The sequence below is a fragment of the Dokdonia sp. Dokd-P16 genome (assembly GCF_003095655.1).
Taxonomy (GTDB): domain Bacteria; phylum Bacteroidota; class Bacteroidia; order Flavobacteriales; family Flavobacteriaceae; genus Dokdonia.
Genome location: NZ_CP029151.1, coordinates 2,189,116 through 2,245,943 on the forward strand (window position 1 = coordinate 2,189,116; position 56,828 = coordinate 2,245,943).

Genomic DNA, 56,828 nt, shown 5'->3' on the forward strand with positions numbered 1-56,828 from the left:
GCTTGGCAGCATTACGCTTAAGTTGGACCACTTTTTCAAATTCGTCGATTGCAGCATTTGCAGCTCCGTTTATCTCAGTAAGTGGTATGTTAAGCTGTTGTGTTTCTGGCTCTGGAAGCCAATAATAGGTGTCAAGAATATCTTTAGAAAACTTGGCTAGATCACTATATAATCCATCGTAATTATCCTCCTTGTTGAGTAGCGTGACAAGGCCGTTAACCTCTGCCATTGCCTTTACAATATCCTTGTTTCCTATTTTATAGAGTAGCGTGTCCTCGTGTTGAGAGGGCATATAATCGCCCTTTAAAAATGGGGTTTGCCAGATCTGTATCACGTGATGCTTGGTTTGCTCATTTTCGGTTCTAAAATAGCATAGCTGGCCATCTTGCAATACGGTAAATCCATTACAGATAATGGGAGTTTTAATCTCTTGAGTAATCACATTGTATGACATCAAGTTGTAAAGTCCTGCCTCTGGGGAGTAAAAAATATACAAGAAATCTTCTCCGTTAGGCGAACTGATTTTCTCTTGAAATTTTACATTTGGGATTGCATTATCAAAGATGTTATACTCTCCTGTTTGCAAGTAGTACCCTGTCGGGAAAATGATACCTTGATCATCTGGTAGTAGTACACAAGTGTCTTTTACACTCTGTATTTTTTGAACTTGCTTGAGTTTGTGATTATAGACAAAATAACGAGCTTCCTCTTGAAAAGGTTTAATCTCAAGCGCCAGTAAATTACCAAGATCTGCATAACGGTATTGCCCATCATCAAGTGTCTGGTCGATGTGCTCCACAGGTTCGTCAAGGATTCCTTTTCCTTCTTCTGTGTTGTCCTCTATTTTAATAGTAAGATCACCACCTATGGTTTCTACAAATACCTTGTCAAGTATAGAAACGTGTGCGTGCACACCATAACGATGCATATCGCGCGTAGCTTCTATCCACTTAAAATCATGTTGTTTTGGAAACTTGTATTCGTGTTCACTACGATTATCTACATATTTTAAGGTGTCGTTGCTTATAAGCCACTTAAATGTTTTAATATCTGTAACGCTATCACTTAGCTGAAACACCATGTACAGGTAATTCCCTATGATGGCAAATTTTGAGAAAATAGTATTACGGTAGTACTTGTATAGATTTGCAAAATCAAGAAGAAAAATATCATCTTCTAATAACGTAAGCGGTTTAGGCTCAAAACGATTGTCCTTAAACTCATAAGCACTAAAAACATCACTCAAGTGAATGTCTGTGCGCAATCCAAAATGCACATTATATCCAAAAAGGCATAGATTATTCAATGATACAATATCACGAGCAATACAATTGTTCTCTGTATTGATACGATCATTTGCAATGAGCTTGGTTTCAAGGGAACCAAAGACATCTTTACGTTCCTCATTCAGTTTTTGAAGGCGTTCTTGGAGATCGATTTTCTGCTTTTGCAGTCTGCCTTGTATGATCTCATAGGTACCGCCGTCTAGTGACTGTGATGCTTTAGGTTGTGTATCTGGAGTTTCGTTTGCCATAGATATTGGAAACTGTGCGTTGATTTAATGATTGACTTATAGGTAGTATAGCTCCACAGAAAATGGAGGTTTACGCTTTCGCGAAAGCGCACTGAGATAGAACAGTGATCAGTTTGCAATCTCACGACTGCAAACTGTTACTGCCTTTATATAATTATCTCAACTTCTTATCAGATAACCCAAGTCCCTTTGCAAGGTTAGATAGGTTGCTGAATAAGGTTTGCTCATCATTATCTGACGACTTAGATTTTAAGTCCATTAAAAGATTTGCAATGGTCACATTCTTAAGATCCTCAGAAGAGATACCGTACTTATCTGCAAATTCTTTTACTTTTTCAAGTAAGTTTCCTTTTACATCATCACTACCTAAAATGGCATCTTTTACTTCATGCACGGTGTCAGAATGCTTCACTAATCTGTCGTATCCTTTAGCCTTTGTAATTTGCCCGATAATCTGGTCAAAGAACATGGTCTCACCACCTACAATATCAATGTTTGCAGCTTTAAGAGCATCACCAATTACCTGTGCTTGCGCATCTGCAATATCTTTCTGGATATTAATCTCTGCAAGGTCAACTTGAAGTTCTTTATCAAGACGTAGTTTAAACTCTTCGTGGTCTTTACCTACACCGTCAAGTTTCTTCATTGCATTTGCTTTCTCTTCGATTCCCGCTGCGTCTGCAAGAGCTTTCTCTTTGATTACATCTGCCTCTGCAAGTCCGTCTTGACGTTTTGCTTCTGCTTTTGCTTGGATTCCGGCTGCTTCTGCAAGTGCCTTCTTCTCAATAATAGTCGCTTCTACAATACCTTGACGCTCGTTTGCATCTGCCTTAGCGTGCATTACTTGTGCCTCAGACATACCTACAGTTGCTTCTTCCTTAGCTTGTGCTTCGGCAAGAATCTTACGTGCATCTGCTTCTTTCTCACTTGCTTCTTTATGTGCAAGCGCTTCGATATTAATTTCTTCTGCTTTTTGCTTAGCAGCTTCTTTAGATGCTTCTGCAGCTTTGATAGTTTTAATCAAATCTTCTTGAGCAGCACTCTCAGCATTTGTGATGGTAACTTGTTTGTTACGATCTGCAGTTTTGAAAGCCTCAATATCTTTCATATTCTCCTGCTCTTCAACTACTCCTTTTTCAAGAACTACGCGGTCTCTTATTACATCTTGAATATTCTTTTTCTCAACTTCTACTACTTTCTCTTTTTCAATCTGAGCGAGTGTAACCACGCGTTCTCTTTCGGTTGCTTCTAGTAAACGGTCTTTTTCTACACGTTCTGTTTCTACAGCCTCGGTACGTTGCTTATTCTTTTCGGCAACGATAATCTGGCGTTGCATATTTTCTTCGGCAACTTTTACTTTTTCTTCTGTAGCGATACGAGCTGTTTCAGACTTGAGACGCTCTTCCTCTGCTACTTTAAGTGTTTCTGCACCTTCACGAGATTTTATGTTGGCAATCTCACGAAGTTGTTGTTCTTCTTTTTCGGCAAGTTGTTTGTCTAGTTCAAGGATTGCTTCACGAGCCTCTACATCTTGCTTACGGATGGTTTTTTCCTCATCACGCTTAATCAAGTTAGATTGCACGTTTTGTGCAGCGGTAAGATCTGTAATCTTTTTGATACCTTCTGCATCAAGAATATTATCTGCTTTTAAATAAGAAACAGACGTTTGCTCAAGATAATCGATTGCACAATCTTCTAGTGTATAACCATTAAGATCTGTACCAATGATATCTACAATCTCATCACGAAACTCACGACGGGATTCATATAACTGTATAAAGTCAAATTTCTTACCTACGGTTTTAAGCGCTTCAGAAAACTTAGCTTCAAAAAGATCCTCAAGTGTTTCTTGACGTGAAGCTCTTTCTACACCGATGGTTTGAGCCACTTTCTTGATGTACTCCACTTCGTTATTTACACGAACAAAAAATGCCACTTTAATATCTGCACGCATGTTATCCTTACAGATAAGACCTTCGGTAGCGAGACGCTCAATTTGGATTTTCTTTACAGAAACGTCCATTACTTCTACACGGTGGAATACTGGTACTACATAAAGTCCCTTGTCTGTTGCAACTTTTGTTCCACCAAATCCAGTACGGACCAAGGCTTGACCTTGATGTACTTTTTTGTAGAACATCGCGATGATTGCGAAATAAACGACAACGAGAAATAAGAGGATTCCTATTCCGGTAATTACAAACGATGGGATTGCATCCATAGAAACTGATTTTTGGTTTTGGTTAATTTTCTTTTAAATAATAATGATTGGTATCAGCATAGATTAATCTTTACTGACGTAGAAATAATTTTTATCTGTTGATTGTTTGATGATTAGGACGCTTTCGCGAAAGCGTAACTCAGAACCATCTAGTGATTTCACATAAATGCTCATCGTATTGCCATCTGCCTGAAGCTCTGCATTACCCATTTTATCTCCAGAAACTGTGGATAATAAAGTGGCTTGTCTACCAAGAAAATCTACTGCCTTGTCTCCATCTTTATTTAAATTCTTGAAGAATGACTTGAAAGGAGTCGTGATAATTTTATTAATAAATAGCGCAGGAATCATAAAAGCTAAGACGATAAGGTGCCCAAATGTATTCTCGTAACTTCCTGTAATAGATGTTACAATAAGGGAACAAAACCACCATATAAAGATCCAAAAAGTAAACGTAAACATAAATGGAAGTCCGACAAAATTGAAGTAAATCAAAACGACTTGCCACCATTTAAGAGGCTTACGTTTTCTATTTACAACGTGTGATCGATCTACCTCTGCATTTGCTACATCTGAGAAATCCATATTGCCGCCTTCGAGACCAGAATCCAGATCAATATCTGCATCTACGTCCACATCGATATCGATGTCTACATCTACATCTAGATCAAAGTCTACACCGCTGATCATTGTAAATATCCAATAGACAAGGAGTAGAGACAGTAGTATCGTTAACGTGATGTTTACTGGTGAAAATAAAATTTCGAAATAGTTATCCAATGGTTGGTGGTTTTAATGGTTCATAATCCAAAGTGCTAGTAACGCAATGCGGTGCGTGCTTATGCTTTGTCCTTGTCGAGACCTAGTTGTTCCTTAAGCTTTGCAAGCTCGTCGTCTACTTTTTCTTTGCTAGTATCTGCTGCAGCATCAATCTCGTCATCTATGCTTTTATTTGCATTTGCAATATCGCCATAAGCATCTGCTAGGGCTTCTTCTTGAGCTACTTTTTCCTTCATACGTTCTAGCATACTTACGGTTCCAGTACTGTCAAGAGCAGCCATCTGCTTGTTTACATTCTTAGTGGCAGAGCTTACTTTTACTCTGGCTTTAAGCGTTTTAAGCTCATTCTCCCAGTTTCCTATATTATCTTTTATAGTCTGGATAGTAGATTGTAGCTGGGCTACATTTCCTTCAAATTTTGTAGTGTCTTCACCAGCGCGATCTGCATGAGCTTGTGCTTCTTCTTTTTTGGCAAGTGCTTCTTTTGCTAGACGGTCTGCGTCTGTAGCTTCCATAGAACCTGCGTGTGCTTTCTTAAGAATGGCAATTGCTTTACCTTCATAATCTTTTGCTTTCTCCTGGTGCTCATCACGCTCGTTTTTTGAGCGTATTGCCATGGCTTTTACTTGAGCCATTGCTTCTACACTTTTATTGAGATCCTCTTTCATATCTCTTATGCCTTGCTCGGTCATTTTAATAGGATCTTCCATGTTATCAATAGAAGCATTTGCTTCTGCCTGGCCTATTTTAAAAAGTCTTTTAAATATGTTCATAACGTTGTGTTTTAGTATTTTGAAAATTCGATAATGTGATCTGAGTATTCACTCATTAATAAACTGAGCGAGTTTAAGCTTCCTTCAAGTTCGTTTAAATCTAGATTTTCTATTTGTAAGGTATCTCTAAATATTACTTTCTTCCCTGTCTCATCTAGTACAAATGCTCCGTGAATGATATCGCGGTTTTTTTGTAGCAGACTTTTAAAAATCTTTTCAGACTGGTTATTTATGGTAAAAATAAACTGCTCTATGATTAAGATAGGAGGAGCAACGCCTAGAATGAGATTTTTAATTCCTGAGTTTTCTTTTTGTACTACCATAATACCATCTTCCGTATTTTCTGTGGTAATATTAAAGTTAAGTTCCAGTAAAAAATCTCGTGTTATATTAAAATGGTTCTTCATAAAGAGTGTTGATGTTGTATTCCAATGCGTTGGAAGGTTAATAATACGAAAACTTGTCTCTGTAAATACCCAATTGTTTATAACTGGCTCAGGATGTAAATAATTAAAGTGGTCATAATGATTGTTTTTTGATTGATGAATAGATGATGATACTTTTACGCTTTCGCGAAAAAGCTAAATAAATTAGCAAAAGTGAATTCTTTTTGCTAAAATTGTTAGGTAAATATACAAACAAATTTGTGATTTGCAAATAAAATTAGCAAAATATGTCATTTTTTGGAAAAAACATACGAAAGATTAGAACTGTCAAGACATTGAGTCAGCAGTCCTTTGCAGAGCTGTTTGACTTGAAAAGAGGGACGTTAGGAGCTTATGAAGAAGGTAGGAGTGAACCCAAAATAGATACTATTATTAAGATTGCTAATTATTTTAGCATACCTATCGATGACTTACTCACAAAAGAGCTTACGGTAAATAGTTTACTCAAATTCAAAGCAAATCTTACAACAGATCATGATATCATCACAAAGCAAGCCTTTGCCAGTATTCCTTGCATAACTTCAAAAAACGCAAAAGAATATCTTCTCTATAATGATAAAGAAGCTTTTGTAAGTGATATGCAAGTCTTACAGTTGCCTATCAATCCTGACAAGGAGTTCAGAGCATTTACGGTAGATAATCTTGAGATGAGCAGTAATGACAAAGGACTCTTTCCTAAGGATATTGTAATAGGGGAGATGATACCGAAAGATGTCTACAAGAAACTAAATAATGGTCATCTAGTGCTCGCTGTATTTGAAGATCAGCTCGTGTTGAGGCGATGCTACCTCTCAGGAAACACTATTACACTACGTGCAGATCATAAGAATATAGATGATCTTGAATTCCCTATCAAGGAAGTGAAAGAGCTGTGGCGCATACGCTATGTGTTTTATCACAGAGTGCCAGAACTTGCAGATGGACTTGAGGAAAAAATGGCAATGCTTCAAGCGCAATTCTTACAGATAAAAGGAGAATTATAAGTTTAGCGTGTATTTATAAAATAACAAAGGCTCGATACTATCGAGCCTTTGTTGTGTATTGATTTGATTGATGAGGTAGTGTTTAATCCTTTGAGCGTATGATACCACCAGAATAACTTTCCTTTGGTTTATCTACGTTTGCTGGCTTCCCATAATAATTTATGACACCACCAGATGATGCGTCTGCTCTTAGATCTTGTGATGCATATACATCCATCACTCCTCCAGAAGAAGCATCTGCGATAGCAGATACAGATTTGAGTTTGCTTATTCTTGCAACGCCGCCGCTAGAAACAGATGCATCTACACGATTTGCTGTTCCCGAGATGCGTACTACACCACCGCTACTCACGTTGGTCTCTACGTCATTTACGGTAACCTCAACGCGTAATGTTCCTCCAGATGATGCGTCAAGATCTATTTCATCTCCAGTGAGCGCTTCTTTTGTAGTAAGACTAGCACCACTATTTACGCTCACTACGGTTAGGTTTTCTGAGTAGGTTACAAAAACCTTTTTTGAGGTTGCGTTACCTATTCCTTTATCACAATAAATTTTTAGCTTCCCATCCTTTACATAGATATCCGCAGCGTTTACTATGTTTTCATCTGCTTCTAGTATTACGCCATTTGTATTTCCTTTTTCTAGAAAAACTTCCCATCCGTCGCCAGCTGAGACTTCGTTAAAGTCTTCTGTGATATTTAAATCTTCTGTAACTACATTTCCATTGCCTTGGATTTGACCTATGTTGAAGTCAAACTGACAAGAAGTTACGAGTGTAGCGACGAGAAACCCAATAATAAATTTGATAAGTGTTGTCATGGTGGTTGGTTTTAGATTGATGAATTATTGATTGTTTTGATTGATGATGTAAAGATGTAGATAAGTCCGCTTTCGCGAAAGCGTAACCTACCCAACTGTGATTATTTGTGACTGAGTTGTAAAGATGATTAGTGCAGGCTTATTACACGAGTGATTTTCCAGCCGTTTTCTGTGTTTTTTAATATGGTGATAAACTTACTAGGCTCAGAATAGCTATCTTCTACAAGGTTATGAAAACTGTGTTTCCCTAGCGCGATGGCTCCAAAATCTTTAATCTCATGCACTTCAAAAGTATCCGGAGTAAGTATTCTTTCCACCTTGCCGCATATATTTGCCTTCATGGAGGTTATATACTCTTCTTTGCTTGTAGACAGTCCTCCTTTATCATGGTAAAACTCTAAATCTTCTGATATGAGTGAAGCATGAGTCTCGAGGTCACAGGTATTATAGGAGTCAAAGAGTGTAGTATCTGTAGCTAGAATCTCTTTATAAAGATTACTGTATTTAGAAACCTGTGCTACTCCAATTATAGGGAGTAGCAGCAGGATTGTAATGAAAGTAGTGAGCTTGGACATTATCTCTTATTAATTAATCGAATTTCTATCAATTTGAGGAGTCGGTGGAGGCGTAGGAGAGTCTGGAGCTTGATTATTTGTCTCCCACGCTGGTGTATCTTCACCTTCTCTGTAACTGCGCTCTTCCCAAGCATCATTATCATCAGATTGTTGCCAAGAATTATCATCATCATTGTCACGATCCTCAGGACAAGTGCTGCATATAAGTTTGCCATTACCTACGGTAAGAAATTTTTCTTCATCACCATTGTCTAGAATATCACGATACTGTCTGTCATTTCTATGGTAGGAGTACGTATTCTCATCTGCGATGAGTGTAGCTCCTTCTGGGAGGTACACTATAAACTCAACACTTGGTCTTACATGTCTATATTGTGCATCTCTTTCTCCAGTAAAGAAACCATCTATGGCTAGTTCATTATTAGATAAGTCATAGTTGAGCATCATGGCTTCTGCTTGTTCTTTTGCAACGTCGTATGATGATCCTTTTGTTCTTTTTACTGTTTGCACATATGCAAGACTGTCACGAGTAGATCGTACTATAAGACGTACATTTCTATACACAGCTACATCTTCTGTATTGCTATTAATAAGCTGTACATACTGAGAAGACCTCCCAAAAGGAATATCAAAACGCTCACTTCCTCTCATTTTGATACGTAGCGTATCATTCTTTGTAATTGCGAGTGTCTCTGTAGTAGTCACTTTTGATGCCTCGAGGTTAGAATACTGTATAGCCTGTTTTACAGAAAATACTCCAATGGTGATTGATGCGATAAGCCATAATCCTAGTAAACTTAGTTTTGCACTTAAGGGCATTGATTTTACATTAGAAGAAAGAATTTTTAATCCTAAGTAAAACAAGAAGAAAAAAGGTATCCCAACTGCAAATAATACGAGTAGTAACATAAGCCAGATAGGTAAGCCTGTATCATTAGAAATCCACGGCATGTCTGCTAGGTTAGGAGTAAAAATATCTACTACTCCTCCAGTAAGTAGTGTGATTAATAATGAAATCACTACTGTTGCTCCGGTGATAATTAATAGTACGCCCACAATTTTTGCAATGATTTTAAAGAAGAACATGATGATCTTTCCTAAAGTTCCAAAAACTCCTTGAGCTCCTGTTTTTACTTTATTACCGTACTTATCATAATCTACGTTCTTAACCGTGTCTGCAACATTTTCAAATCCTTCTTTTACTTTTTCTGTGATATTGTCAATGTTAACAGCCTTTCCCCGCATTGCGAGTTTATCTGCCGTAGATTGTGCTTCTGGTACAAATACCCATAACGCAAGATATATAAGAGCCGTTCCACCTAGTGTAAACCAAGTAAGTGCAATAAGTAATACCCATCCTACACGAACCCACAAAGGATCAAGTCCCATGTAATGTGCCATACCGCTAGATACACCACCTATGTAAGCATTATCTGTATCTCTAAAAAACCTTCGGTCTGAGATACGCTTAGCTTGATGTGTTTTACTTGAAGAGCGACTAGATTTTTGAGAAGACGCTGTGTCTTCAAAAATATCGTCGTCCACCATATAATCTTCTGGCTGTCCCATGATAGCGATAACCTCGTCAAGCTCCTTAGTGCTTATAACTTGGCGTTCGTCTTTAATACGTTCAGAAAAAAGTTCTGAAATACGCGCTTCTATGTCTGCTATGATTTCGTCTTCCCCTTGTACGCCTTCAAAAGAACGTTTGATGGCAGCAAGATATCTCTGTAATTTACCGTAAGCATCCTCATCTACGTGAAAGAAAACCCCTGCTAAATTTATGTTTACTGTCTTATTCATTTTGTTGCGGTTTTAGTGGCGGTTACTACCGTTACTGCGGTCTGTAACTCATCCCAAGTGGTTGAGAGTTCTTTTAAAAATATTTTACCTGTTTCGGTAAGTCCGTAATATTTACGTGGCGGCCCGCTGGTAGATTCTTCCCAGCGATAATTGAGCAAGCCTGCGTTTTTGAGTCGTGTAAGTAGTGGGTATATCGTTCCTTCCACCACCAGCAACTTAGCGTCTTTAAGTGTGCCTAAGATCTCTGCTACGTAGGCATCCTCGTCTTTTAATACAGAGAGGATACAATACTCTAGCACGCCCTTACGCATCTGCGCTTTGGTGTTTTCAATCTTCATAGATGTTCATTTTTAAATGCATTAAACTGTTCGTTTTTGTCCCAATAGCTATTGGGAGATTGATTGATTGATTGATTGATGATTTTTCTTTTTTACGCTTTCGCGAAAGCGTACCTCATATATTAAACTACCGTGTTGTCCTCAATAGGTGATGAAGTCTCTTGAGAATCTGTAACCGAAGCCGCAGAAATAAAGTTGATAGTAAGCGGGAATTTGTAAATACCCCCTTGAGATGCCTTAACCGCTGCCGAAATCACCGAAATTATTTCTACTAGAAAAATTCCTAGTGCAAGAATGGCAACAACTATTGCGGTAATAAGAAACCCTCCCAAGTCGGCAAAATCACTCGGATCATTTATATAACCGTTTGTGAGTAAACTCTCGCTTCCACTACCTGCACTTATTGCGAAATAAATAAAGAATGGAATGCTAGTGACAACTAAGGCAATGAGGTATAATAGAATACTTAATTGAAAATTGATGGCATCTCTACCATGCTTATCTATAAAAGCAGCATTCCTTTTTTGAGCGCTCCATAAAATGAGAGGTGCAATAAAATTTCCAAAAGGAAATAAGTATTTAGAGAATGTAGATAGGTGTATTAAAGTACCTATATTTTTTTGATGTGTTGTAATGCTAGTTTCCATAGTCTATTAATGTCTTATGCAAATATATATCTAAAAAAAGGTACTTTGTTACGCATAGTACTAAAAATTAACTTTTAATTAAGATTTGTGAATCTGCTTATTTCAAGTGAAATAAATAACTAATGTCATGTAAATAGAGTGGTGTTGCGTATTACAGCTTGTGAAATTGTTCTTTTGTCTAAAAAATCTAGCTTGCAACTTTTTGAAATTTAACATTTGCGTGAGCGCCTTAAATTTGCATCATTGAAACCAATTAAGGTTTTTTACAATTAGAAAGTCATGCAAATAAGACATATTATTAAAACCCCTTTGTGTATAATAGCCTTGTTGTTAACTCAATTAATGTGGTCTCAAGTAGGGGTAAATACTGCTCATCCTACCACAATGTTAGATGTAAATGGTGATTTACGAGTGCGCGATGCAGCAGCTAGCACATCTACAGATGATGTGCCGCTAGTAATTGATAGTCATGGTAATGTGAAGAAGCAACTTAGCAGTTTGCTAGGTAACTTTAGAGGCCGCTTAATTTCTGATTATGATTCTAGACTTGCTGGCAATGTTGCAAATTCAAATGGAATCTATAAAATAGATACTATTACAGAGCTCATTGACGCAGGAGATGATTTTAATAGCAGTACAAGTACTTTTGTAGCTCCTCTTACTGGGATTTACGAAGTGACAATTACCTTGACTATTTTTGGAATTAACACTACAAATATTAATTATGTGGCTGGCTTAATAGATGATACAGGTTCATGGGTAATGCGTTTTTCTATGCCTAAGGCGGAAGTTGAGATAAGTGGAAGCGGTTCTGTAGGAAGTGCAAAAACATATACGGGTGTTGCACGCCTTACTGCTGGAAAAGCCTATAATTTTGGTTTTGGATCTGGAGATTTTGTTCTTCTAGCAAACCCATTGGGTGGTACAGGTACAGGTATAGGGAGTTACTTAAAAATACAGTTGATAGACAATTAAAGATTTATATATTCTTTCTTAAAAGGTTGTTATTTGGGAACCTTTTTTATTGCCTATTTTTGCTTCAAATTAGATATTATGTCATTCCCCTTACCAGGTAAATTCAACACGTTCACAATGTTTAAGCTTCCATCTGCGTGGCTTTCGGGAGTACGTGTAAAAAAACTTTCTCCTAACTCTTGTACAACTTCTGTAAAACACAGATGGATTAATCAGAATCCATTTAATAGTATGTTCTGGGCAGTACAAGGGATGGCGGCAGAGCTTGCTACGGGAGCTTTAGTAATTGCTCACATACAAGAAAGCGGTCAGAAAATATCAATGCTTGTAGCAAACAATAATGCGAGCTTTACAAAAAAAGCTACAGGTAGGATTAACTTTGTGTGTGATGATGGTCTAGCTATTAAAGAAGCTATAGCAAATGCTGTAGCTACTGGAGAAGGACAAACATGCTGGATGAAAGCTATAGGGACAAATAAAGATGGTGTGCAAGTATCTGAGTTTAACTTTGAGTGGACACTTTTAGTAAAGAAGCCTCGTAAATAATAAGTAACTTCGTTTTTAATAAGTTTTATCTTTAAGTCTATCTGTCTCATGCGCTTTATGTAGAGACTAAAATCTAATCCATGAACTTTATCCTTTTTGACGGAAACGTACGCAATCAGCTTTTACCATTTACGTACACAAAACCTGTTGCAGACTTGCGTGTAGGTATTATGACCATACGTGAAAAGTGGGAATTTGTGCTTGGCTCAACGACCTCAACTGTAACAGAAGAGTATCTTTCAGATAAGTGGCCCATGATAGAGCTTGAAGAAAATGTGATGATTAATGCATCATATCTTCCTTCAGACAACTTAGCTGATATTATTAAAAACTTGTCATCAAAGCAAGTGTTGCTTGATGGGGAAGAAATTATTGCTTTTTCAGTACAAGAAGGTCAAGAAGTAGATTTTGATACGTATGAAAGTATAGATTATACGGCCTCAGATATTTTAAGAATCGAGCATACTTGGGATATTTTTGCCAAAAATGGCGAAGCAATCACTAGAGATTTTGAGATGCTTACCGAGGATAGAGATTCTGAAGATATACCAGCACACGTAATAGCGATAAATAAAGATCAGATATTTATAGAGGAAGGAGCTACAGTTCATTACTCACATCTCAATGCTACAGATGGACCTATCTATATAGGTAAAGATGCAGAGATTATGGAGGGCGCACTCATACGTGGCCCTTTTGCAATCTGTGATCATGGAGCTGTAAAAATGGGAGCCAAAATTTATAGCGGCACAACCATAGGTCCTCACTGTAAAGTAGGCGGAGAGGTAAATAACTCCGTACTTATGGGTTATTCTAGTAAAGGTCATGATGGTTTCTTAGGAAATAGTGTACTAGGAGAATGGTGTAATATAGGTGCAGATTCTAATAATTCTAACTTAAAAAATAACTACGCTCCTGTTAAGTTATGGGATTATGAAACAGGTCGCTTTGCAAATACTGGACTTCAGTTTTGTGGGTTGATGATGGGAGACCATTCTAAGTGCGGTATTAATACCATGTTTAACACTGGTACAATGGTTGGCGTAGCAACAAACATATTTGGAAGCGGATTTCCTCGCAATTTTGTTCCTTCTTTTTCTTGGGGAGGCGCTAGCGGCTTTGTAACACACAAAACAGATAAGGCTTACGAAACTGCAAAAATTGCCATGGCGCGTCGTGATCTAGAACTCACAGAACAAGATGAAGCAATCCTGAATCATGTTTTTGAGGAGACTAAGCAATATCGTAGAGAGTAAGCTCGTCAATATTTTTAATGGCTATAAGGGTTAAACGTATTTGTAAATATTAAATCCCAAGGAATTAAAGCAAGTAGAAGGATAAGTGCTACAAAACCTAAAATGGTGAGGAAAATGATTTTATACAAACGTACTTTGTTTTCATAGCGTATTCTTGTTCTTATTTCCATTAACTGATCAAAAGTTGCTTTTTTGGGGTCTACCCATTTCTCATTGGTACTCGAGACAAAAGATAGGTTTCCTACATTTCTCTTATTTTTAAGTAGATTTCTATTGTTACGTATTACTTGATTTGCTGCAAGAGCTGCTCCACCGAATCCCATATCATTTTCATTTTGGTTACGTGGATATGTAGCTTAAAAAAAGTAAATGTTACAGTGTGAATGTTTTGTAGATTCCATGATAGCAGGCGTTAAGTGTTATGCCGTCTCAGAAAACTGCAGTAATATTATAGGGCGAGGATTATTGCGCTTTCGCGAAAGCGTATCTAAAAAAAACAAAATTCATTAAGTGATTTCTAACTTTTTAGTGGCACTAAGACATAGAAACTAGCAAAATACTAATTACTGCTAGTCCAATTCCAATCCAGTTTTTTGGGAGTAATTTTTCTTTAAAAAGTAGAATTCCAATAAAAGTGCTCACCATCACAATGGCTACATTATTTACAGTAAATAAGGTCGAACTCTCAAAAGCCGAATCTCGAAGTGCCATAACGAGCATTACAATCGAGAAGTAATTAGGAATTCCCAAGCAAATTCCAGCGATAATGTTTTTAAACTCAAACTTAAAAAATCCTGTAATCATTTGATAAATAATCACTAGAAAACCAATACAAGCAGCTGCTCCAAAAATAGTTGCGCCAAAGATGGGCACATCACTCTCATTTACATAAGCACCTTCTATAAATTTTATACTCGTGTCTATAGCTCCGCTGCCTAAAAACACAAGGATAGGGAAGGTGAGGTTTTCTTTTTTTATAGCAATCCCGTCTTTTGCTTTTATAGAAGCAAGATACACAGCGACAAGTGCCGTTAGAATTCCTATAATCTTTAGTATGCCTAGAGATTCTCTGTAATAGAGTACACCAAAAAGTATTGGGATAACCACACTCATTTTAGTAGCAACAGAGACTACTGAGAGTCCGCTGCGTTGTGTTGTTGCTGCCATTAAGTTAAAAACAAGAATAAATAATACTCCTAGCCCCGCCGATGCATAAAACCAAGGTTGCTCAGGAATTACAGCGATAGTTGTAGGTCCATCATATAGCAATAGTCCGCAAGAACAGGCAATCACATAATTTACAATGATTGCGTGCAGGGTGTTTACATTAAACTTTGCAAAAAGTTTAAATACTACAAAGATGAAACTAGATGCAGCAATACTAAGAAGTAAGTAAATCAAATGCTTGAGTTTTTATAATAGTGTAGGGTGTCGTCTAGAATCGTGTCTGTTTTTTCTAATAGAAAATGCTGTGAAAGTTGAGGTGCTTTTGTGCCATCAGAAAAACTAATGTTGCCTTTAAAAATACGTGCCTCATCCCAGAGATTTGCATCAATAAAATATTGTAATGTCTGCGCGCCACCCTCTATAATTACAGATTGGATTCCTTTATCATAAAGTGTCTCGCTTATGAGTTGAGATTCTGTTGATGCTATTACAAGTGTCTCAGCTTCCTGATTAAAAACGGTAAGGTTGTTCTCTAGATTTCCTTTAGTATCAATAACAACTCGTAGTAGGTTTTTACCTTCCCAATCTCGCGTGGTTAGACTAGGGTTGTCTTCTAGTACAGTTTTTCCACCTACGAGGATTGCCATTTCCTCGCTGCGCCATTTATGAACGAGTTGTCGCGAGTAGCTATTTGTAATCCATACAGGTTGTTGAGCACCTCGTGTTTTTGGAGCGATAAATCCATCTGCGGTTTCTGCCCACTTTAGAATGACGTAAGGTCTCTTTTTCTCGTGATAGGTAAAGAAACGCTTGTTGATTTCTTGACATTCTTTTTCTTGAACACCCACGGTGACATCAACTCCAGCTTGTATTAATCTCTTAATACCTGCGCCAGCTACTTTGGCAAAAGGATCAATGGTTCCTATAACAACTTTTTTTATACCAGAAGCAACTACAAGATCTGCACATGGCGGTGTTTTTCCCCAGTGCGAGCAAGGTTCTAAAGATACATATAAGGTCGATTTTGCTATTAGTTCTGGGGTATTCGCTTTCGCGAAAGCAATACAATTCACCTCTGCGTGAGGCCCACCATAAGCGCTTGTATAACCTTCGGCTATAATCTTGTTGTTGTGCACGAGTACTGCTCCCACAGACGGATTAGGCATGGCTGCGGGAAGTCCATTTTTTGCTAGCGCAATACAGCGATTTATGTAGGTGTTATGTATCTTCACATCACAAAAATAACCCTTTACGCGTGATGGACAAACCAATCATTAGACCGATTAAAAAAGAAGACAATGCTCAAGTAGCGGCAGTTGTGAGAAAGGTACTTGTAGATCTAGGTGTTCCTAAGGTAGGGACTGCTTATGCAGATGTTGCTTTAGACACGATGTTTGAGCATTATAGCAGACCAAAAGCCGAGTATTTTGTGGTGGAGGACAACGGAATAATTATAGGGTGTGCAGGTGTTGCACAGCTGGATAATTATGATGGTAACGTGTGTGAATTGCAGAAAATGTATTTTCTAGAAGAAGCGAGAGGCCGCGGTCTAGGGTCGAAAATGATGGATGCTTGTCTCAATCAAGCTCGTGATTTTGGTTTTGAGCAATGCTACCTAGAGACCATGCCTTATATGGAGGCGGCTCAGAAGTTATACAAGCGCACAGGTTTTAGATACATAGACGGTCCTATGGGTGATACAGGGCATTTTTCTTGCCCAGTGCATATGATAATTGATTTATGAATATAGACGAGTTTCGCATTGATTTCAGGCAGCAGCTCGCAGCTATGTACGAGCCAGAAGAGGTAGAAAATCTTTGCTTTCTTACCTTAGAACATGTGCTAAAAATGAATAGGGTAGAGGTCTCGCTTTCGCGAAAAATGGATATCTCCACATCTGCTCTTACACATTTGAATGATGTAACTGGTAGATTATCACGTAGCGAACCTATCCAATATATCGTAGGTACTACAGAATTCTACGGGATGGAATTTCAAGTAAATCCCGCTACCTTAATACCTAGACCAGAAACCGAAGAACTCGTTGAGTGGATTATTACAGATAAAGCTGAGAGCTTTATTAAGAGTTACGCGCAAGAAAAATTGAGGGTTCTTGACATAGGAACGGGTTCTGGATGCATCGCAATCTCGCTGGCTAAAAATATATCAAACGCGCATGTTGAGGCGATTGATATTTCTCAAGATGCCCTTGCAACAGCAAATCAAAATGCAAAAAGGAATGAGGTGGATGTTACTTTTTATAATCAAGATGTACTAGCCGTAGAGGAACTAGAGCATAAATATGATATTATCGTGAGTAATCCTCCGTATGTGCGTATGCTCGAGAAAAAGGAGATGAGAGATAATGTACTGAGTAATGAACCCGATAGCGCGCTCTTTGTCTCAGATGATGATCCATTGATTTTTTATAGAAAAATAGGTGAGCTAGCTTTTAAAAATCTTTCTGTAAATGGATTCTTGTATTTTGAGATTAATGAATACTTAGGAAAAGAAATGATTGATCTTTTAAAAGTAATAGGCTTTGAGAATGTGGAGTTGCGAGAAGATATGTTTGGAAAAGATAGAATGATTAAAGCGAGTCGCTAGAGATTATTATAATTAAGAAATAAAAGGAAGCACTTTATGCTTGCTTAAAATTAAATAGTTATTATGAAATTAACATCACTATGCGTGTACTGCGGAAGCAGTGCAGGTACAGACCCAGAAATAATAAAGCAAGCAACTTTAATAGGAAAAACACTGGCTGATCGAGATATTACGCTGGTATATGGAGCTGCCAAAATTGGTATTATGGGCGCCGTAGCTCAAGGAGCTCTTGATCACAACGGTAAGGTAGTAGGTGTGATTCCAGAATTTTTGAAAATTAAAGAAGTAGTACATACTGGTCTTACAGAACTTATCGTAAACGAGACTATGCATGAACGCAAGATGGAATTGCAAGAGCGTTCTGATGGATTTATTACATTGCCAGGAGGCTTTGGAACTATGGAAGAGCTTTTTGAAGTGCTAACATGGAGCCAACTAGCATTACACCAAAAACCGGTGGGTATGCTTAATGTAAATGGCTTTTATGATGATCTTTTAAGTGCGCTTAGGAATATGGTAGATAAAGGATTTTTAAAGCAAGAAAATTATGATATCCTTCTTGTAGATACTACGGTAGAAGGACTTCTTGATCAGATGGAGAATTTTAAGCCTATGGCAATGCCTAAGTGGTTAAAGGCTTCACTAGAATCTAAGAAGTAATAGAAAATCTTCATTCTTTAAAGAGAAAATCACTTCCATACACTGTTTGTAAGTGGTTAATTAAACCTCCGATATTCTCTGAATATCGGAGGTTTAATTTTTAATTTTGTTATTATGACAATAGAAGAGCAAATACTCGCTTTACGCAACGAATTACAAACACATAATCATAGCTATTATGTGCTAGATACACCAACGATATCAGATTTTGACTTTGATCAAAAGCTGAAGCAACTGGAAGCGCTAGAAGCTGCTCATCCGGAATTTGACGACCCTAACTCGCCTACGCATCGTGTAGGTGGAGCGGTGACTAAAAATTTTGAGACTATTGTACATGAGCACAGAATGTACTCTCTGGATAACTCATATTCAAAAGAAGATCTTGAAGATTGGGAAGCGCGCGTAAAGAAAATGGTAGATGGAGAGGTTAACTATACCTGTGAGCTCAAATATGACGGAGCCTCGATAAGTCTTACTTATGAAAATGGTGAGTTGCTCAAAGCGGTTACTCGAGGAGATGGTTTGCAAGGAGATGATGTGACCACAAATATTAAAACAATAAAGTCGGTTCCTTTGAAATTGAAGGGTGATTATCCTACAAGATTTGACATACGAGGAGAGATAGTATTGCCATGGGAAGGTTTTCATGCTATGAATGCAGAGCGTGAAGAGCTAGGTTTTGAGCTCTATCGCAATCCAAGAAACACAGCCAGCGGATCTTTAAAATTACAAGATAGTGCTGAGGTTGCTAGAAGACCACTGCAATGCCTATTATATAATATTACAGGAAATAATCTAGGTATTGCTACCCAGATGGATAGCCTGCAGAAGGCTCGAGATTGGGGTTTCCGCGTTCCTGAGGCGGCAAAACTGGCAAAGAATATTGATGAGGTATTAGAATTTATCAATCACTGGGATGTGGCAAGGCATGACTTGCCTTATGAGACAGATGGTGTTGTGGTAAAAGTCAATGGATTACAACAACAAGAAGAACTAGGTTATACAGCAAAGGCTCCGCGATGGGCAATGGCGTATAAATTTAAAGCAGAACAAGTTTCTACACGCTTACGCGAAATAACATACCAAGTAGGTCGCACAGGAGCCATCACACCAGTTGCAAACCTGGAACCTGTTGAACTTGCGGGAACGACCGTGAAGCGAGCTAGCTTGCATAATGCAGATCAGATAGAGCGACTAGATATACGAGAAGGTGATGAGGTATTTGTAGAAAAAGGCGGCGAGATTATTCCAAAAATTATAGCAGTAGATCTTACAAAGCGCCCAGCAGATTCTGAATCTACAACATATATTACTGAGTGTCCAGAATGTAGCACGCCGCTAGTGCGTAAAGAAGGTGAGGCACAGCACTATTGCCCGAATGACATGGGCTGTCCTACTCAAATTATAGGTAGAATACAGCATTACATCTCTAGAAAGGCAATGGATATTGATGGTCTAGGAGGGGAAACCGTAGCACTCTTAGTAAACGAAGGGCTGATTGTAAATTATGCAGATTTATATGAGCTTACGGTAGCGCAATTATTACCACTAGAGCGTATGGCTCAAAAAAGTGCCGAAAATCTAGTAAGCGGAGTGCAAGCCTCGGTGCAGATTCCTTTTGAGAAGGTGTTGTTTGGTCTAGGGATTAGGTATGTAGGTGAGACTGTGGCCAAAAAACTTGCAAAACATTACAAATCTATAGACGCTATTATTTCGGCAACAGAGGAAGAGCTGGTTGCGGTAGATGAAATAGGAAGTAAGATTGCAGAAAGTGTAGTAGCATTTTTCGCGAAAGCGGAACATATTACACTCATAGAGCGTTTAAAATCTTACGGAGTACAGTTAGAAATTTCTGCGGAGAAACTTGCCAATCAATCTGACAAACTAGCGGGATACATATTTGTAGTGTCTGGTGTTTTTGAAATGCCTCGCAACGAATTGAAAAAGTTAATAGAAGATAATGGCGGTAAAGTGTCTAGTTCTATTTCTAGTAAAACAACCTACGTTGTGGCTGGAGATAAGATGGGTCCTAGTAAATTGCAGAAGGCAGAAAGTCTAGGAGTGACTATTATTTCTGAGGAAGAATTCTTAAATTTAGTTGTTGGATAAAACTAATATAAAAAACGGAAGAGTATATAGAACAGCTGGTTTAATTACTGGTTTGATGATTATACTTGTGATGGGTTTTATGGATATATTTTATTCATTCTATCTGTATCCTATATTTTCATTGTCTTTGTTTATGTACGAATACAAAGAGACCAATAAATTTAATGTTGTGTTTTTTTTGTTTTTGCTCAGTACAAATATTACGGAGATATTGTTTTTGTTTGATTATGAAACTTACGTTATAATAGCTTCTCTCTTTTCTGTTGTTTCATCTGTTTGCCTACTTCTCTTGCTTAAGCCTGTTCTTAAGAGACGTTCTAAGGTTTTTTCGCAGCACTATATTTTAGAGCTTATAATTGGATTTTTAGGTTTTGGGTTTGTGCTGGGTTATCTCATTTACTCCGTAGCACCTTTAGTACCAGATTTAAGCATTTTTATGATTTCTACAATTGTATTTATTATCACTATCGGAGCATATTTTTTGACTCCTAGTTATAATAAACATACTGGTAATATTTCACTTTTTGGTATTGGTGGTGCTTATATGGGAGAAATGGTTTTTGCTTTTATTTACAAATACATTTATTCTGAAATTAGTTTTCTTCTCGTGGGGGCAATCATGACTATTTACTTAAAAGTAGTCCTAGCGACTTTCTTAACTAAAATTGACACTATTGCCGATTATGACGGTAGTGGAACACGAGTTTAAAAATTATCTTAATAAGAATCTTGATAATTATTTTATTTTGCTTGTAGATGAAATGTAATCTAAAGTAGGTGACAACTTATATTATTACTTCTCTCGAAAACGTTTTCATGACTATTTTTTGTTACAAAACACAGATAATGTGTAAGTTAATTGTTTTGGTTTAATTAGCTTTGGCACATCGATAGAGCATATTACATACACGGACGCAACTACAGACTAGCAGCAATTTCAACAACAATTTTAATTGTAATAGTAACAATGGCTTTAAGTCTTGAAGCCTCCTTTTACCTATATCCAGTATTTGGTGTTTTGATGTTTCTATACGTTTATAAGGCAACTGGACAATTTCACTTTCCATTCTTAATCACGCTGGTTTCTGGGATGATTGCAGAGATATTCTTTTTAATTGACTTTGAGAGATATACTTATATCGTGTCGATTGCGATGGTATTTTGTTTTTCATCTATGCTGTATGCACTGAGGGAAGTCATGCATTTTCAGGTTAAGAATTTTCCAAAGCATTTGTTTGTTGAAGTGTTTTTGGGAGTGTTTTCAGTGACTATGTTTATAAGTTATTTGGCTTATAACATTCTTCCAGAAATCGCTGATCTACCAGTGTTTTTAGTGTCATTTGTGAGTTTACTTATTTTTGTTTCCTTATTATATGCAATTCCTTTATTTAATAAGCATCCCTCAAACCTCTTATTGACTTTTGTAGCTACCGCAGTATTGGTGGAGTCTACCTTTGCATTTATCTACACCTATATCCTTAATATTCATTTTTTTCTTTTAATAACTCTTTTATGCGCGGGCATCGCCAAAGTAATCTTTGGAATGTTTTTAACACGCTTAGAAAGTACTAAGAAAATAGATGATGATTACATTTAATAGGCGCTAGCAACGACCTAGTTGCTTATTACTAGTAATTAATTACTGCTAGTATTTTTACACATCAAGAACAAGACTTGATGATTTAAGATTTCTTGATTCATCTAGGTAGAAGTCTATTCTCCCTAAATTTATTCCTCCCCAACCTACTTGATTGACCAATACAAACTTTTCATTTTTATTCTGGACGATTGTTGGTTTTTCTAAGAATGTGTGAGTGTGGCCACCTATTATTAAGTCAATTCCAGCAGTTTTTGCAGCTAGTGTAAGGTCAGAAATTTTATCTTCGTTCTTGTAAGAATATCCAAGATGCGATAAACAAATTACGATATCACACTGCTCTTTGTTTCTAAGTGCATCTACGGTATCTGTGGTTAGTTCTATAGGGTCGAGATAGGAAGTCTCTTTAAACATCGTTTTATTTACAAGTCCGCTGAGTTGTATCCCTACTCCAAAAACGCCTATACGTACGCCATCTTTTACAAAAACTTTATATGGCTTTGTAAGACCATCCATAATGGTGTTTGAGAAGTCATAGTTAGAAGAAAGCAGTTCAAATGATGCATTAGGCATTTGGGCAGCAAGACCGCCTATTCCGTTATCAAAATCATGATTACCTATCGTTGCTGCATCATATCCCATCATAGACATAAGCTTGAACTCTAGTTCTCCACCGTAAAAGTTGAAATACGGAGTGCCTTGAAAGATGTCTCCAGCGTCTAGAAGAAGCGTGTTTGGGTTTTCTTTACGCACATTTTGAATAATGTTCATTCTACGAGCGGCTCCTCCTAGATTTGCATATTTAGGATCATTAGATGGAAATGGCTCTACATGACTATGTACATCATTAGTGTGAAGTATTGTGATGTGCTTTTTGCTTGGTTTTAGGAGTGAATTACTATTCATTCCCATGGTTAACCCTCCTAAACCTATAAGGCTACTGGCAGCTGCAGTTTGTTTTATAAATTTTCTACGTATCATTTGCTATCTCTTGTAAATCTATTGTCTCTCACTGGTGCTATAGTGTCATATTTTTTGAAGTAATCTATGAGCACATTTCTAATTTTGTAATCTAAAGGAAGCACACTTACAGGGTTTTCAAAAAAAGTCATGTTATCGCCACCATTCATGAGGTAATCATTTGTAGCGATAAAGTAAGTGTTGTTATCAGCAACCTCTTTTCCTTGAATTAGTGCTTTTTTTACTTCGCCATCAGTTGATAGTTGAATTTCCATTCCAGAAATAGGGTGAGCAGTTCCATTTTTTAAGTACTGAAACATAGCCTTCATTTGCTTGCCACTTAACTCAACAACCACTACTTCATTTTCAAAAGGCATTAACTCATATGCTGTTCTTGTAGTAATAGGCCCTTGATTAAGCGCAGAGCGTATCCCTCCATAATTTAAGAGAACAGCATTAAAAGGATAACCTGCCCTTTTTTCAAACACAGGATTTGTCATTTCATAAACAGCATCTGCCATCATATTTCCTACTGCTGTATTAAACTTGCCATCTTTTTTTGTGTAAGATGCGGGTGCTACAGCAAGCACACTATCCATTTCTGCTTGTATGGCATTTTTGTAAGGATCTATAAACGATACAATTTCGGCGTTTTCTCCTGTGTTATTATTTACAGTTATGAGTTCGCTTTTTATACGTTCTGGTGCGTAGTGAAGTTCTTTTTTGCATGAGACTACTGTTGTATATATAACAATAGAACTAATGATAGTTATAAGCGTTGTTCTCTTCATTTTTGTGTCATAAGTAGCAGTATATTTTGGCTACATTTGTATGAAAGTAAAGTTACATGTTTTTAAACGGATTAAAAGCAAAATCTATTCATAAGCAAATAGACAAGCAACTACGCAAACGCGATTATAAGCCTAGTGGGGCAAAGCCGGTTGTCGTGGCATTATTACAAGACAGTACAAAGCCTTTTGATCCTGCATCACTAAAAAAGATTCTTAAGATTTTAAGTCTTTCAGAAAAAGACTTGGTCGTGCTAGCGTATGTGAAAACGATGACTAAAGATCAAAAGGAGCTTCCATCACTTTTCTCAGAAAAACAATTAGGGTGGAAAGGTGTATTTAAAACGACACCTCTTGAAGATTTTAAAAAACAGCGTTTTGATATTCTCATAAGTTATTACCACTCAGATGCGCTTGCTCTTAGGGCTATGACGGCTATGTCTAATGCAGTTTTAAAAATAGGAGTATCTCCAGAAATGGAATCTGTAAATGACCTAACCATTCATGTGAATGATGGGCAAGAATCAGTTTTTATACAAGAGTTTGAGAAGTATTTAAAGATTTTAAAAGTTATACATTAATGAAAGAGTTGAGAGGGACGGGTGTTGCACTTGTAACGCCATTTCACAAGGATTTATCTGTAGATTTTGACGGGCTTACACGTCTTATAGAGCATTGCATTGCTGGAGGTATTAATTATCTAGTAGCACTAGGTACCACTGCCGAGACAGCGACGCTTACTATTAAAGAAAAGCAACAGATTGTTGCTCATATTATAAAAGTTACAAATAAGCGTTTGCCTATAGTGCTAGGTGTGGGTGGTAATAATACCGCTGCAATAGTAGAGGAGCTTGCCACTGGTGATTTTGATGGAATTACAGCGATTCTCTCAGTTTCTCCAGCATATAATAAGCCTACTCAGGAGGGGATATATCAGCACTTTGCAGCTATTTCTGCGGCGAGTCCTTTACCTATCATTTTATACAATGTGCCAGGTAGAACTTCTAGCAATATGCTGCCAGTGACTTCGGCAAGACTGGCTAGTGATTTTGAGAACATCGTAGCTATTAAGGAAGCTGTAAATGATATGGCTCAGGTATTACACTTGATACACAAGGTGCCAGAAGATTTTGTCGTGCTTTCTGGAGATGATGCACTTGCATTGCCGTTAGTTTCGGCAGGAGGTAGTGGCGTTATTTCTGTAATAGGTCAAGGATTACCTTCCTATTTTTCTCAGATTATGAACGATGGTTTGAATAACGCTTTCGCGAAAGCGTACCAAAAACACTTACCACTGCTATCAATGATAGATTTAATCTTTGAAGAAGGAAACCCTGCAGGAATCAAATCATTGCTGTCTCATCAAGGGATTTGCGAGCCTTACGTAAGATTGCCATTAATGGCAGCAAGTGATGTATTGCATGAAAAAATAGGTAATGCACTTTCTGTTATTCAAAAAAGTTAAACGTATCATAACAAAATAATTAGCAGGTTCAAAGCGTTTATTTTTGAGCACTATTAATTAAGTTATGTTATGTAATTGATTTTACGTAGTTTTGCCTGCTGTTTCAGACCCTTATGAAGAATATATTTTTCCTATTAGTTTCCGTAGTGTTATTGAGCTCTTGTTCAACATATCAAGATGTTCTCAAGAACGATGATATTAAAGCAAAATATGAATTTGCAGACTCCTTGTATAGTCAAGGGAAATACAAGAAAGCGTTAAGGCTCTGGGAGCAGATTGTTCCTTTGTATAGAGGAAGACCTCAAGCAGAACGTGTTACTTATTTACATGCAAATACGTTTTATGAACTAGGAGACTACTATAGTGCTGGTTATCAGTTTGAGCGTTTTGTGAAGTCATTTCCTCAGAGTACAAAAAGAGAGGAAGCTGCATTTAAGAGTGCAGAGAGTTATTATAGACGTTCGCCTAGGTTTAATTTAGACCAAGGAGACACTTATATAGCACTAGAAAAACTACAAGGGTTTATCAATGAGTATCCAGATTCTGAACAGGTGGACGATGCTAATGCTAAAGTACAAGAGTTAAACACTAAGCTAGAGCGTAAAGCTTATGAGATAGCAAAAGGGTATAATAAGATAGGAGCAAGTAGGGCAACGTTTCCAAATGCAATAAGTGCATTTGATAATTTCTTACTAGATTATCCAGGTTCTATATATAGAGAAGATGCGTTATACTGGAAATTTAACTCTGCTTACCAACTAGCAATGGGAAGTGTAAGACGTCGCCAAGTAGAGCGTCTTGAAGCTGCAAAAGCAGCTTATAACGCACTAGAAAAATATTATCCTCAGGGTAAATATGCTGATGAGGCAGCAAAGGAAATTGCAGAGATTAATGAAGCACTGCAGTCAAAAGATCTATTAAATTAAAGATGAATACTATGAATATCAAGGACATTGATGCACCTTTGAGTACCACGACTATTGATAAAAATCTTGTAGATGCACCTACAAATAATATCTATGAGGCGATATCTATCATCGCAAAACGTGCTACACAAATCAACACTGAAATCAAGAAGGAATTATCAGAAAAGTTGGATGAATTTGCAACATTTAATGATAGTCTTGAAGAGATCTTTGAGAACAAAGAACAAATAGAGGTTTCTAAATTTTACGAGCGTCTTCCTAAAGCACATGCACTTGCAGTGCAAGAGTGGTTAGAAGATCGTATCTACCATAGAGATACTACAGTTACTGAAGAAGGAAAAAGTAACGATTAGATAGATGTCAGTTTTAAGCGGTAAAAAAATACTTTTAGGAGTTACCGCTGGCATTGCAGCATACAAAAGCGCCAGTCTTGTGAGAGCATTCATAAAGGCTGGCGCTTCTGTGCAAGTAGTAATGACAGAGGCAGCAAAGGAATTTGTAACTCCACTTACATTGAGTACACTCTCACGTAATCCAGTACACTCTTCATTTACAATTGAAGGAGATGAGAATGCGGTATGGACTAATCATGTAGAGCTAGGCCTATGGGCAGATCTCATGGTGATAGCTCCTGCTACGGCAAATACACTCTCAAAAATGGCAAATGGCGCCTCAGATAATTTGCTTCTTGCAACCTATCTTAGTGCAAAATGTCCAGTGTATTTTGCTCCAGCAATGGATCTTGATATGTACATCCATCCTTCATCAGAAAACTCTTTTCAGAAATTACAATCCTATGGAAATGTGATGATAGAAGCCACTAGTGGCGAGCTAGCATCTGGTCTTGTGGGAAAAGGGAGAATGGCAGAGCCAGAGGATATCGTTTCCTTTATAGAGAAAGATGTCCTTAATAAACTTCCATTTAAAGGGAAGCGAGTCATGATTACGGCCGGACCTACTTATGAAGCTATAGATCCTGTACGTTTTATAGGTAATCATAGTAGCGGTAGAATGGGAGTAGAGCTAGCTCTTAGAGCTGCAAGCCTGGGTGCTCAAGTAGATTTAATTCTAGGGCCTAGTGCAATAAAAGTTACTAATAGTGCAATCACAGTGCATAATGTGGTGTCTGGAGAGCAAATGTATGATGCGGCACACGCTATTTTTAAAGATGTGGATGTAGCTATAGCATCTGCCGCTGTGGCAGATTATAAGCCAGCTACTGTTGCTACAGAAAAGATAAAAAAGAATGATAGCTCAATGAGTATCGACTTAGTAAAAACTAAGGATATTCTAGCTTCACTAGGTGAGATTAAAACGCATCAATATCTTCTTGGGTTTGCATTAGAAACTCAAAATGAGATTGAAAATGCACGAAAGAAACTAAAGAAAAAGAATCTTGACGGGATTGTTTTAAATTCGCTTAATGATAAAGGTGCTGGTTTTCAGACCAAAACTAATAAAATTACGTTTATTGATAAAGAAGGTACAGCAACGCCATATGAGTTAAAGTCTAAGGCTGCAGTATCTATTGATATATTTGATAAAATAGCATCCCAAGTACTATGAGAATCTTTACATTATTAATAGTCTTATTGTTTTCTTTCAATTCAATAGCTCAAGAGCTTAATGCTGTTGTTGTTATTAATGCAGAGCAAACTAACAAAGCAGATCTTCAGGTTTTTAAAACACTAGAGCGATCACTTACAGAGTTTGTTAATAATACAAAGTGGACAGATCGCAGATTCAAACAGCAAGAGCGCATTGATTGCTCTTTTAATATCATTATTACTCAACAAGACGGAAATAATTTTAGAGCTACTGTGCAGGTAGGGGCCTCAAGACCTGTATACGGATCTAATTATGATACAGCTACTTTTAATTTTAATGACAAGCAGTTTGATTTTGAATATACAGAGTTTCAACCTCTAATTTACAACCCTAATACGTTTGACTCTAACTTAGTGTCTGTGATGGCTTTCTATGCTTATACTATTATAGGTATGGATGCAAATACGTTTAAGCTCAATGATGGTGATAAGTATTTTCAAGAAGCAAAGCAGATTGTTACCACAGCACAACCTAATAATCAGACGGGATGGAATCCACAAGATGGTTCTCAATCTAGATACAGATTAAACGAAGATTTATTGTCTCCTAACTTTAGAGAGTTTGCTGGAATCATGTATAGCTACCACCGTACAGGTTTAGATTTTATGGTTGATGATAAAAAGCGCAGTAAGCAAACCATATCAACTACTTTATCTCAGTTTCAATCTTTATACAAGAAAAGGCCTAATAATTTTTTAACTCGTGTGTTCTTTGATACCAAGGCAGAAGAGATTGCATCTATATTCTCATCAGGACCTTCGGTTAATATAACATCACTTGTAGAAGTACTCAATCAAGTAGCACCAACTAAATCTAATTTTTGGAGGCAGATTAAGTTTTAAAATTATTTATCTAAAATAATCCATGTTTTAAATTCCCGTCTTGCGGGAATTTTTCATTAGCTTTAATCGACATTTGTAAACGTATAAAAGCATTAAGATTAATTAAATATTTACAACTATTGCTTACATCATTATCTATAAAAAATTATGCACTTATCCAGTCTGTTCAACTCAGATTTGATAAAGGTTTTACGGTGATTACTGGTGAGACTGGTGCTGGTAAGTCCATCCTTTTGGGAGCACTTGGTCTTATTACTGGTAAGCGTGCAGATATGTCAAGCGCTGGAGATGCAACACAGAAGTGCATTGTAGAAGGTGTTTTTCATATAGAAGGATATCAACTTCATCCTTTTTTTAAAAAGCATGATCTTGATTATGAAAATGCGACAATTGTAAGAAGGGAGATTCTTCCTTCTGGAAAAAGCCGGGCATTTATAAATGACACTCCTGTAACACTAGCACAGCTTACTATATTAGGATCAAAACTAGTAGACATACATAGCCAGAATAAAACTTTACAGGTAGTAGAAAATGATTTTCAATTTGAGATGATTGATACATTTTCAGACAATCTCAAATTACTTGGACAGTATAAAGAATCTTTTAAGGCTTGGAAACTCTCACAGAGCGAACTAAAAGAATTACTAGAAAGAAAAAAACAGGCACAGCTAGAATATGATTATCAGTCCTTTCTTTTTACAGAGCTAGATGAGGCTTCTTTGAAAGAAGGGGAGTATGAGTCTTTAGAAGAAGAGCTTAATACACTAAGTAATGCAGATGAGATTATGCAACAGCTTGCTACAGCTGTTCAAAACATTTCTCTAGATGAAAGTGGAGCTATAGATCAGCTCACGGCGGCTAGAGCATCATTATCTAGATTAAATAATTATGGTGCACAGTATACAGCAATCTACGAGCAGCTTAATAGTGCGCTTTTAGAACTAGAAGATATAGGGGCATCATTGAGTGAAATGTCTGATGCGGTAGATGCAGATCCTCTTACGCTAGAGCGACTTAATAACAGAATGCAATTGCTGCATTCTTTACTTAAGAAACACCAAGTAGCTACAGTAGAAGAACTTATTGATATTAGAAATAATCTTGATAATGATTTACAAGATATTGCAGGAGTTGATGATAAGATTCAAGCACTAGAAGATAAAATTAAAACGCAACATAATAAAGCAAGCACAGTAGCAGCAAAGCTTCATAATGAGCGTGCAACGGCAGCGCCACATTTAAAGTCGCTTGTTGAGAAATTACTGATAGAGTTAGGGATGCCTAATGCACAATTTCAAGTGTCTCTAGCTACGCAAGAAGATCTTCATGCTTCAGGTAATGATGTGTTGGAGTTTTTATTCTCGGCAAATAAAGGAAGTGAGCTCAAACCTTTAGGAAAAGGTGCTTCAGGAGGAGAACTTTCAAGAGTTATGCTCGCACTCAAGTCGGTACTAAGTAAGCACAAGCAATTGCCTACGCTTATTTTTGATGAAATTGATACTGGAGTGAGTGGTGATATTGCAGTAAAGATGGGTGGTATACTTAAAAAAATGGGTCGTACTATGCAGCTCATAAGTATCACACACTTACCGCAAATAGCGGGACAAGGAGCTTCTCATTTTAAAGTGTATAAGAAAGATACAGAGGAGCGCACGCAAACCTTTATCGAGCAGCTAGATGAGGATGCTCGTATTGTTGAGATAGCGGCAATGCTAGGAGGTAACCAGCAAAGTCAGGCAGCAATAGACCACGCAAAAAATTTACTTAATTAGGATAGTTTACATAGAAACCACGATATTTACACTCTTTTAGCAACAACAAGCTAGAGAGCAAAACAAAACACATCAAACCATTAATAATATTATGAGTTATAATTTACTTAAAGGAAAGCGCGGAATTATTTTTGGAGCATTGGATCCTAATTCAATTGCTTGGAAAACCGCTGAGCGTGTGCACGAAGAAGGAGGAACTTTTGTTCTTACAAATGCACCTATCGCTATGCGTATGGGACAGATTAATGACCTTGCCGAAAAGACAGGTTCAGAAATCATACCTGCAGACGCAACATCTTTAGAAGATCTTGAAAACCTTGTAACTAAGGCTCAAGAAATTCTAGGTGGTAAATTAGACTTCGTTTTACACTCTATTGGGATGTCTATAAACGTACGTAAAGGGCGTGCTTACACAGACCAAAAGTATGACTGGACGCAAAAGGGAACAGACGTTTCTGCAATGTCTTTCCATAAAGTGATGCAAACGCTTTATAAGCAAGACGCAATGAACGAGTGGGGAAGCATCGTTGCTCTTACCTATATGGCAGCACAGCGTGTTTTTCCAGATTATAACGATATGGCAGATAATAAGGCATACTTAGAGTCTATCGCACGTAGCTTTGGTTACTTCTACGGTAAAGAAAAGAACGTACGTGTAAATACAATCTCTCAATCTCCTACACCTACTACGGCTGGACAAGGAGTAAAAGGATTTGATGGATTTATAGCTTATGCAGAAAAAATGAGCCCGTTAGGTAATGCTACTGCTCAAGATTGTGCAGATTATACCATTACATTATTTTCAGACCTTACAAAGCGTGTAACTATGCAAAACCTTTATAATGATGGAGGTTTTAGTAATACAGGTGTAAGTAATGAGGTGATGGAATCGTTCATGAAAGCAGAAGGACACGAATAGATTTTTTTCTTTTACGCTTTCGCGAAAGCGTACTAAAAACACATTAAAACCATCGATACTTCCTCGGTGGTTTTTTGTTGCTTACCCATAGTGTAACCGTTAGCTTTGTCTTCTATGCAATTATCCTATTCTTTTATTGTACCCGTTTTTAATCGTCCTGATGAAATTGCCGAATTACTTGCGAGTTTTAACGCGCAAGAATCTACAATTCCTTTTGAGATAGTAATTATTGAAGACGGATCTACAATCTCTTGTGAGGGTGAAATTGCAGCATTTCCTAATCTGAATATTACCTATTTACCAAAACCGAATTCTGGACCAGGAAGTTCACGCAACTATGGAATGCAACGGGCAAGTAGTAATTACTTTATAATTTTAGATTCTGATTGCATATTGCCACCATCATATGTAGGCGTTATGAATGAGCAATTACATAAAAATTATGTAGACTGTTTTGGAGGTCCAGACGCTGCGCATCCTGATTTTTCTAATTTACAAAAGGCAATAAGTTACAGTATGACCTCTCTGTTTACCACAGGCGGAATAAGAGGTGGAGGAGAGGATACAGGTAAATTCCAGCCCAGAAGTTTCAATATGGGTCTCTCTAAAAAAGCATTTGAAGCAAGTGGTGGTTTTGGAAATATTCATCCAGGCGAAGATCCAGATTTGGTGTTGAGATTATGGGAGCTCAATTTTAAAACAGCACTTATCCCACAAGCATTTGTATATCATAAGCGCCGTATTTCTTGGAAGAAGTTTTATAACCAAGTAAATAAATTTGGCCTTGTGAGACCTATCTTAAATAAATGGCATCCTACGACAGCCAAAATAACATACTGGTTTCCTACACTCTTTATGTTAGGGCTCGTTGTGAGCTTAGGATTACTTTTTGCGGGTTATTATTTTGCAATAAGCTTTTACGCGCTTTATACTGCTATTATATTTTTACATGCTTCTATTATTAATAAAAGTGTCACTATCGGAGTGCTTAGTGTAATAGCCACATTCATACAGTTTTATGGGTATGGTAAAGGCTTTCTGGCCTCTGTGATACATATTAAATGGTTAGGTAAGGAGCCTCGTAAACATTATCCGCATCTTTTTTTTAGTACATTAGAGGGGTAAAACGATTTGTAATTTATGTTCAAGGGAATTAAGATTAATAGTGTAACTGCGCGAGAATTCTTTTTCTTTCTCCTGCTTACTACTATCGTTGCTACCCTTATAAAGCTTTCAAAAACGTATAGTACACAATATGAAGTAGCATTAAGTGTTACGGATGTTCCCATAAATAGAACTGTACAGACCATAGTGCCTGAGCTTGTGAAAATTCAAGCAGAGGGTTCTGGCTTCTCTTTACTTACTAATGCGCTAGATGCACCAGAAGTAGCTATTCCTTATGAGCAGTTACAACGTGTATCTAATAGAGAATTTACATTTAATATTAACGAAAACCAGCAGGTAATTAAAAGCGCTATTAATGGAGAGCTCTCTATCATTGCGATGACACCTTCTCAAATTACTGTAACAATAGATTCTGTAGCTTCAAAGAAGGTCCCTGTAATATCTAAGGCGAGCCTTCTGTATAAAAGTGGATATGGAGGTCGAAATAAAATGATTATAGTGCCCGATAGTGTTACCGTCGTAGGGCCTAGTTCTTTGTTATTAAATATAGAGGCCATACCTACAGAACAAAAGGAAATTACAAATATTAATACAGATCTTTCAGATAACGTATTGCTATCACTTGATGCGCTATCAGATGAGCTTAAGGTTTCTCATAAATCAATAACGCTACATCAAGAAATCGCCAAGTTTACGGAGGGCAAGATTACTGTGCCTGTAACGGTATTGAATGATCCAGAGAAGCGTGTAAAAATCTTACCTAAAACGGCCGAAATTATTTATCTAGTCGAGCTTGAAGATTTTGAAAGTATAACACCATCAGACTTTTTAGTTACTTGTGATTATGCCACAGCAAATAATGCCGATGCGTATTTAACGCTTACAATCGCTAGAGAACCTAAGGGAGTTAAGTCTGTAAGACTTATTAATAAGCAAGTTAAATTTATTGTAGTAAACTAAAAGTATGATTATTGTAGGTCTCACGGGTGGAATAGGAAGTGGTAAAACAACAATAGGTTCATTTTTTAATGAACTAGGTGTTCCTATTTATATTGCAGATGTGGAGGCTAAGAAACTCATGAATACAGATGAGGTTTTAATAAAGCAAATTTCATTTTTACTAGGCGATCAGTCTTATATAGACGGTAAGTTAAATAGAGCTTATATCGCAAATGAAGTCTTTAGTAGTCCTAAATTATTAAAAAGGCTTAATAGCATAGTTCATCCAGCGGTAAAAACTCATTTTTTGAAATGGGCATCAGATCAAAACGCCCCTTACGTTATTAAAGAAGTGGCTATACTTTTTGAAAACGGTGGTCACCTTGATTGTGATTATACTATTCTAGTTACTGCTCCAAAAAGCGATCGAATTAAGCGTGTAATGAAAAGGGATCGAGCTTCAGAAAAAGACGTAATTAAACGCATGAATTCGCAATGGACGGATAATCGTAAGACCGCTATGGCAGATGTGCTCATAGAAAACGAGTTTTTGGAGTTATCTAAAAACGCTGTAAGTCGCATTCACACTCATATTATGACACGTATAAGTAAGGGCTGGAAGTAGTAAAATAGCTGCTTGTTAACATTTGGTTAAACCGAATCGGCTTCAAATGTTAAAATCTTACTTTTGGATAGTGAATAAAAAACTGTTTTACTTATTAATCATTCTTATGAGTCTTTCACTCATAGGAATCATCTTTGTTCAAGGCTACTGGATAACAAGTAGTGTTGAGACAAAGCGAGAGCAATTTAGCTTTAATGCTAGACAGGCATTATCTGCTGTTGTCGATAAAATTGAAAACAGAGAGTTAGAAGATTACTACTACCCAGTACAAAATATGGTAGATAGTATTGGAGTGCCAGATGATCTTACGTTTGATGAGTATTTTTATCTAAATGAAGATCTAGTAAATAACGAGCTTATTCTTTATACAAGTGGTATACTTCAAGAAGATTTTAAAATTACAGCGCCTGGTTTTATAGGTGAAAAAGGTGACAGCATAGCCTTTAAGCGTTATGCAAACAGAAAGTCTACTCAAATTATAAGAAAGAATAATGTAGAAGGTGGAGAAGAAACCACTTCAAACAGAATACAAGAGTTCTCAAGGCTTATTGATTATGAGAAATTTAGATTTTCTGATATCGTAAGTGAGATAGCGACCAAGATTCCTATACATAAGAGACTTACTGCAGAAGAAATAGAAAGACTCTTAACTATAGAGCTTGCAGAAAGGGACCTAGAAACAGATTTTGATTTTGGAGTGTATAGTAATGATTTACTTACTAAAGTAAGGTCTGACAATTTTAAATTTAGAAAATCTGCCCCAGGATACAGCGAGCCAATATTTCTTTACAATCAAGATTTAAGTGATTACTCATTATATGTACAGTTTCCAGGAGAAAAGAAATTTGTGATTTCTTCTATTTTAGGGATGGCTGGCTTATCTATAATATTTACACTTATAATCGTTATAGCATATTCTAGTGCCTTACATCAACTTAATAAGCAGCGTCAAATCTCTCAAATAAAGACAGATTTTATAAATAACATGACGCATGAGTTTAAAACGCCTATAGCGACTATAAACCTAGCGCTAGATGCTTTAAAGAATTCAAAGATATCTACTAATCCTGAGAAGGTAAGTTATTACCAGGGACTCATAAGAGAAGAAAATAAAAGGATGCATGGTCAAGTAGAAAACGTGTTGCGTATTTCTAAACTTGAAAAGAACGAGCTAGATATTCAAAAGGAGCGTTTAGATATGCATGAGCTAGTAGAAGATGCTAGTAATCATGTTCTTTTATTAGTAGAAGATCGTGGAGGTTACATAGACCTTCATCTAGATGCAGAACGTACTCCGGTACTTGCAAATGAGTCACATTTTACTAACGTATTAGTAAATATTATGGATAATGCTGTAAAGTATACTCCAGAAGACAGAGCGCCAGAAGTTGATGTGTATACAGAAAATACAAAAGATTCAATTGTCATCAAGATTCAAGATAAAGGTGATGGTATGACTAAGGCAGTACAGAAGAAAGTATTTGACAAATTTTATCGTGAGCACACAGGAGACATACATAATGTAAAAGGCCACGGACTAGGACTTGCCTACGCAAAAAGAATCGTAGACGACCACCAAGGAGAAATCTCCGTTGAAAGTGAAAAAGGAATGGGAAGTACATTCATAATCAAAATACCACTAATATCATATTAATATGGAAACTGAAAACAAAAAGATTTTACTAGTAGAGGATGATCCGAACTTCGGAACAGTTCTTAAAGATTACCTTATGATGAATGATTACAATGTCACTCATGCAAAAAACGGTATGGAAGGATTTGAGAAATTCAAGAAAGACGATTATGATCTTTGTATTCTTGATGTAATGATGCCATATAAAGATGGTTTTACACTAGCCAAAGAAATAAGAGAGAAGAATGAAGATATTCCTATCATCTTTTTAACTGCCAAGGCTCTTAAAGAAGATGTACTTAAAGGTTATAAAGTAGGAGCAGACGACTATCTAAATAAGCCATTTGATAGTGAAGTGCTACTTATGAAAATAAAGGCAATCATACAGCGTAAGTCTGTGGATTCTGTTGCAGATTCTAAGCAGTTCGAATTTAACGTTGGTAACTTCCACTTAAATTCAAAACTACGTTTCTTAACCTATAAAGAAGAGGAGCCTATAAAATTATCTCCTAAAGAAAATGAGTTATTACGTATGCTTGCACTTCATGAAAATGATTTGATGCCACGTGAACTAGCTCTTACAAAAATCTGGAGAGATGATAATTACTTTACATCTAGAAGTATGGATGTATATATTGCAAAACTACGTAAGTACCTTAAAAAGGATGACCTTGTAGAGATTTTAAACATTCACGGAGAAGGATTCCGTCTGGTTGTAAAGAAAGACGACTAATAGCCAATATCGGTATAAACGATATTAGTGTACCTATTAAAACGTGCCACTCTATGAGTGGTGCGTTTTTTTATTTATAAACGATGCTATTTCTTCAAAAGGCGTCTGGTAGTCGAACCAATTGATAGTCTCATCACGGCGATACCAAGTCATTTGTCTTTTAGCAAAACGTCGCGTGTTAGTTTTTATATTTTCAATAGCTCGTTCTAGGGTAACTGTGCCTTCAAAATATTCAAAAAGCTCTCTGTAGCCTACAGTTATAAGGGCGTTGTTATGCTTTCGCGAAAGCAAACTTTCCACCTCTTCAATCAAACCATTTTCAATCATAAGATCTACACGTAAATTAATACGGTCGTACATGATTTTACGGTCTGCTTGTAATCCTATTTTGATGGTCTCAAAATTGCGCTTAGGTTTAGGTTTATTTCTATAAAATGAAAAAGGCTCACCTGCCGAAAGACATACTTCTAAAGCTCTTATAACACGTTGTGTATTTTGTATATCAACTTGCTTGTAATACGTTGGGTCTTTCTCTAGTAGGAGATCTTGTAGCGCTTCAATACCTTCCCTCTCGTGCAAATCTTTGAGCTTTGCTCGTACACCATCTTTTACTGCGGGAAACTCATCTAATCCATTAATAACGGCATCCACATACATCCCTGAGCCACCTACCATAACAAGGGTGTCGTATTTTTTATGTAGTGCGGTAATTTTCTCGATAGCGTCTTTTTCAAAGTGTCCCACACTGTAGTCTTGATTTACAGAGAGGTGTTGTATAAAATGATGCGGGGCTGCAGCGAGCTCCTCAGGTTCTGGAACAGCTGTACCTATATACATCTCTTTAAAGAATTGTCTTGAGTCTGCAGATAGAATTTCTGTCTTGAAATATTGTGCTACTTTAATGGAAAGTGCAGTTTTACCTATTGCAGTAGGTCCTACGATGGGGATGAGGTATTTACTCATGTGAGACGTTAAGCGTGTGTCCGCATTTATGACAAAATTCGGCATCATCACGATGTTTCTTTGCATTACAGTTTACGCAGGCTTGCGTGTTCATATGTACATAGTCTTCACCATCTATCGTGATTTTTTCTGAGCTCATGTCTTTTGCATATTCGGCGCTCACAATACCTGTAGGTACTGCAATGATTCCATATCCTAATATCATGATAATAGCTGCTATAAGTTGTCCAAGTGGAGTAACAGGTGCGATATCACCAAAGCCTACCGTAGTAAGCGTTACAATACACCAGTAAACACTTACAGGTATGCTAGAGAAGCCACTTTGCTCACCTTCTATCATATACATGATTGTGCCAGCGATAATGCAGAGAATAAGTACTGCAAATAAAAAGATACTAATCTTTGCTCTACTATCTTTAAGAGCTTTGGAGAGCTTATTAGACTCGCCTACGTATCTCGTGATTTTTAAAATCCTGAATACTCGTAACAAGCGAAGCGCTCTTACGGTAAGTAAAGCATTTGAGCCAATGAAGAAAAAAGCTAAGTATTGCGGTATTGTTGAGAAGAAGTCGATGAGACCATAAAAGCTGAAAATATATTTTGTAGGCTTTTTTATTGTTATAATTCTCGCAAAGTATTCTAACGTAAAAAAGATGGTGATGATCCATTCTCCTACTTCAAAAACATCGTGATATTTTGCATCTATACTTTTTACACTTTCGAGCATTACTAGTGCGATGCTGGCAAGTATAAGTATGAGTAATACTACATCAAAAAGTTTCCCCGCAGGCGTGTCTGCCTCGTAAATAATGTCGTGCAGTTTTCTGCGCCAAATTGATGTGCCCTCTTTTGTCAAAATATCTGGTTATTATACAGTAGCCTAAAAGTACTGTTTTCTGTGCTAGTTAGTAATCTGATCTAGCGGAATAATCTTAAGTCGTTTTCTGCTACGACAATAACTCTGGATAATATGTCTAGCATCTCTATTATCTTCCATAGGGGTTATAATAGATTTAAGCGTTTCAAGATCGTTGAGTTGGAAATCAGGTTTATAATAACCTATCCCTACAAAAACACCATCTTCTACAAGTACTACAGAGCGTTCAATTGAGCTGCGACCGCGCTCCACGATTACCATACTTTTGTTTTTATAGCTATGCTTGTCTAGAAAAGCTTGTACACGCTGGTTATATGATTCTGGTGATTCCTCTCCTATACAAGCGCCATTACATTTTTTAATAGTATAATTAAAGCAGTTGCCGCTCTTTTCATTGTACATCGTCATATTCTGGCATAAATCATAAGAGTCGATAATGCGCTCTAGATTAGCCTTTGCACTCATAGAGTTGCTATAAGTTGTAATAGACTCTTTGCGACCATCTGCTCTTTCGGTCTTGAGGTGTATATAACCTTCACTGTCTGTATAGTGAGTGAGTTGTACCTTAAATTTAGTTCTACGTAAGGCTCTATTAAACTTTGGCTTGTGACGTTTTATTTCTTCATTTTCCTTTAGAAGTGCAATGAGCTCAGTGCCTGTAGTCTGGTAGGTAACCGTTTCTACCTGATCTTGTATTTGCTTACTCTTACGATTATCATTAGTAAAATGTTGCGTAAGACGTTTTTTCATGTTTTTACTTTTGCCTATGTAAATGATGGTTCCATTTACATTATGCATAAAGTACACACCAGTCTCAGAAGGTACACTTCTTATAAGGTCCTTAAGTTTGGTGTCCATATGCTTTTTTGGGAAAGAGCGAATGGCTTTAGTTATAATTGTCTTTTCTGGGTCTTTCTCTAGGAGTAACTTGAAAAGTTTGACAGTTGCAATAGCATCACCATCTGCTCTATGTCTGTTAGACATCGCGATTCCTAATGCCTTCGTTAGTTTTCCTAAACTATAGCTATCATGTCCTGGTAGCAATTCTTGAGAAAGCTCTACAGAACATAAGGTGGTTCTTTCAAAAGGGTATCCAAGCCTGTCAAATTCTAGACTTAAAATACGATAGTCAAACTGGGCATTATGAGCCACAATTATACATCCCTCTGTAATTTCAATAATACGCTTTGCTATTTCATGAAACTTTGGAGCATCTGTTAACATCCCGTTATTAATGCCAGTAAGTCCTACTACAAATGCTTGTATGGGGCGTTCTGGGTTTACGAGGGTAATAAATTGATCTACAACTTGATGTCCGTCAAATTTATAAATGGCGATTTCTGTAATACCTTCTTCGTTGTACTTGCCGCCAGTGGTTTCTATGTCTAGTATTGCGTAAATATGCTATTTTTTAAAATTCCAGTTTTTAGGGAATTATGTTATTTTAAAAGAGAATCAAAATGGTTAAAGTTATCTAGCACCAAAAATACTGCTTCCTACTCTAATCATGGTACTTCCTTTGTCAATTGCGAGTTTATAATCACCACTCATTCCTGAGGATAGTATGGTGAGATTTGCGCTTTCGCGAAAGCGTAAAAATAATCCTTCCAGTAACTCAAACTCTGCCGCAACTTGATCTTGGTCGTCTGTAAAAGTTGCCATTCCCATCAGACCTACCACATTTACATGGGGATAGTTTTCTAATGTGTTTTCTTCAAAAAGCTTAACGGCATCTTGAACAGCCATACCAAATTTTGAATCTTCACGAGCAATTTTAATCTGAATAAGAATATCAATCACTCGGTCATTTGCTTCTGCCTGTTTATTTACTTCTTTTATGAGTTTTAAGCGATCTACAGCATGTATTAGGCTCACGTATGGAGCCATATATTTGACTTTGTTTGTTTGAACGTGACCTATCATGTGCCACTGGATATCCTTGGGCATTTCTTCCCACTTGTCTGTCATTTCTTGGATCTTGTTTTCTCCAAAAATGCGTTGCCCAGTTTCATAAGCCTCCATAAGGTCTGAAACAGGTTTAGTTTTTGAAACAGCTACAAGAGTAACGTGTGAAGGAATGTTTTCGCGAAAGCGTAAGATATTTTCTGCTATACTCATTAAAATTCGTAAATGGTTACGCCACTGCGTAGTTTAGGTTCAATATACGTACTTTTTGGTGGCATTTTTAATCCAGCGTCTGCTATTTCTTTTAACTCATTTATAGTGACTGGTAGCATGCCAAAACTCACTGCATATTCTTGATTATCTATACGGTCTGTTAAGCTTGTAATATCACGCCTGCCATCTACATAAACAATGCGGTCATCATTTCTCAAATCTATGATTCCTAAAATAGGTTTGAGCACCGTTTCATACAGTATGTGAGTGTCTAGTCTATCTAGTGGAGTGTTAAAGCTACGTAGGCTGTGTCTCAAGTAAAGGCTGTAATACTCACCATCCAGATACATGTTAAAGTGATGTTTCTTTGATGGTTTATAAGGAGTAGTGCCGCGATTCTCAATTCTAAACTTACTATCAAGAGCTATTAAAAAACCTTCTTTACTCAAGCCGTTAAGATCCTTTATAAGCCTATTGAACTCATAAATAAGTAACTCTGATTCAGGTATGAGAAAACTCATAAATGAACGATAGCTCTCTTGATTTTTTGAATGATTTTTAGAAAGTAGAGCAGAGGAGGAAGATCTATGGTGACCATCTGCAATATAGAGGCTATTCATGCTAGCAAAAGCATGTTGCAGCTTTTCTATAGTTGGTGTATCTGTTACTGGCCATAAATGATGTGTATCACGATAGGTGGTTGTAAACTCATACTCAGCGCGATCACTCATCACATTGTTGAGAATGCTTTTGATCTCATCAGAATTTTTATAGGTAAGTAATACAGCCTCTGCATTAAAGCCCACGGTATCTAGATATTCTGTAAAAAGAGTCTCGCGATCTTGGAGCGTGTCTTCGTGCTTTTTTATAACATCATTCTCATAGTCTTCTACAGAAGCGCTAGCGACAATACCACAAAAGGTGTTCTTTTCTCTATCTACAATTCTATATACATAGAATGCGGGTTGCTCTTCCTTAATAAAAACACCATCATCTTTAAATTCTTGATAGCGATTGCGTACAAGTTCAAAACGCTGTTTCCCAGTAATTTCTTTTTGAAATTTATATCCAGGATTGATAATGTGTAAAAATGAGAACGGATTTTGTGCCATTCTGTGGTCGCGTCCTACTTGATCATAAAATTGATAAGCGCGTGTAGCTACCAGTCCTACTTTATCTCTAGTAGGTCTTACCGCACGGAATGGGAGAATTTTTGCCATGTTATGTGTACTTAAGACGCACTATGGTGCGTCTTTATTAAGCTTTGTGTGGTGTTGGGATTATGAAGCAAACATTGCTGCGACTTTTTCTGCCTTGCGACTTTCTTTATAATCGTAAAAACCTTCACTAGACTTCACTCCTAATTTTCCAGCTCTTACCATATTCACTAAAAGCGGGCAAGGTGCATATTTTGGATTTTTAAAACCGTCGTGCATGACTTCAAGAATAGATAGACAAACATCTAGACCTATAAAATCTGCAAGTTGTAATGGACCCATAGGGTGCGCCATTCCAAGTTTCATAACCGTGTCAATTTCGTATACGCCAGCCACACCGTTGTATAGCGTTTCTATCGCTTCATTAATCATAGGCATAAGGATGCGATTTGCTACAAATCCAGGGTAATCATTAACCTCTACCGGTACTTTACCTAACTTTTCTGAAAGTTCCATGATGGTCTTTGTGGTTAGGTCACTAGTATTATAACCTCTTATGATTTCTACCAGTTTCATGATAGGCACAGGGTTCATAAAGTGCATTCCTATTACTTGGTCTGGACGTTCTGTAACAGCCGCAATCTGAGTAATTGAAATGGATGATGTGTTTGTAGCAAGTATACAAGAGTCACTTGTAGCAGCATCAAGAGATTCAAAAATCTTTAGTTTTAAATCTACGTTCTCTGTAGCCGCTTCTACTACAAGCTCAGCATTCTTAACACCTTCTGCAAGGTTTGTGTACGTAGTGATTTTATCAAGAGTTTGCTGCTTTTCTATAGCAGTAATACGCTCTTTGGCAACCATTCTATCTAGATTTTTTGAGATAGTACTAAACCCGCGGTCTAGTGAATCTTGAGAGATATCTACTAGTTGTACTTGGTAACCACTTTGAGCAAAAGTGTGGGCAATTCCGTTACCCATTGTTCCTGCTCCTATAACTGCTATATTTTTCATAAATGAAGTGCTTTGTGTGCTCCCTTGTAAAAGGGTTTGTGTGTTTGAATATGTGTTTTTTAAAAATCTGCAATAATCATCTTGGCTACTCGTAAAGCTTCGGTTCCAGCTTCAAGTGATACGATTGGGGTGGTATTTTCATTTATTGCTTTCGCGAAAGCGTCTAGCTCATCAAGTATCGCGTTATTGCTAGGTACATCTGGATTGTCAAAATAAATTTGCTTTTTGATTCCTTCTGCATTCTGAAGAATCATTGCAAAATCATCTGGAGATTCTGGTGCGTCTTTCATCTTTACAACCTCTACTTTTTTCTCAAGAAAATCTACCGAAATGTATGCGTCCTTCTGAAAGAAACGTGCTTTGCGCATGTTTTTCATAGAGATACGACTCGCGGTAAGGTTTGCAACACATCCGTTTTCGAACTCAATACGAGCATTTGCAATATCTGGAGTTTCTGATATGACAGATACGCCACTTGCATTCACACTTTTTACAGGACTATTTACCACGCTTAATATTGCGTCAATGTCATGTATCATAAGATCTAAAACTACAGGAACATCTGTCCCTCTAGGATTAAATTCTGCAAGTCTATGCGCCTCTATAAACATAGGACTCTTAATGGAATGACTCACAGACATGAATGCAGGATTGAAGCGCTCTACATGACCTACTTGACCTAGAACGTTGTGTTCTTTTGCAAGCGTGAGTAGTTTTTCTGCCTCCTCAACTGTGCTTGTTATTGGTTTCTCAATAAAGAGGTGCTTTCCAGCTTTGATTACCTTTTCTGCACTTGCATAGTGATAGGTGGTAGGAGTTACTACATCTACCATATCACAGGCGTTGATTAAATCTTCTTCGGTCTCAAAAGCAGTGTAACCAAATTCTTGAGAGATGGCATCTCTAACCTCTTTTGAAGTGTCGTAAAACCCTACAAGTTCGTAGTGTTCAGAAAGGTTAAGAAGTTTTAAGTGTATTTTCCCCAAGTGTCCAGCACCGAGTACGCCAGCTTTAAGCATAGTGTTTGATTTTTATACAAAAATAAGGTTTTAGATACTTTTTAATAGGATACAACTTTCTACAAAGAAGATTTTTTTAGAATGGTTGTAAAATCTTACAGATAGGTATATTGATTTTCCAACTTTTCTTCTAATTTAGTAATCCATGAAAGACACTACTCGCCACCAAGGAAAACGCCGCCAACTTGTTCAAATATTGAGAGATAAGGGAATCACAAATGATCTTGTTCTCAATGCTATTGGGAAGATTCCGCGTCATTTTTTTATGGATAGTAGTTTTGAGCATCACGCGTATCAAGACAAAGCGTTTCCTATTGCTGCAGATCAAACCATCTCTCAACCATACACAGTTGCTTTTCAAAGTGAATTAATGGAGATTAAGAAAGGACATCAAGTTCTCGAGATAGGAACTGGAAGCGGTTACCAAACTGCTGTGCTTTGTGAGTTAGGAGCCAAAGTATATTCCATAGAGCGCCAGCAAGAATTGTATAAGAAGACAAAATTGTTTCTTACCAAGCTAGGCTATAGGCCTCGTTTTTTAAGTTTTGGTGATGGCTATAAAGGGTTACCATCTTATGCACCTTTTGACAGTATTATAGTGACAGCTGGAGCTCCGTTTGTGCCTAAACCACTACTGGCACAACTTAAAATAGGTGGAAGGCTTATTATACCTGTAGGTGATGACCCACAAATTATGCAACGCTACATACGAACCTCTGCGACTTCTTTTGAGAAAAAGGAATATGGAGAATTTAGATTTGTACCGTTACTGGAGGATAAGAATTAGTGCGTCTATAAGCTAAGTGGTTTTTTCATAACGACACTAAAGAGTTATCTTTACAACTATGGAATTCTCTTCAAAACTTCTTGAAAATGCAGTCTATGAAATGTCTCAACTCCCAGGAGTAGGGAAGCGTACTGCGTTACGATTAGTACTACACTTATTACGCCAGCCAGAGGTGCAAACCCACCACCTTACAGAAGCATTAAATACAATGCGTGATACTATTAAATTCTGTAAAAAGTGTCACAACATTTCAGATGTAGCCTTATGTGAGATATGCTCAAATCCCAATAGAGATGAAAGCATTGTTTGCGTGGTAGAAGACGTAAGGGATGTAATGGCGATAGAAAATACAAGTCAGTATCGTGGTTTGTACCATGTACTGGGAGGTAAAATTAGTCCGCTGGACGGTATAGGGCCTCAGGATTTAAATATCTTTTCACTTATAGATAGAGCAAAAAGCGGTGTCGTAAAAGAGGTGATTTTTGCACTAAGTTCTACTATGGAAGGAGATACTACAAACTTTTATATTTATAGACAGCTAGAAGCTTATGATATCGCAACTTCAACTATTGCTAGAGGTATTGCCGTGGGTGATGAGCTAGAGTATGCAGATGAGGTAACGCTAGGTAGAAGTATTTTACATCGCATCCCATTTGAGAATTCTTTAAAGAATTAAATTAATATATTGTGCTTTGTTAAAAATATAACGCAATAGGTAGTATATCTTATGTGCTACTATAAATAATAAATTTCTTTAAGCTTTTTGCAACTCTCCATAATAATTGTAAACTATAACGTAATGCGCTACCTAGAGTTATGTCTAGACAGTGTGCAAGATGCAATAGCTTCTATTGATGCAGAGATTATAGTGGTAGATAACGCTTCTTTAGATGGCAGTGTGCAAATGGTGAAGGATAAGTTTCCTGCCGTAAAGATTGTTGCCAATAAGAAAAACGCTGGTTTTTCGTCTGCAAATAATCAAGGGGTTGCTTTAGCAAAAGGAACTCATATCTGTATTCTCAATCCGGATACAGTGGTTCCATCGAGTGTATTTGAGAGTTTACTAAAAATAACTACCCAAGAACAATATACCGGAGCGCAAGGAGTACGTCTTGTAAATGGGAGAGGGTCTTATTTGCCAGAAAGTAAGCGCAATGTCCCTACACTGCGAGTAGCATTGAGTAAAATGCTGGGATATGGGTCTTCTTATTATGCTACACATATACCTAATGAAGCTACCGGAAAAGTAGATGTGTTAGTAGGTGCATTTATGTTTATGTCTCGCAATATTTATGAGGAAGTGGGAGGATTTGATGAGCGCTATTTTATGTTTGGAGAAGATATAGACTTATCATACACTATTACAAAGGCGGGTTACAGCAATCACTATATAGGTGATGAAACAATACTACATTTTAAAGGAGAGAGCACTGTGAGAGATGAGCACTATAGAAGGTGTTTTTATGGAGCGATGCAATTGTTTTATGAAAAGCACTTTCATGATAACGTGTTCAAAGGTTTTCTTGTGAATACTGGTGTGAGCTTGGCCAAGTTCAAAGCTGGATTTTATAAAAGGTATTTGCAGTCTAATCTTGTTGATGATCAGTTTGATGTAAAGGAGTATGTGTTGCTCACGGATAATACATTTTTGAGGGACGCTTTCGCGAAAGCGGTAACAAAACCTGTAAAAGTTATAAGTGATATGTGTGTTCCAAAGGAAGGGCAAGAGCTTGTTTTTGATGCTGCATATGTAGCGTATAGTGATATAATTAAGGAAATTATAACATATCGAGGTAGTGGTGCTACCTATAAAATCATTCCTAAAAATGGTACTTTTGCAATAGGCAGTAATAGTAGTCTAGGGAAGGGTGATGTAATTGAGTTTAATAGAGATTAATAATTTATTGTCACTATTTGATTGATTTAATTACTATTTTTGCAAAAACGAGTATTAAAAACAGCTACATTTTACGAATATGGCAAGATTTGAATTAAAGCTACCAAAAATGGGAGAAAGTGTTGCAGAAGCAACGCTTACAACTTGGTTAAAAGAAGTAGGAGATACTATAGAGGCAGATGAGCCTGTACTAGAAATCGCTACAGATAAGGTAGATAGTGAAGTTCCTAGTGAAGTAGACGGTATTTTAATAGAAAAACTGTTTGAGGTAGATGATGTTGTTGAGGTAGGGCAGACTATTGCTATCATAGAAACCGAAGGTGAAGGAAGCGGTGACGCTACGCCAGCGCCAGCTCAAAAAGAAACTAAAGAAGAAGAGGTTGCAGTTGCTGCAGTCGCTCAAACTGTAACTGCTGCAAAAGACGCAGTGGCTGCTCCTGTAAGTTCTGGAGACCGTTTTTACTCACCACTGGTGCGTAACATGGCAAAGGAAGAAGGTATTGATCAAGCAGAACTTGATTCAATTACAGGGACAGGTAAAGATGGTAGAGTGACTAAGGATGATATGGTGACATATCTTTCTACACGTGGCACAGCTCCGGCTAAGCCAGCTGCACAAAAACAAGCGCCTGCTGCTAAGGCTGCTCCTGCAGTAAAAGCTACGCCAGTAAGTGTAAATGGTGAAGATGAGATTATAGAGATGACACGTATGGGTAAACTCATATCGCATCACATGGTAGCATCTGTACAAACAAGTGCGCACGTGCAATCATTTATTGAGGCAGATGTAACAAACATCTGGAACTGGAGAAAGAAACACAAAGATAGCTTTAAGGCAAAAGAAGGTCAGAATTTAACCTTTACTCCTATATTTATGGAGGCTGTAGCAAAAGCTATACGTGACTTCCCTATGATTAATATCGCTGTAGATGGTGATAAAATCATAAAACGTAAAAACATAAACCTAGGTATGGCAGCAGCTTTACCAGATGGTAACCTTATAGTACCTGTAATAAAAAATGCAGACCAGCTTAATCTTGTAGGGATGGCAAAGTCTGTTAATGATCTTGCGGGACGTGCTAGAGATGGTAAATTAAAACCAGATGATACTGCTGGAGGAACGTATACGGTAACAAACGTAGGAACCTTTGGGTCTATCATGGGAACTCCTATTATCAATCAGCCGCAAGTTGCAATTCTTGCGCTAGGAGCAATACGCAAAGTACCTGCAGTGATAGAAACTCCAGACGGAGATTTTATCGGGATACGTATGAAAATGTACCTTTCACACTCTTATGACCACCGTGTGGTAAATGGAGCGCTGGGCGGACAGTTTGTAAAACGTGTTGCAGAGTACCTAGAAGGATTTGATGTAAATCGCGAAGTATAAGTAAAGCGATTAAAATTATATAAACCAAAGGCGCAACGTGAGTTGCGCCTTTCTTGTTTTATGGAGTTAATGACATCTGAGTTGTCAGGATTAGTTCTTTTTTAATCCTTTCCAGTCATACTCATGTATGAAGTTTTTAATATCTACAATGCTCCAGTGCTTTCTGCCTTCAAACATTACAACGGGTAAGTCTATAATCCCACCTTTGTAACTTGAAGTTTTAAGATGATCAAACATAAAGTCATTCACCTTGTTGTTAGTGCTTACATCTAGCACACGGTATTTGTAATGATTTTTATTTAAAAAATCTGTGAGCAGCTTGCATTTCTCACAATCTGGCTCTATAAATACGGTAAGCTCATCATCCTTAAGGGGTCTTATATTTACAAACTCTTCTCTGTCCGCTCCTTTTCTGGTGGAAATGTCTTGCAATTCGTTCTCATAAGTAAAAATCTTAGTGTAGGTGGGTTCTACTCCTTTGAGAGGGATAAGCGTAATCATGAGGACTTTTGAGTTAGGAGGAAGTTTTTTTATCACAGGCCTATCTGCGCTTCTTCTAAAGCCTTCACCTTGCACAATTAAAAAAGCTTCTTGCTCCTCGTCTGTATTGTTTTGAGCATAAAGTAACCATCTTTTGGGTTGTTTATCTTCTATCAATTCTACGGGAGGCGTGTTGTTTTGTTGCGCTTTCGCGAAAAATTGAAACCCTAACACCAAGGCTATAAAAAGTAACAGTTGTAATCTATTCATCTGTTTTAGGAAGTTTTAAATTCTTAGTTAGTGAGTAATCAGATTCGAAAAACTGAATGTACGTCGGCTGAATTTTAGGCGATTTACTTCGAGGTGACTTCTTGAAGAATCGTGCCTTCGTGTTATTTAAATCAATTGTGAATTGATGGTTTATATCATCTTCGGTAGTAGTAAATAAAACGATCTTGCCCTTAAGTTTCCAGTTACCGCGGGCCCACCAGTGCTCTTCCTTTTGACCTTTAAGTTGTCTGAAATTGTGATACTCAAACCTGCCATTTGGAGATAACGTAAGTGACCACGTAATGACTGAAGTTTTCGGGACAATATTTACGTTAATTGTCTTACCACCTTTTTTATAAACTCCAGATACATCATCTGTGGTAAATGCTGAGGTTTGTGCATTTCCCATTTTCGCGAAAGCGAAAATTAAAAAGGCCAACAGTAAAAATTTGTTTTTCATAACTATCTTAAAATCAAAAGACGTACCAAGATACAGAATCTACCATTTTTAATGAAAGAGGGAGTTAATTTTGTAGATTGAAACAAGTATTTTTGTGCCATGCAATTAAAAATTACAAGACCGATTTGCTTTTTTGACCTCGAGACTACTGGAATTAATGTAGCCAAAGATAGAATCGTAGAGATTTCTATTTTAAAGGTATTTCCAGATGGAAGGGAAGAAGAGTTTACAGAACGTATAAATCCTACAGTGCCTATTCCTGCGGTAACAACTGCGGTGCATGGGATAAGTGATGCAGATGTAGCAGACAAGCCTACATTTGCCGAGCGTGCAAAGGATGTTTATGACATTATAAAGGATGCAGATCTTGCGGGATTTAATTCTAATCGATTTGATATCCCATTACTAGTAGAAGAACTACTGCGCTCTGGGATTGATTTTGATATGAAAAACCGTAATGCCATTGATGTGCAAAATATTTTTCACAAGATGGAGCAACGCACACTTGTAGCGGCTTATAAATTTTATTGCGGTAAAGACCTTACTAATGCGCACAGCGCTTCTGCCGATACTTGGGCAACCTATGAGGTGTTAAAGTCTCAGCTTGACAGATATGATGAGCTAGAGAATGATATGAAGTTCTTAGGCGATTTTAGTACGCGTAAAAAACAAGCAGATTTTGCTGGTTTTATAGGCTACGATAAGGATGATGTAGAGATTTTTACCTTTGGAAAACATAAAGGTAAAAAAGTAGAAGAGGTGCTAGATAATGAGCCAGGATATTTTGGCTGGATTCAAAATGCAGATTTCCCTCTTTATACTAAGAAAGTGCTTACGGCTATAAAACTGCGTAAACTTAACACTAAAGCATAGCTTATGAAACTTATATGTATAGGTCGTAATTATGCAAAGCATATTGCAGAGCTTGAGAATGAGCGTCCAGAACATCCAGTGGTGTTTTTAAAGCCAGATTCTTCTATTTTATTAAGTAAACATCCGTTTGTGATACCGCCATTTTCTAATGATGTGCATCATGAGGTGGAAATTCTCGTAAAAATTAAGAAGATAGGGAAGTATATAGATCAGAAATATGCTAGTACCTATTATGATGAGATAGGTCTAGGTATTGACTTTACAGCTCGTGATTTACAAGCGCAACTTAAAGAGAAAGGGTTGCCATGGGAAAAAGCAAAAGGCTTTGACGGCGCTGCCGTAATAAGTTCAAAGTGGTTGCCTGTGTCAGACTTTGATACTGTAGATGATATTTCTTTTCATCTAGAGAATAATGATGTTACAGTTCAAGAAGGATCTACTAGTGAAATGCTATGGAAAATTGATGCTTTAATAAGTTATGTGTCTCAGTATTTTACACTTAAGATAGGAGATGTTATATTTACGGGAACACCTGCGGGAGTTGCACGCGTACAAGAGAATGATAAATTAAAAGGGTATATAGGAGAAACAGAGATGTTCTCTATAAACGTAAAATAAGACATGTTGAGACATTATAATCTAGAAAAAGTAAGAGAGATCGCTGGTGGTGATGAGGATTTTGTAGGCATTATCGTGGCAACATTTTTACAAGAAATTCCGCCAGATTTAGAGTCTATGCAAAGTGCTATTGAAAATAATAATCACAAGATGGCATATCAATTTGCACATAAAATGAAACCTAATCTCGATATGTTTGGTATTGATTTATTAGGTCAAATCAAAGCTATGGAGAAGTGGAGTGATAGTAACAAGCCTACATCTGCAATACAGTCTAAGCTTGATGATATAACGTCTACCTTAGGAACTGTGATTGCTGAGCTTCAAGAAGATTTTTAAATGAAAGCAGAAATTATAACGATAGGTGATGAGATTCTCATAGGCCAGATTGTAGATACTAACAGTGCTTACATCTCATCTGCTCTCAATAAAATAGGAGTTTCCATATACCAGATTACATCTATTCAAGATGATGAAAGTCATATACTAGAAGCTTTTGCAGCTGCACAATCTAGAGCAGATCTTGTGATTGTTACAGGCGGCCTAGGTCCTACTAAAGACGATATTACAAAGCATACCATATGTAAGTACTTTAATGATGAGCTTGTGTTCAATCAAGGAGTGCTAGATCATGTAGCGCATCTCTTTAAGGAATATATTAAAAAGCCAATGCTTGATGCAAATAAAACGCAAGCTATGGTGCCTAGTAAGGCAGAAGTACTAGTAAACGAATTTGGTACTGCTCCAGGGATGTGGATTGAGAATGATAACACTATCTTTGTCTCTATGCCGGGTGTTCCTTATGAGATGAAGGGGCTTATGGAAAATGAAGTGCTGCCGCGTTTACAAAAGCAGTTTAAACTTCCTTATATACTACACAAAACGTTTTTAACCTACGGAATGGGTGAAAGCGCCATCGCCGAAAGGATAGAGCGTTTTGAGAATGAACTTCCTGCCGAAATTAAGCTAGCTTACCTTCCTTCATTAGGCAGAGTGCGTTTGCGTTTATCTACTTCAGGTCTTTACAAAGAAGTTGTAGAGATTGCCATGCAAGAACAAGCAGATAAGCTTTTACCTTTTATAGACGACATTTTTGTTGGATATGAAAGCGATGGAGAATTTGAGCAAGTTGTAGCTGGCCTATTTGTAGAAAAAGGTAAAACCCTCGCGATAGCAGAGAGTTGTACTGGAGGGCAAATGGTAGAGCGATTTACGGCACACAGTGGTGCTTCGCAATATTTAAAGGGAAGTCTAGTGACTTATGCTACACAATCTAAGGTTGATATTTTAGGTGTTGATCCAGAAGTGATAAAAGAACATTCTGTTGTAAGTGCTCAAGTGGCAGAGCAAATGGCTGTAAATGCTAGAAAACTTTATAAATCTGATATAGGTATTTCTACTACCGGTAACGCAGGACCTTTAAAAGGAGATAGTGATGCAGAGGTGGGAACGGTTTATATAGGTATTGCTACAGAGAACGGTGTTATGGCGCATCATTTTATGATGGGTAATCACAGAGAGCGAGTAATAGGTAAGGCTGTAAATAAGGCCTTAGAGTTACTTAAAGAAGAATTACTCTCTAAGTAGATGTTATATTGAGAATACGCTTTCGCGAAAAAGTGCCATTTTAGTGCTTGCGCGAGACGAAATAAAGAGTAAAAGTAAAGAAAAGTGAAAATCACTTGAAGAAACAGGAAAAAAAACTACGAATAAGTTTTGTAGTGAGATATAAAATTACGTATTTTTGCAGCCTGTTTTGAAATAACTATTTAAAGTTTTAGGAATGTCTAGAGTTTGTGAGCTTACAGGTAAGAAAGCGATGGTCGGAAATAATGTTTCCCACGCGATGAATAAGACGAAGCGTAAATTTAACGTGAATCTTATGAAAAAACGTTTTTACCTTCCAGCAGAAGATAAGTGGATCACGTTGAAAGTATCAACGTCTGCGTTAAAGAATATCAATAAGAAAGGAATCGATGCGGTTGTTAAAGAGGCACGCGCAAACGGGTTCTTAACTAAATAATCCCATAAAGAAACACCGAGATGGCAAAGAAAGGGAATAGAGTACAGGTAATCTTAGAGTGCACTGAGCACAAAGCGACTGGTCAACCAGGTACGTCAAGATATATCACGACTAAAAACAAAAAGAACACACCGGACCGTATGGAGTTGAAGAAATTCAACAACGTATTGAAGAAGATGACTGTTCATAAAGAAATCAAATAAGTTATGGCAAAGAAATCAGTAGCATCTTTACAGACAGGATCAAAGCGTTTAACTAAAGCGATAAAAATGGTAAAGTCTCCAAAATCTGGAGCTTATACATTTGTGGAAGCAGTAATGGCTCCAGACCAAGTAAGCGATTTCTTAGCTAAGAAATAAGTTATACTATACAATATTTGAAAACCCGCTTCTTAATAGAAGCGGGTTTTTTGTTGTTTAAGATGTTTGATAAAGAAATATTCCTTGTCAAGAATACAAGGTTCCTGTGGTTACTTAACAGAAAAACTATGGTTGTTTTCGTAGCTTAACTACCCTGTCTGTTTTGTGAATGAACAGATTTGCTCAATAGTCTGTAAAAGCAAAAACCCTCTGTTTAGAGGGTTTTGTGTTAACTTAAGATACTGTGGACTATATTAAAGAAGCTTCCATTCTACGCGATCTCCTACCTCAATAACCCATTCTTCAGATAGGCCACCATTAATCTTTAAAACTAACTGAGAAGGTACTTGTGATGGTAAGAATGTCTTATCATCTAAAGGCGTTGTGTTTTCAGAAAAGCTTACAATCTCGTTACTAGCATTGATGTGTATAAGGTCTAGTGGAAACCTAATATCTGTCATATAATATCCTCTTAATTCTTCTTGTGGGTATAGAAAAAGAACTCCTTGGTGTGATTTGAGTCTATCTCTATTCTTGAGATCTACTTCCTGCTCGTATGCAGTGTCTGCTACCTCTATATCTATCGTACGTATTACTTGACCAGAAGCTTTTATGAGTGTAAGCTCTCCCTCTTTATTAAAAGCTGGTTTTTCGATAGATATAATACTATCAGTATTTGTGTTTTCTTTACAACTCACTCCAGCAATAAGAAGTGAGAAAAGTGAAATATAAGCAGCGTTACGAAGCTTCATAAGATGTTTTTTTAGTAAATGATGTTATTACAAAGTATAGGCCTATAATTATAAAAGGTATGCTCAATACCTGACCTGTGTTTAGATTAAAAATCCAATCTTCACGATTTTCTACTTGCTCACGTTTAAAGTTTTCTACTATAAAACGTACGCCCATTAGAAGTAACAAGAATAGACCGAATAAAAATCCTGACTTCTTGCGAGCATCTGTCTTCCAATACAGAATAAATAGGATTAGGAATACAAATACATAACCAAAAGCCTCCATAAGCTGTCCAGGATATCTAAAAGGAATGGTGCTTATAATATCTGCAAATTGAGGGTCGCTTGTAAGTGCTTGGTACGCTTGTGCTGGATTTGGGATATTAGTAAGCGATACCGCTCGGCGTTCAGAAATTTCGTCTTGAACAAATTGAATACCTAAGTTGCTGTCCGTAATTTTTCCTACCATTTCTGAGTTCAGAAAGTTACCTATACGCACAAACACAGCTCCAGATGCACAGGTAATTACTACGCGATCTAAGATCCATAAAACCGATTTATGCAAGACCTTTTTGTTATAAAGGTACAATCCAAAAATAGTAGCAATCGCAGCTCCGTGACTAGCAAGTCCTCTAAACCCGGTAAATTCAAATTCTGGGACAAACCTAAAAGGTAACAATACAGATAGCGGATCTTCCCAAAGTAATTCTGTTTGATAAAAGAATACGTGACCTAATCGTGCTCCTAAAAGAATAGAGACTACGGCATAAATAAATAGACTGTCTAATTTTTCAATAGCAACTCCTTCACGGATGAACATCTTCTTCATCAGGTAAAAACCTAATGAGAATGCAACTACAAACATTAAACTATAAAAATGGATAGTTATAAAGCCTAGGTCAAGTCCTGATATTGGATTCCATGTAAATTTTAATGCAAGCATATATTGGGATTGTTAGCTACTCGGATCATTAGTTAGTGTTTCCACAGTAGAACGAGTGTGTTGTTTATTTGAGTAAGCAATTTAAAACCTTAATAGCAGATACTGAAAGTCTTTATGTATTATTTAATTCTTCTTTTTCGGGAACTGGGTCATATCCTTGACCGCCCCATGGGTGGCAAGAAAATATTCTTTTGATAGATAACCAGCCTCCAGTGATAAGTCCGTGTCTTTCTAGTGCCGTTTTTGTGTAACTCGAGCAAGTAGGACTGTAGCGACATGAGCTTGGCGTCCATGAAGAGATGAATTTTTGATAAAACCAGATGATTCCTAAAAATGGAGCAATGGCTATTTTCTTGATAGAAACCATTAGTTTACCGAAAAGCTTGTACCTTCTCGACTATCCTTCAGTTGTATTCCTAGTTCAATAAGTTCATCGCGTATTTTGTCACTTAAGGCAAAATCTTTGTTTTCTCTAGCTTCTTTGCGCAGCTTTATTAATAATTCTACGGTTCCATTGAGTTTTGAGTCGTCCGCTTTCGCGAAAGCGTTATTATCCTCAAGTCCTAAAACATCAAAAACAAAAGCTTCAAGAGTTTCTAATAGAAGTTTTAAATCTTCGGCTGTGATTGTCGCCTTTCCATCTTTTATTAAGTGGATTTGCTTGACAGCTTCAAAAAGTTGTGCGATGAGAATAGGTGTGTTAAAATCATCATTCATGGCATTGTAGCAAGATTGCTTCCATGCTGTCACGTCAAAGCTACTTTCCTTAGAAACTGTAAGATTTTTTGCTACTTTGAGTGCTTCCATGAGTCTATGAAACCCTTTCTCACTAGCAAGTAAAGCGTCATTAGAAAAATCCATGATGCTACGATAGCTTGTTTGAAGTATAAAGAATCTCGCAACACTAGGAGCAAATCCTTTAGAAAGATGCTCGCTATCTCCAGAAAATATCTCACCAGGATTAATACTGTTCCCAGTACTTTTAGCCATTTTCTGTCCGTTAAGAGTGAGCATATTTGCGTGAAGCCAGTAACGCACAGGCTCAGTGCCTAACGCTGCCTCATTCTGTGCAATCTCACATTCATGGTGAGGGAACTTTAAATCCATACCTCCACCGTGTATGTCAAACTGGTCTCCTAAGTACTTTGTGCTCATAGCAGTACACTCCAAGTGCCATCCAGGGAAACCATCTCCCCAAGGACTAGGCCAGCGCATGATGTGCTGTGGTTCTGCTTTTTTCCAGAGTGCAAAGTCTTGAGGGTTCTCTTTTTCATCTTGTGCGTTGAGAGTTCTAGTATTTGCAATCATATCTTCTAGCTTGCGGCCAGAAAGTTTACCGTACTCATGGTCTTTATTAAACTTTACAACATCAAAATATACAGAGCCATTTTTTTCATAAGCATAACCATTATCTATGATTTTCTTAATGATTTCCATTTGCTCAATAATATGCCCTGTTGCTGTAGGTTCAATACTGGGAGGTAAGAAGTTGAATTTATTGAGAATATCATGAAAGTCTAAAGTGTATTTCTGCACAACTTCCATAGGCTCGATTTTTTCCAATCGAGCTTTCTTTGCAATTTTATCTTCTCCTTGATCTGCATCATCTGTAAGGTGACCAGCATCTGTGATGTTACGCACATATCGCACTTTATATCCAAGGTGCTTGAGATATCTAAAAATCATATCAAAGCTCATAAAAGTACGTACGTTACCTAAGTGTACATTGCTGTATACGGTAGGTCCACAAACGTACATACCTACATATCCTTCAAGAAGGGGTTTAAAAAGTTCCTTTTTTCCCGAAAGGGAATTGTAAACTGTAAGTTCTTGATCTTGGTATAATGGCATTTTATGTGCTATTTATGTGTGTGACGAAGGTAAATATCTTAATTGTAAAACTCAAAAAGCGGTAACTAAAAAGAAACCGCTTTGTTATAAGTATTTATAAGCAAGTTGTAGCCTCTTAAAAATCTGTATCTAACTTTATGTAGTCTAAAAATTCTCTACGAGTAGCAGCGTCTTTAAATTTGCCACCAAACTCGCTAGTAACTGTGCTGCTCTCGATGTCTCTTATTCCTCTACTATTTACGCAAAGGTGTTTTGCGTCTATAACGCAGGCTACATCTTCCGTGCCCATTGCGCGTTGTAATTCTTGTACAATTTGCATGGTAAGACGCTCTTGTACTTGAGGACGCTTTGCATAATAATCTACTATGCGGTTCATTTTACTAAGACCTACAACAGTTCCATTAGAAATGTAAGCCACGTGTGCACGGCCTACAATAGGTAGTAAGTGATGCTCACAGGTAGAGTACACTGTAATATTTTTCTCTACAAGCATCTCTCCATACTTATAGTTATTGTCAAAAACGGAAACCTTAGGTTTATTATCTGGATGTAAACCTGCGAAGATCTCGTTTACAAACATTTTTGCCACACGCTTAGGAGTGCCTTTAAGGCTATCATCAGTCATGTCAAGACCTAGTGTTTGCATAATATGTGCAACATCTTCTTGAATGCTCGCCATTTTATCTGCGTTACTCATCTCAAAGGCATCATCACGCAGTGGTGTTGTAGCACTTGTAGAAACGTGATTATCGCCTATTTCTTCATTGAGAAGATTAGCGTCGTCTACTTGTATTCCTCTATCTAAATCTGTTTTCATAGTAAT

At 37.2% G+C, this 56,828-nt stretch carries 62 protein-coding genes and 1 pseudogene (1 of these 63 running past the window's edge); 34 read left to right on the forward strand and 29 right to left on the reverse strand.

Going from position 1 to position 56,828, the window contains the following annotated elements; translation table 11 throughout:
• The 5 genes from DCS32_RS09820 to DCS32_RS09840 form a co-directional block, all read right to left on the reverse strand.
• Window positions 1-1,534: the 5' end (the start) of a DNA repair ATPase gene (locus DCS32_RS09820; protein ID WP_108878106.1), read on the reverse strand. 3,344 nt of this gene lie to the left of the window's left edge; the window shows 1,534 of its 4,878 coding nt (coding positions 1-1,534); its start codon is at window positions 1,532-1,534; its stop codon lies off the left edge, out of view.
• Window positions 1,535-1,688: 154 nt separating this feature from the next.
• Window positions 1,689-3,755 (reverse strand): SPFH domain-containing protein, encoded by a 2,067-nt coding sequence (locus tag DCS32_RS09825; RefSeq protein WP_108878107.1) that lies wholly within the window; start codon window positions 3,753-3,755, stop codon window positions 1,689-1,691.
• Window positions 3,756-3,818: 63 nt separating this feature from the next.
• A complete protein-coding gene (locus DCS32_RS09830; RefSeq protein WP_013749945.1) occupies window positions 3,819-4,535 on the reverse strand; it encodes an OB-fold-containig protein in 717 nt (238 codons plus the stop codon).
• Window positions 4,536-4,594: 59 nt separating this feature from the next.
• Window positions 4,595-5,308 (reverse strand): PspA/IM30 family protein, encoded by a 714-nt coding sequence (locus DCS32_RS09835; protein ID WP_108878108.1) that lies wholly within the window; start codon window positions 5,306-5,308, stop codon window positions 4,595-4,597.
• An 11-nt stretch (window positions 5,309-5,319) separates the two neighbouring features.
• Complete coding sequence (locus DCS32_RS09840; RefSeq protein WP_013749943.1) at window positions 5,320-5,715, reverse strand: molecular chaperone Tir; 396 nt, start codon at window positions 5,713-5,715, stop codon at window positions 5,320-5,322.
• A 266-nt stretch (window positions 5,716-5,981) separates the two neighbouring features.
• Here DCS32_RS09840 and DCS32_RS09845 point away from each other — a divergent pair, with 266 nt between their 5' ends.
• A complete protein-coding gene (locus DCS32_RS09845; protein ID WP_108878109.1) occupies window positions 5,982-6,737 on the forward strand; it encodes a helix-turn-helix domain-containing protein in 756 nt (251 codons plus the stop codon).
• Window positions 6,738-6,819: 82 nt separating this feature from the next.
• Here the strand turns inward: DCS32_RS09845 and DCS32_RS09850 are convergent, their stop codons facing one another.
• From DCS32_RS09850 to DCS32_RS09870, 5 genes are all read right to left on the reverse strand, one after another.
• Window positions 6,820-7,557, reverse strand: coding sequence for a head GIN domain-containing protein (locus DCS32_RS09850; protein ID WP_108878110.1), 738 nt, complete (start codon window positions 7,555-7,557; stop codon window positions 6,820-6,822).
• 128 nt (window positions 7,558-7,685) lie between these two features.
• Window positions 7,686-8,132, reverse strand: a complete 447-nt coding sequence (locus tag DCS32_RS09855) for a nuclear transport factor 2 family protein (RefSeq protein ID WP_108878111.1) — start codon at window positions 8,130-8,132, stop codon at window positions 7,686-7,688.
• A 9-nt stretch (window positions 8,133-8,141) separates the two neighbouring features.
• Window positions 8,142-9,935, reverse strand: coding sequence for a PspC domain-containing protein (locus DCS32_RS09860; RefSeq protein ID WP_108878112.1), 1,794 nt, complete (start codon window positions 9,933-9,935; stop codon window positions 8,142-8,144).
• Window positions 9,932-10,273 (reverse strand): PadR family transcriptional regulator, encoded by a 342-nt coding sequence (locus DCS32_RS09865; protein ID WP_108878113.1) that lies wholly within the window; start codon window positions 10,271-10,273, stop codon window positions 9,932-9,934. Before DCS32_RS09865 ends, DCS32_RS09860 begins: the two co-directional genes overlap by 4 nt.
• Before the next feature lie 122 nt (window positions 10,274-10,395).
• Complete coding sequence (locus tag DCS32_RS09870; RefSeq protein ID WP_108878114.1) at window positions 10,396-10,920, reverse strand: DUF4870 domain-containing protein; 525 nt, start codon at window positions 10,918-10,920, stop codon at window positions 10,396-10,398.
• Between the two features lie 342 nt (window positions 10,921-11,262).
• Here DCS32_RS09870 and DCS32_RS09875 point away from each other — a divergent pair, with 342 nt between their 5' ends.
• The 3 genes from DCS32_RS09875 (at window position 11,263) to DCS32_RS09885 (ending at window position 13,697) form a co-directional block, all read left to right on the forward strand.
• A complete protein-coding gene (locus DCS32_RS09875; RefSeq protein ID WP_108878115.1) occupies window positions 11,263-11,895 on the forward strand; it encodes a hypothetical protein in 633 nt (210 codons plus the stop codon).
• A 78-nt stretch (window positions 11,896-11,973) separates the two neighbouring features.
• Complete coding sequence (locus tag DCS32_RS09880; RefSeq protein WP_013749934.1) at window positions 11,974-12,441, forward strand: DUF4442 domain-containing protein; 468 nt, start codon at window positions 11,974-11,976, stop codon at window positions 12,439-12,441.
• Window positions 12,442-12,521: 80 nt separating this feature from the next.
• Entirely contained in the window at window positions 12,522-13,697 is a 1,176-nt protein-coding gene (locus DCS32_RS09885) for a GlmU family protein (protein WP_108878117.1), read from the forward strand.
• A 14-nt stretch (window positions 13,698-13,711) separates the two neighbouring features.
• Here DCS32_RS09885 and DCS32_RS09890 read toward each other — a convergent pair whose 3' ends face one another.
• The 3 genes from DCS32_RS09890 to ribD all read right to left on the reverse strand — a co-directional run bounded on the left by DCS32_RS09890 (window position 13,712) and on the right by ribD (window position 16,096).
• On the reverse strand, window positions 13,712-14,020 hold the full coding sequence (locus DCS32_RS09890) for a hypothetical protein (RefSeq protein ID WP_108878118.1): 309 nt from the start codon (window positions 14,018-14,020) through the stop codon (window positions 13,712-13,714).
• 211 nt (window positions 14,021-14,231) lie between these two features.
• Window positions 14,232-15,098, reverse strand: coding sequence for a DMT family transporter (locus tag DCS32_RS09895; protein ID WP_108878119.1), 867 nt, complete (start codon window positions 15,096-15,098; stop codon window positions 14,232-14,234).
• The gene (gene ribD / locus DCS32_RS09900; RefSeq protein ID WP_108879277.1) at window positions 15,095-16,096 is read right to left on the reverse strand and encodes a bifunctional diaminohydroxyphosphoribosylaminopyrimidine deaminase/5-amino-6-(5-phosphoribosylamino)uracil reductase RibD; all 1,002 of its coding nucleotides are present in this window, start codon (window positions 16,094-16,096) and stop codon (window positions 15,095-15,097) included. Before ribD ends, DCS32_RS09895 begins: the two co-directional genes overlap by 4 nt.
• 26 nt (window positions 16,097-16,122) lie before the next feature.
• Between ribD and DCS32_RS09905 the strand changes: the two genes are divergently transcribed.
• From DCS32_RS09905 to DCS32_RS09930, 6 genes are all read left to right on the forward strand, one after another.
• Window positions 16,123-16,608, forward strand: coding sequence for a GNAT family N-acetyltransferase (locus DCS32_RS09905; protein WP_108878120.1), 486 nt, complete (start codon window positions 16,123-16,125; stop codon window positions 16,606-16,608).
• Window positions 16,605-17,471, forward strand: a complete 867-nt coding sequence (gene prmC / locus DCS32_RS09910) for a peptide chain release factor N(5)-glutamine methyltransferase (RefSeq protein WP_108878121.1) — start codon at window positions 16,605-16,607, stop codon at window positions 17,469-17,471. Before DCS32_RS09905 ends, prmC begins: the two co-directional genes overlap by 4 nt.
• A 63-nt stretch (window positions 17,472-17,534) precedes the next feature.
• Window positions 17,535-18,131 carry a TIGR00730 family Rossman fold protein gene (locus DCS32_RS09915; protein ID WP_108878122.1) on the forward strand — a complete coding sequence of 199 codons (597 nt, stop codon included), beginning with the start codon at window positions 17,535-17,537 and terminating at the stop codon, window positions 18,129-18,131.
• 114 nt (window positions 18,132-18,245) lie between these two features.
• On the forward strand, window positions 18,246-20,240 hold the full coding sequence (gene ligA, locus DCS32_RS09920; protein ID WP_108878123.1) for an NAD-dependent DNA ligase LigA: 1,995 nt from the start codon (window positions 18,246-18,248) through the stop codon (window positions 20,238-20,240).
• Window positions 20,233-20,949, forward strand: coding sequence for a hypothetical protein (locus DCS32_RS09925; RefSeq protein WP_108878124.1), 717 nt, complete (start codon window positions 20,233-20,235; stop codon window positions 20,947-20,949). The genes ligA and DCS32_RS09925 overlap by 8 nt, the downstream gene beginning before the upstream one ends.
• 258 nt (window positions 20,950-21,207) lie before the next feature.
• Window positions 21,208-21,837, forward strand: a complete 630-nt coding sequence (locus DCS32_RS09930; protein WP_108878125.1) for a hypothetical protein — start codon at window positions 21,208-21,210, stop codon at window positions 21,835-21,837.
• A 57-nt stretch (window positions 21,838-21,894) separates the two neighbouring features.
• Here the strand turns inward: DCS32_RS09930 and DCS32_RS09935 are convergent, their stop codons facing one another.
• Both DCS32_RS09935 and DCS32_RS09940 read right to left on the reverse strand, forming a co-directional pair.
• Window positions 21,895-22,818 carry a bifunctional metallophosphatase/5'-nucleotidase gene (locus DCS32_RS09935; RefSeq protein WP_108878126.1) on the reverse strand — a complete coding sequence of 308 codons (924 nt, stop codon included), beginning with the start codon at window positions 22,816-22,818 and terminating at the stop codon, window positions 21,895-21,897.
• Window positions 22,815-23,588, reverse strand: a complete 774-nt coding sequence (locus tag DCS32_RS09940) for a 5'-nucleotidase C-terminal domain-containing protein (RefSeq protein ID WP_108878127.1) — start codon at window positions 23,586-23,588, stop codon at window positions 22,815-22,817. The genes DCS32_RS09935 and DCS32_RS09940 overlap by 4 nt, the downstream gene beginning before the upstream one ends.
• Before the next feature lie 56 nt (window positions 23,589-23,644).
• Between DCS32_RS09940 and DCS32_RS09945 the strand changes: the two genes are divergently transcribed.
• The 13 genes from DCS32_RS09945 to DCS32_RS10005 all read left to right on the forward strand — a co-directional run bounded on the left by DCS32_RS09945 (window position 23,645) and on the right by DCS32_RS10005 (window position 36,172).
• Entirely contained in the window at window positions 23,645-24,166 is a 522-nt protein-coding gene (locus tag DCS32_RS09945) for a DUF6913 domain-containing protein (protein ID WP_108878128.1), read from the forward strand.
• Window positions 24,166-25,050: a 4-hydroxy-tetrahydrodipicolinate synthase gene (dapA, locus tag DCS32_RS09950; protein ID WP_108878129.1), complete on the forward strand. Its 885-nt coding sequence runs from the start codon at window positions 24,166-24,168 to the stop codon at window positions 25,048-25,050. The genes DCS32_RS09945 and dapA overlap by 1 nt, the downstream gene beginning before the upstream one ends.
• 113 nt (window positions 25,051-25,163) lie before the next feature.
• A complete protein-coding gene (locus DCS32_RS09955; protein WP_108878130.1) occupies window positions 25,164-25,976 on the forward strand; it encodes an outer membrane protein assembly factor BamD in 813 nt (270 codons plus the stop codon).
• Window positions 25,977-25,987: 11 nt separating this feature from the next.
• Complete coding sequence (locus DCS32_RS09960; RefSeq protein ID WP_013749918.1) at window positions 25,988-26,329, forward strand: DNA-directed RNA polymerase subunit omega; 342 nt, start codon at window positions 25,988-25,990, stop codon at window positions 26,327-26,329.
• A 4-nt stretch (window positions 26,330-26,333) separates the two neighbouring features.
• The gene (gene coaBC, locus DCS32_RS09965; protein WP_108878131.1) at window positions 26,334-27,542 is read left to right on the forward strand and encodes a bifunctional phosphopantothenoylcysteine decarboxylase/phosphopantothenate--cysteine ligase CoaBC; all 1,209 of its coding nucleotides are present in this window, start codon (window positions 26,334-26,336) and stop codon (window positions 27,540-27,542) included.
• Window positions 27,539-28,426 (forward strand): DUF4835 family protein, encoded by an 888-nt coding sequence (locus DCS32_RS09970; protein WP_108878132.1) that lies wholly within the window; start codon window positions 27,539-27,541, stop codon window positions 28,424-28,426. Before coaBC ends, DCS32_RS09970 begins: the two co-directional genes overlap by 4 nt.
• Before the next feature lie 119 nt (window positions 28,427-28,545).
• A complete protein-coding gene (gene recN, locus DCS32_RS09975; RefSeq protein WP_108878133.1) occupies window positions 28,546-30,198 on the forward strand; it encodes a DNA repair protein RecN in 1,653 nt (550 codons plus the stop codon).
• Between the two features lie 91 nt (window positions 30,199-30,289).
• On the forward strand, window positions 30,290-31,117 hold the full coding sequence (locus DCS32_RS09980) for an enoyl-ACP reductase (protein WP_013749914.1): 828 nt from the start codon (window positions 30,290-30,292) through the stop codon (window positions 31,115-31,117).
• Window positions 31,118-31,231: 114 nt separating this feature from the next.
• Window positions 31,232-32,242, forward strand: coding sequence for a glycosyltransferase (locus DCS32_RS09985; protein WP_108878134.1), 1,011 nt, complete (start codon window positions 31,232-31,234; stop codon window positions 32,240-32,242).
• A 15-nt stretch (window positions 32,243-32,257) separates the two neighbouring features.
• Window positions 32,258-33,202 (forward strand): hypothetical protein, encoded by a 945-nt coding sequence (locus DCS32_RS09990; protein WP_108878135.1) that lies wholly within the window; start codon window positions 32,258-32,260, stop codon window positions 33,200-33,202.
• Window positions 33,203-33,206: 4 nt separating this feature from the next.
• On the forward strand, window positions 33,207-33,806 hold the full coding sequence (coaE, locus tag DCS32_RS09995; RefSeq protein WP_108878136.1) for a dephospho-CoA kinase: 600 nt from the start codon (window positions 33,207-33,209) through the stop codon (window positions 33,804-33,806).
• A 106-nt stretch (window positions 33,807-33,912) separates the two neighbouring features.
• Window positions 33,913-35,460: a sensor histidine kinase gene (locus DCS32_RS10000; protein ID WP_239057516.1), complete on the forward strand. Its 1,548-nt coding sequence runs from the start codon at window positions 33,913-33,915 to the stop codon at window positions 35,458-35,460.
• Window position 35,461: 1 nt separating this feature from the next.
• Window positions 35,462-36,172, forward strand: a complete 711-nt coding sequence (locus DCS32_RS10005; protein WP_013749909.1) for a response regulator transcription factor — start codon at window positions 35,462-35,464, stop codon at window positions 36,170-36,172.
• 51 nt (window positions 36,173-36,223) lie between these two features.
• Here DCS32_RS10005 and miaA read toward each other — a convergent pair whose 3' ends face one another.
• The 7 genes and pseudogenes from miaA to DCS32_RS10040 form a co-directional block, all read right to left on the reverse strand.
• Window positions 36,224-37,135: a tRNA (adenosine(37)-N6)-dimethylallyltransferase MiaA gene (gene miaA, locus DCS32_RS10010; RefSeq protein ID WP_108878137.1), complete on the reverse strand. Its 912-nt coding sequence runs from the start codon at window positions 37,133-37,135 to the stop codon at window positions 36,224-36,226.
• On the reverse strand, window positions 37,128-37,991 hold the full coding sequence (locus tag DCS32_RS10015; protein ID WP_108878138.1) for an ion transporter: 864 nt from the start codon (window positions 37,989-37,991) through the stop codon (window positions 37,128-37,130). The genes miaA and DCS32_RS10015 overlap by 8 nt, the downstream gene beginning before the upstream one ends.
• A gap of 45 nt (window positions 37,992-38,036) precedes the next feature.
• Complete coding sequence (locus tag DCS32_RS10020) at window positions 38,037-39,413, reverse strand: exonuclease domain-containing protein (protein WP_108878139.1); 1,377 nt, start codon at window positions 39,411-39,413, stop codon at window positions 38,037-38,039.
• Between the two features lie 69 nt (window positions 39,414-39,482).
• Window positions 39,483-40,130 (reverse strand): YggS family pyridoxal phosphate-dependent enzyme, encoded by a 648-nt coding sequence (locus tag DCS32_RS10025; RefSeq protein ID WP_108878140.1) that lies wholly within the window; start codon window positions 40,128-40,130, stop codon window positions 39,483-39,485.
• On the reverse strand, window positions 40,130-41,350 hold the full coding sequence (locus tag DCS32_RS10030) for a DUF1015 domain-containing protein (protein ID WP_108878141.1): 1,221 nt from the start codon (window positions 41,348-41,350) through the stop codon (window positions 40,130-40,132). Before DCS32_RS10030 ends, DCS32_RS10025 begins: the two co-directional genes overlap by 1 nt.
• A 60-nt stretch (window positions 41,351-41,410) precedes the next feature.
• A pseudogene (locus DCS32_RS10035) lies at window positions 41,411-42,343 on the reverse strand (3-hydroxyacyl-CoA dehydrogenase family protein); the annotation flags it as partial.
• Window positions 42,344-42,360: 17 nt separating this feature from the next.
• Window positions 42,361-43,320 (reverse strand): Gfo/Idh/MocA family oxidoreductase, encoded by a 960-nt coding sequence (locus DCS32_RS10040; protein WP_108878143.1) that lies wholly within the window; start codon window positions 43,318-43,320, stop codon window positions 42,361-42,363.
• Window positions 43,321-43,465: 145 nt separating this feature from the next.
• Here DCS32_RS10040 and DCS32_RS10045 point away from each other — a divergent pair, with 145 nt between their 5' ends.
• The 4 genes from DCS32_RS10045 (at window position 43,466) to DCS32_RS10060 (ending at window position 47,394) form a co-directional block, all read left to right on the forward strand.
• The gene (locus DCS32_RS10045) at window positions 43,466-44,107 is read left to right on the forward strand and encodes a protein-L-isoaspartate(D-aspartate) O-methyltransferase (protein WP_108878144.1); all 642 of its coding nucleotides are present in this window, start codon (window positions 43,466-43,468) and stop codon (window positions 44,105-44,107) included.
• Between the two features lie 58 nt (window positions 44,108-44,165).
• Window positions 44,166-44,783 carry a recombination mediator RecR gene (recR, locus tag DCS32_RS10050; protein WP_108878145.1) on the forward strand — a complete coding sequence of 206 codons (618 nt, stop codon included), beginning with the start codon at window positions 44,166-44,168 and terminating at the stop codon, window positions 44,781-44,783.
• A gap of 123 nt (window positions 44,784-44,906) precedes the next feature.
• The gene (locus tag DCS32_RS10055) at window positions 44,907-46,004 is read left to right on the forward strand and encodes a glycosyltransferase family 2 protein (RefSeq protein ID WP_108878146.1); all 1,098 of its coding nucleotides are present in this window, start codon (window positions 44,907-44,909) and stop codon (window positions 46,002-46,004) included.
• A gap of 79 nt (window positions 46,005-46,083) precedes the next feature.
• A complete protein-coding gene (locus DCS32_RS10060; protein WP_108878147.1) occupies window positions 46,084-47,394 on the forward strand; it encodes a dihydrolipoamide acetyltransferase family protein in 1,311 nt (436 codons plus the stop codon).
• Window positions 47,395-47,484: 90 nt separating this feature from the next.
• On the opposite strand, the gene DCS32_RS10065 is transcribed toward DCS32_RS10060, so the two are convergent.
• The gene (locus tag DCS32_RS10065; protein ID WP_108878148.1) at window positions 47,485-48,144 is read right to left on the reverse strand and encodes a hypothetical protein; all 660 of its coding nucleotides are present in this window, start codon (window positions 48,142-48,144) and stop codon (window positions 47,485-47,487) included.
• Complete coding sequence (locus tag DCS32_RS10070) at window positions 48,137-48,604, reverse strand: hypothetical protein (RefSeq protein ID WP_162533628.1); 468 nt, start codon at window positions 48,602-48,604, stop codon at window positions 48,137-48,139. The genes DCS32_RS10065 and DCS32_RS10070 overlap by 8 nt, the downstream gene beginning before the upstream one ends.
• A 99-nt stretch (window positions 48,605-48,703) precedes the next feature.
• On the opposite strand from DCS32_RS10070, the gene DCS32_RS10075 reads away from it, so the two are divergent.
• The 7 genes from DCS32_RS10075 (at window position 48,704) to DCS32_RS10105 (ending at window position 52,477) form a co-directional block, all read left to right on the forward strand.
• A complete protein-coding gene (locus DCS32_RS10075) occupies window positions 48,704-49,477 on the forward strand; it encodes a 3'-5' exonuclease (RefSeq protein ID WP_108878150.1) in 774 nt (257 codons plus the stop codon).
• 3 nt (window positions 49,478-49,480) lie between these two features.
• Window positions 49,481-50,095 (forward strand): fumarylacetoacetate hydrolase family protein, encoded by a 615-nt coding sequence (locus DCS32_RS10080; protein WP_108878151.1) that lies wholly within the window; start codon window positions 49,481-49,483, stop codon window positions 50,093-50,095.
• A gap of 3 nt (window positions 50,096-50,098) precedes the next feature.
• Window positions 50,099-50,434: an Hpt domain-containing protein gene (locus DCS32_RS10085; RefSeq protein WP_108878152.1), complete on the forward strand. Its 336-nt coding sequence runs from the start codon at window positions 50,099-50,101 to the stop codon at window positions 50,432-50,434.
• Window positions 50,435-51,682, forward strand: a complete 1,248-nt coding sequence (locus tag DCS32_RS10090; RefSeq protein WP_108878153.1) for a competence/damage-inducible protein A — start codon at window positions 50,435-50,437, stop codon at window positions 51,680-51,682.
• A 196-nt stretch (window positions 51,683-51,878) separates the two neighbouring features.
• Window positions 51,879-52,118: a 50S ribosomal protein L28 gene (rpmB, locus tag DCS32_RS10095; RefSeq protein WP_013749891.1), complete on the forward strand. Its 240-nt coding sequence runs from the start codon at window positions 51,879-51,881 to the stop codon at window positions 52,116-52,118.
• A 20-nt stretch (window positions 52,119-52,138) separates the two neighbouring features.
• Window positions 52,139-52,321, forward strand: coding sequence for a 50S ribosomal protein L33 (gene rpmG / locus DCS32_RS10100; RefSeq protein WP_013749890.1), 183 nt, complete (start codon window positions 52,139-52,141; stop codon window positions 52,319-52,321).
• 3 nt (window positions 52,322-52,324) lie between these two features.
• Window positions 52,325-52,477, forward strand: coding sequence for a DUF4295 domain-containing protein (locus tag DCS32_RS10105; protein WP_013749889.1), 153 nt, complete (start codon window positions 52,325-52,327; stop codon window positions 52,475-52,477).
• Between the two features lie 254 nt (window positions 52,478-52,731).
• Here the strand turns inward: DCS32_RS10105 and DCS32_RS10110 are convergent, their stop codons facing one another.
• The 5 genes from DCS32_RS10110 to folE form a co-directional block, all read right to left on the reverse strand.
• Entirely contained in the window at window positions 52,732-53,229 is a 498-nt protein-coding gene (locus tag DCS32_RS10110) for a DUF192 domain-containing protein (RefSeq protein ID WP_108878154.1), read from the reverse strand.
• On the reverse strand, window positions 53,216-54,154 hold the full coding sequence (gene lgt / locus DCS32_RS10115) for a prolipoprotein diacylglyceryl transferase (protein ID WP_108878155.1): 939 nt from the start codon (window positions 54,152-54,154) through the stop codon (window positions 53,216-53,218). The genes DCS32_RS10110 and lgt overlap by 14 nt, the downstream gene beginning before the upstream one ends.
• 112 nt (window positions 54,155-54,266) lie before the next feature.
• On the reverse strand, window positions 54,267-54,521 hold the full coding sequence (gene yidD / locus DCS32_RS10120) for a membrane protein insertion efficiency factor YidD (RefSeq protein WP_204161770.1): 255 nt from the start codon (window positions 54,519-54,521) through the stop codon (window positions 54,267-54,269).
• Entirely contained in the window at window positions 54,521-56,005 is a 1,485-nt protein-coding gene (gene cysS, locus DCS32_RS10125) for a cysteine--tRNA ligase (protein WP_108878156.1), read from the reverse strand. Before cysS ends, yidD begins: the two co-directional genes overlap by 1 nt.
• Before the next feature lie 115 nt (window positions 56,006-56,120).
• Window positions 56,121-56,822 (reverse strand): GTP cyclohydrolase I FolE, encoded by a 702-nt coding sequence (folE, locus tag DCS32_RS10130; RefSeq protein ID WP_108878157.1) that lies wholly within the window; start codon window positions 56,820-56,822, stop codon window positions 56,121-56,123.
• Window positions 56,823-56,828 lie beyond the last annotated feature (6 nt).

Bases quoted from the DNA above. Each gene is read 5' to 3' on its own strand.
- DCS32_RS09825 (WP_108878107.1), bottom strand. From the start codon at position 3,755: ATGGATGCAATCCCATCGTTTGTAATTACCGGAATAGGAATCCTCTTA.
- DCS32_RS09835 (WP_108878108.1), bottom strand. From the start codon at position 5,308: ATGAACATATTTAAAAGACTTTTTAAAATAGGCCAGGCAGAAGCAAAT.
- DCS32_RS09840 (WP_013749943.1), bottom strand. From the start codon at position 5,715: ATGAAGAACCATTTTAATATAACACGAGATTTTTTACTGGAACTTAAC.
- DCS32_RS09845 (WP_108878109.1), top strand. From the start codon at position 5,982: ATGTCATTTTTTGGAAAAAACATACGAAAGATTAGAACTGTCAAGACA.
- DCS32_RS09850 (WP_108878110.1), bottom strand. From the start codon at position 7,557: ATGACAACACTTATCAAATTTATTATTGGGTTTCTCGTCGCTACACTC.
- DCS32_RS09855 (WP_108878111.1), bottom strand. From the start codon at position 8,132: ATGTCCAAGCTCACTACTTTCATTACAATCCTGCTGCTACTCCCTATA.
- DCS32_RS09860 (WP_108878112.1), bottom strand. From the start codon at position 9,935: ATGAATAAGACAGTAAACATAAATTTAGCAGGGGTTTTCTTTCACGTA.
- DCS32_RS09865 (WP_108878113.1), bottom strand. From the start codon at position 10,273: ATGAAGATTGAAAACACCAAAGCGCAGATGCGTAAGGGCGTGCTAGAG.
- DCS32_RS09870 (WP_108878114.1), bottom strand. From the start codon at position 10,920: ATGGAAACTAGCATTACAACACATCAAAAAAATATAGGTACTTTAATA.
- DCS32_RS09875 (WP_108878115.1), top strand. From the start codon at position 11,263: ATGTGGTCTCAAGTAGGGGTAAATACTGCTCATCCTACCACAATGTTA.
- DCS32_RS09880 (WP_013749934.1), top strand. From the start codon at position 11,974: ATGTCATTCCCCTTACCAGGTAAATTCAACACGTTCACAATGTTTAAG.
- DCS32_RS09885 (WP_108878117.1), top strand. From the start codon at position 12,522: ATGAACTTTATCCTTTTTGACGGAAACGTACGCAATCAGCTTTTACCA.
- DCS32_RS09890 (WP_108878118.1), bottom strand. From the start codon at position 14,020: ATGGGATTCGGTGGAGCAGCTCTTGCAGCAAATCAAGTAATACGTAAC.
- DCS32_RS09905 (WP_108878120.1), top strand. From the start codon at position 16,123: ATGGACAAACCAATCATTAGACCGATTAAAAAAGAAGACAATGCTCAA.
- prmC (WP_108878121.1), top strand. From the start codon at position 16,605: ATGAATATAGACGAGTTTCGCATTGATTTCAGGCAGCAGCTCGCAGCT.
- DCS32_RS09915 (WP_108878122.1), top strand. From the start codon at position 17,535: ATGAAATTAACATCACTATGCGTGTACTGCGGAAGCAGTGCAGGTACA.
- ligA (WP_108878123.1), top strand. From the start codon at position 18,246: ATGACAATAGAAGAGCAAATACTCGCTTTACGCAACGAATTACAAACA.
- DCS32_RS09930 (WP_108878125.1), top strand. From the start codon at position 21,208: ATGGCTTTAAGTCTTGAAGCCTCCTTTTACCTATATCCAGTATTTGGT.
- DCS32_RS09935 (WP_108878126.1), bottom strand. From the start codon at position 22,818: ATGATACGTAGAAAATTTATAAAACAAACTGCAGCTGCCAGTAGCCTT.
- DCS32_RS09940 (WP_108878127.1), bottom strand. From the start codon at position 23,588: ATGAAGAGAACAACGCTTATAACTATCATTAGTTCTATTGTTATATAT.
- DCS32_RS09945 (WP_108878128.1), top strand. From the start codon at position 23,645: ATGTTTTTAAACGGATTAAAAGCAAAATCTATTCATAAGCAAATAGAC.
- dapA (WP_108878129.1), top strand. From the start codon at position 24,166: ATGAAAGAGTTGAGAGGGACGGGTGTTGCACTTGTAACGCCATTTCAC.
- DCS32_RS09955 (WP_108878130.1), top strand. From the start codon at position 25,164: ATGAAGAATATATTTTTCCTATTAGTTTCCGTAGTGTTATTGAGCTCT.
- DCS32_RS09960 (WP_013749918.1), top strand. From the start codon at position 25,988: ATGAATATCAAGGACATTGATGCACCTTTGAGTACCACGACTATTGAT.
- coaBC (WP_108878131.1), top strand. From the start codon at position 26,334: ATGTCAGTTTTAAGCGGTAAAAAAATACTTTTAGGAGTTACCGCTGGC.
- DCS32_RS09970 (WP_108878132.1), top strand. From the start codon at position 27,539: ATGAGAATCTTTACATTATTAATAGTCTTATTGTTTTCTTTCAATTCA.
- DCS32_RS09980 (WP_013749914.1), top strand. From the start codon at position 30,290: ATGAGTTATAATTTACTTAAAGGAAAGCGCGGAATTATTTTTGGAGCA.
- DCS32_RS09985 (WP_108878134.1), top strand. From the start codon at position 31,232: ATGCAATTATCCTATTCTTTTATTGTACCCGTTTTTAATCGTCCTGAT.
- DCS32_RS09990 (WP_108878135.1), top strand. From the start codon at position 32,258: ATGTTCAAGGGAATTAAGATTAATAGTGTAACTGCGCGAGAATTCTTT.
- coaE (WP_108878136.1), top strand. From the start codon at position 33,207: ATGATTATTGTAGGTCTCACGGGTGGAATAGGAAGTGGTAAAACAACA.
- DCS32_RS10000 (WP_239057516.1), top strand. From the start codon at position 33,913: ATGAGTCTTTCACTCATAGGAATCATCTTTGTTCAAGGCTACTGGATA.
- DCS32_RS10005 (WP_013749909.1), top strand. From the start codon at position 35,462: ATGGAAACTGAAAACAAAAAGATTTTACTAGTAGAGGATGATCCGAAC.
- miaA (WP_108878137.1), bottom strand. From the start codon at position 37,135: ATGAGTAAATACCTCATCCCCATCGTAGGACCTACTGCAATAGGTAAA.
- DCS32_RS10025 (WP_108878140.1), bottom strand. From the start codon at position 40,130: ATGAGTATAGCAGAAAATATCTTACGCTTTCGCGAAAACATTCCTTCA.
- DCS32_RS10030 (WP_108878141.1), bottom strand. From the start codon at position 41,350: ATGGCAAAAATTCTCCCATTCCGTGCGGTAAGACCTACTAGAGATAAA.
- DCS32_RS10040 (WP_108878143.1), bottom strand. From the start codon at position 43,320: ATGCTTAAAGCTGGCGTACTCGGTGCTGGACACTTGGGGAAAATACAC.
- DCS32_RS10045 (WP_108878144.1), top strand. From the start codon at position 43,466: ATGAAAGACACTACTCGCCACCAAGGAAAACGCCGCCAACTTGTTCAA.
- recR (WP_108878145.1), top strand. From the start codon at position 44,166: ATGGAATTCTCTTCAAAACTTCTTGAAAATGCAGTCTATGAAATGTCT.
- DCS32_RS10055 (WP_108878146.1), top strand. From the start codon at position 44,907: ATGCGCTACCTAGAGTTATGTCTAGACAGTGTGCAAGATGCAATAGCT.
- DCS32_RS10060 (WP_108878147.1), top strand. From the start codon at position 46,084: ATGGCAAGATTTGAATTAAAGCTACCAAAAATGGGAGAAAGTGTTGCA.
- DCS32_RS10065 (WP_108878148.1), bottom strand. From the start codon at position 48,144: ATGAATAGATTACAACTGTTACTTTTTATAGCCTTGGTGTTAGGGTTT.
- DCS32_RS10070 (WP_162533628.1), bottom strand. From the start codon at position 48,604: ATGAAAAACAAATTTTTACTGTTGGCCTTTTTAATTTTCGCTTTCGCG.
- DCS32_RS10075 (WP_108878150.1), top strand. From the start codon at position 48,704: ATGCAATTAAAAATTACAAGACCGATTTGCTTTTTTGACCTCGAGACT.
- DCS32_RS10080 (WP_108878151.1), top strand. From the start codon at position 49,481: ATGAAACTTATATGTATAGGTCGTAATTATGCAAAGCATATTGCAGAG.
- DCS32_RS10085 (WP_108878152.1), top strand. From the start codon at position 50,099: ATGTTGAGACATTATAATCTAGAAAAAGTAAGAGAGATCGCTGGTGGT.
- DCS32_RS10090 (WP_108878153.1), top strand. From the start codon at position 50,435: ATGAAAGCAGAAATTATAACGATAGGTGATGAGATTCTCATAGGCCAG.
- rpmB (WP_013749891.1), top strand. From the start codon at position 51,879: ATGTCTAGAGTTTGTGAGCTTACAGGTAAGAAAGCGATGGTCGGAAAT.
- rpmG (WP_013749890.1), top strand. From the start codon at position 52,139: ATGGCAAAGAAAGGGAATAGAGTACAGGTAATCTTAGAGTGCACTGAG.
- DCS32_RS10105 (WP_013749889.1), top strand. From the start codon at position 52,325: ATGGCAAAGAAATCAGTAGCATCTTTACAGACAGGATCAAAGCGTTTA.
- DCS32_RS10110 (WP_108878154.1), bottom strand. From the start codon at position 53,229: ATGAAGCTTCGTAACGCTGCTTATATTTCACTTTTCTCACTTCTTATT.
- lgt (WP_108878155.1), bottom strand. From the start codon at position 54,154: ATGCTTGCATTAAAATTTACATGGAATCCAATATCAGGACTTGACCTA.
- yidD (WP_204161770.1), bottom strand. From the start codon at position 54,521: ATGGTTTCTATCAAGAAAATAGCCATTGCTCCATTTTTAGGAATCATC.
- cysS (WP_108878156.1), bottom strand. From the start codon at position 56,005: ATGCCATTATACCAAGATCAAGAACTTACAGTTTACAATTCCCTTTCG.
- folE (WP_108878157.1), bottom strand. From the start codon at position 56,822: ATGAAAACAGATTTAGATAGAGGAATACAAGTAGACGACGCTAATCTT.